This is a genomic window from Vibrio sp. 10N.222.54.E6 (assembly GCF_041473955.1).
GTDB classification, from domain to species: Bacteria; Pseudomonadota; Gammaproteobacteria; order Enterobacterales; family Vibrionaceae; genus Vibrio; species Vibrio tasmaniensis_A.
The window spans coordinates 57672-100036 of record NZ_JBFRTD010000033.1 but is presented as its reverse complement, the minus strand read 5'-3'; the positions used below and the strand labels follow the sequence as shown (position 1 = coordinate 100036).

36 protein-coding genes and 1 tRNA gene (1 of these 37 only partly in view) are annotated in these 42365 nt (G+C 42.9%); 13 read left to right on the top strand and 24 right to left on the bottom strand.

Annotated features, from left to right (window positions below):
- Nucleotides 1–80: 80 nt before the first annotated feature.
- Nucleotides 81–156 (bottom strand) — tRNA-Gly (locus tag AB4513_RS18830).
- A gap of 180 nt (nucleotides 157–336) precedes the next feature.
- Nucleotides 337–882, bottom strand: coding sequence for an oligoribonuclease (orn, locus tag AB4513_RS18825; RefSeq protein WP_012603103.1), 546 nt, complete (start codon nucleotides 880–882; stop codon nucleotides 337–339).
- A gap of 150 nt (nucleotides 883–1032) precedes the next feature.
- Here orn and rsgA point away from each other — a divergent pair, with 150 nt between their 5' ends.
- The 5 genes from rsgA (at nucleotide 1033) to AB4513_RS18800 (ending at nucleotide 8082) form a co-directional block, all read left to right on the top strand.
- Entirely contained in the window at nucleotides 1033–2088 is a 1056-nt protein-coding gene (gene rsgA / locus AB4513_RS18820; RefSeq protein ID WP_012603102.1) for a small ribosomal subunit biogenesis GTPase RsgA, read from the top strand.
- Nucleotides 2089–2213: 125 nt separating this feature from the next.
- A complete protein-coding gene (asd, locus tag AB4513_RS18815) occupies nucleotides 2214–3125 on the top strand; it encodes an archaetidylserine decarboxylase (RefSeq protein WP_009847911.1) in 912 nt (303 codons plus the stop codon).
- A 321-nt stretch (nucleotides 3126–3446) separates the two neighbouring features.
- Nucleotides 3447–4862 (top strand): DASS family sodium-coupled anion symporter, encoded by a 1416-nt coding sequence (locus AB4513_RS18810; RefSeq protein ID WP_009847912.1) that lies wholly within the window; start codon nucleotides 3447–3449, stop codon nucleotides 4860–4862.
- A gap of 291 nt (nucleotides 4863–5153) precedes the next feature.
- Nucleotides 5154–7034, top strand: coding sequence for a methyl-accepting chemotaxis protein (locus AB4513_RS18805; protein ID WP_009847913.1), 1881 nt, complete (start codon nucleotides 5154–5156; stop codon nucleotides 7032–7034).
- A gap of 160 nt (nucleotides 7035–7194) precedes the next feature.
- Nucleotides 7195–8082, top strand: a complete 888-nt coding sequence (locus tag AB4513_RS18800; RefSeq protein ID WP_009847914.1) for a DMT family transporter — start codon at nucleotides 7195–7197, stop codon at nucleotides 8080–8082.
- A gap of 33 nt (nucleotides 8083–8115) precedes the next feature.
- Here AB4513_RS18800 and epmA read toward each other — a convergent pair whose 3' ends face one another.
- Nucleotides 8116–9087: an elongation factor P--(R)-beta-lysine ligase gene (gene epmA, locus AB4513_RS18795; protein ID WP_009847915.1), complete on the bottom strand. Its 972-nt coding sequence runs from the start codon at nucleotides 9085–9087 to the stop codon at nucleotides 8116–8118.
- Nucleotides 9088–9571: 484 nt separating this feature from the next.
- Here epmA and frdA point away from each other — a divergent pair, with 484 nt between their 5' ends.
- The 4 genes from frdA to frdD are packed head-to-tail and all read left to right on the top strand — an operon-like array spanning nucleotide 9572 to nucleotide 12933.
- Nucleotides 9572–11395: a fumarate reductase (quinol) flavoprotein subunit gene (gene frdA / locus AB4513_RS18790; protein WP_009847916.1), complete on the top strand. Its 1824-nt coding sequence runs from the start codon at nucleotides 9572–9574 to the stop codon at nucleotides 11393–11395.
- Complete coding sequence (locus AB4513_RS18785; RefSeq protein WP_009847917.1) at nucleotides 11395–12159, top strand: succinate dehydrogenase/fumarate reductase iron-sulfur subunit; 765 nt, start codon at nucleotides 11395–11397, stop codon at nucleotides 12157–12159. Before frdA ends, AB4513_RS18785 begins: the two co-directional genes overlap by 1 nt.
- Nucleotide 12160: 1 nt before the next feature.
- Complete coding sequence (gene frdC, locus AB4513_RS18780) at nucleotides 12161–12544, top strand: fumarate reductase subunit FrdC (RefSeq protein ID WP_004733341.1); 384 nt, start codon at nucleotides 12161–12163, stop codon at nucleotides 12542–12544.
- 11 nt (nucleotides 12545–12555) lie between these two features.
- Nucleotides 12556–12933, top strand: a complete 378-nt coding sequence (gene frdD, locus AB4513_RS18775) for a fumarate reductase subunit FrdD (protein WP_009847918.1) — start codon at nucleotides 12556–12558, stop codon at nucleotides 12931–12933.
- 222 nt (nucleotides 12934–13155) lie between these two features.
- On the opposite strand, the gene efp is transcribed toward frdD, so the two are convergent.
- Nucleotides 13156–13722, bottom strand: a complete 567-nt coding sequence (gene efp / locus AB4513_RS18770; RefSeq protein ID WP_009847919.1) for an elongation factor P — start codon at nucleotides 13720–13722, stop codon at nucleotides 13156–13158.
- A gap of 33 nt (nucleotides 13723–13755) precedes the next feature.
- On the opposite strand from efp, the gene epmB reads away from it, so the two are divergent.
- Both epmB and AB4513_RS18760 read left to right on the top strand, forming a co-directional pair.
- Nucleotides 13756–14778, top strand: a complete 1023-nt coding sequence (epmB, locus tag AB4513_RS18765) for an EF-P beta-lysylation protein EpmB (protein WP_009847920.1) — start codon at nucleotides 13756–13758, stop codon at nucleotides 14776–14778.
- Between the two features lie 143 nt (nucleotides 14779–14921).
- A complete protein-coding gene (locus AB4513_RS18760; RefSeq protein WP_009847921.1) occupies nucleotides 14922–15410 on the top strand; it encodes an MgtC/SapB family protein in 489 nt (162 codons plus the stop codon).
- Nucleotides 15411–15537: 127 nt separating this feature from the next.
- Here AB4513_RS18760 and AB4513_RS18755 read toward each other — a convergent pair whose 3' ends face one another.
- The 4 genes from AB4513_RS18755 to AB4513_RS18740 form a co-directional block, all read right to left on the bottom strand.
- A complete protein-coding gene (locus tag AB4513_RS18755; RefSeq protein WP_083784137.1) occupies nucleotides 15538–16971 on the bottom strand; it encodes a sensor domain-containing diguanylate cyclase in 1434 nt (477 codons plus the stop codon).
- Between the two features lie 273 nt (nucleotides 16972–17244).
- Entirely contained in the window at nucleotides 17245–17802 is a 558-nt protein-coding gene (locus tag AB4513_RS18750) for a VC2662 family protein (protein WP_009847923.1), read from the bottom strand.
- Nucleotides 17803–18142: 340 nt separating this feature from the next.
- Nucleotides 18143–19789 carry a chaperonin GroEL gene (groL, locus tag AB4513_RS18745; protein ID WP_009847924.1) on the bottom strand — a complete coding sequence of 549 codons (1647 nt, stop codon included), beginning with the start codon at nucleotides 19787–19789 and terminating at the stop codon, nucleotides 18143–18145.
- A 52-nt stretch (nucleotides 19790–19841) separates the two neighbouring features.
- Nucleotides 19842–20132 carry a co-chaperone GroES gene (locus AB4513_RS18740; RefSeq protein ID WP_004733324.1) on the bottom strand — a complete coding sequence of 97 codons (291 nt, stop codon included), beginning with the start codon at nucleotides 20130–20132 and terminating at the stop codon, nucleotides 19842–19844.
- A gap of 215 nt (nucleotides 20133–20347) precedes the next feature.
- On the opposite strand from AB4513_RS18740, the gene AB4513_RS18735 reads away from it, so the two are divergent.
- Nucleotides 20348–21682 (top strand): MATE family efflux transporter, encoded by a 1335-nt coding sequence (locus AB4513_RS18735; RefSeq protein ID WP_102257564.1) that lies wholly within the window; start codon nucleotides 20348–20350, stop codon nucleotides 21680–21682.
- A 241-nt stretch (nucleotides 21683–21923) separates the two neighbouring features.
- Here the strand turns inward: AB4513_RS18735 and gpmM are convergent, their stop codons facing one another.
- From gpmM to AB4513_RS18695, 8 genes are all read right to left on the bottom strand, one after another.
- Nucleotides 21924–23456, bottom strand: coding sequence for a 2,3-bisphosphoglycerate-independent phosphoglycerate mutase (gpmM, locus tag AB4513_RS18730; RefSeq protein ID WP_009847926.1), 1533 nt, complete (start codon nucleotides 23454–23456; stop codon nucleotides 21924–21926).
- A gap of 321 nt (nucleotides 23457–23777) precedes the next feature.
- Nucleotides 23778–25184 (bottom strand): sulfate adenylyltransferase subunit CysN, encoded by a 1407-nt coding sequence (gene cysN, locus AB4513_RS18725; protein ID WP_009847927.1) that lies wholly within the window; start codon nucleotides 25182–25184, stop codon nucleotides 23778–23780.
- 141 nt (nucleotides 25185–25325) lie between these two features.
- Nucleotides 25326–26288 (bottom strand): hypothetical protein, encoded by a 963-nt coding sequence (locus tag AB4513_RS18720; protein ID WP_009847928.1) that lies wholly within the window; start codon nucleotides 26286–26288, stop codon nucleotides 25326–25328.
- Complete coding sequence (gene cysC / locus AB4513_RS18715; protein ID WP_009847929.1) at nucleotides 26288–26935, bottom strand: adenylyl-sulfate kinase; 648 nt, start codon at nucleotides 26933–26935, stop codon at nucleotides 26288–26290. The genes AB4513_RS18720 and cysC overlap by 1 nt, the downstream gene beginning before the upstream one ends.
- Before the next feature lie 6 nt (nucleotides 26936–26941).
- A complete protein-coding gene (gene cysD, locus AB4513_RS18710) occupies nucleotides 26942–27856 on the bottom strand; it encodes a sulfate adenylyltransferase subunit CysD (protein ID WP_009847930.1) in 915 nt (304 codons plus the stop codon).
- 18 nt (nucleotides 27857–27874) lie between these two features.
- Nucleotides 27875–29614 (bottom strand): SLC13 family permease, encoded by a 1740-nt coding sequence (locus AB4513_RS18705; RefSeq protein WP_009847931.1) that lies wholly within the window; start codon nucleotides 29612–29614, stop codon nucleotides 27875–27877.
- 315 nt (nucleotides 29615–29929) lie between these two features.
- Complete coding sequence (locus tag AB4513_RS18700; protein WP_102257563.1) at nucleotides 29930–30478, bottom strand: sugar transferase; 549 nt, start codon at nucleotides 30476–30478, stop codon at nucleotides 29930–29932.
- A 111-nt stretch (nucleotides 30479–30589) separates the two neighbouring features.
- Nucleotides 30590–31534, bottom strand: coding sequence for an SDR family oxidoreductase (locus AB4513_RS18695; protein ID WP_009847933.1), 945 nt, complete (start codon nucleotides 31532–31534; stop codon nucleotides 30590–30592).
- Nucleotides 31535–31706: 172 nt separating this feature from the next.
- On the opposite strand from AB4513_RS18695, the gene AB4513_RS18690 reads away from it, so the two are divergent.
- Nucleotides 31707–33578, top strand: coding sequence for a nucleoside-diphosphate sugar epimerase/dehydratase (locus AB4513_RS18690; protein WP_009847934.1), 1872 nt, complete (start codon nucleotides 31707–31709; stop codon nucleotides 33576–33578).
- On the opposite strand, the gene AB4513_RS18685 is transcribed toward AB4513_RS18690, so the two are convergent.
- The 8 genes from AB4513_RS18685 to AB4513_RS18650 all read right to left on the bottom strand — a co-directional run.
- Nucleotides 33568–34701 carry a glycosyltransferase family 4 protein gene (locus tag AB4513_RS18685; protein ID WP_009847935.1) on the bottom strand — a complete coding sequence of 378 codons (1134 nt, stop codon included), beginning with the start codon at nucleotides 34699–34701 and terminating at the stop codon, nucleotides 33568–33570. The two genes, AB4513_RS18690 and AB4513_RS18685, sit on opposite strands and share 11 nt — an antisense overlap.
- Nucleotides 34694–35596: a glycosyltransferase family 2 protein gene (locus AB4513_RS18680; protein ID WP_009847936.1), complete on the bottom strand. Its 903-nt coding sequence runs from the start codon at nucleotides 35594–35596 to the stop codon at nucleotides 34694–34696. The genes AB4513_RS18685 and AB4513_RS18680 overlap by 8 nt, the downstream gene beginning before the upstream one ends.
- 135 nt (nucleotides 35597–35731) lie before the next feature.
- Nucleotides 35732–39364 (bottom strand): glycosyltransferase, encoded by a 3633-nt coding sequence (locus AB4513_RS18675; RefSeq protein WP_083784128.1) that lies wholly within the window; start codon nucleotides 39362–39364, stop codon nucleotides 35732–35734.
- A 2-nt stretch (nucleotides 39365–39366) separates the two neighbouring features.
- Nucleotides 39367–40464, bottom strand: a complete 1098-nt coding sequence (locus AB4513_RS18670; protein ID WP_032555314.1) for a DegT/DnrJ/EryC1/StrS aminotransferase family protein — start codon at nucleotides 40462–40464, stop codon at nucleotides 39367–39369.
- Nucleotides 40465–40469: 5 nt separating this feature from the next.
- Nucleotides 40470–40877, bottom strand: coding sequence for a MaoC family dehydratase (locus tag AB4513_RS18665; RefSeq protein WP_009847939.1), 408 nt, complete (start codon nucleotides 40875–40877; stop codon nucleotides 40470–40472).
- Nucleotides 40878–41621, bottom strand: coding sequence for an acyltransferase (locus tag AB4513_RS18660; protein ID WP_009847940.1), 744 nt, complete (start codon nucleotides 41619–41621; stop codon nucleotides 40878–40880). It lies immediately after the preceding gene.
- Complete coding sequence (locus AB4513_RS18655; protein WP_009847941.1) at nucleotides 41621–42013, bottom strand: FdtA/QdtA family cupin domain-containing protein; 393 nt, start codon at nucleotides 42011–42013, stop codon at nucleotides 41621–41623. Before AB4513_RS18655 ends, AB4513_RS18660 begins: the two co-directional genes overlap by 1 nt.
- Nucleotides 42006–42365, bottom strand: partial view of a DUF563 domain-containing protein gene (locus AB4513_RS18650; protein ID WP_009847942.1) — the 3' end only. 939 nt of this gene lie beyond the right edge of the window; only the last 360 of its 1299 coding nucleotides appear in the window; the start codon falls outside the window, past its right edge; its stop codon occupies nucleotides 42006–42008. The genes AB4513_RS18655 and AB4513_RS18650 overlap by 8 nt, the downstream gene beginning before the upstream one ends.

The following is a 42365-nucleotide window of genomic DNA, read 5'->3' as shown; positions in this document are numbered from 1 at the left end:
GTCCGAATGCATTGTTTAAGTCAATGAATCTTTCTCTCTAAAGAGACCTTCTAGGAATTCACTTCCTAAAAGTATAAATCTGGAGCGATACATCGGGTTCGAACCGATGACCTCAACCTTGGCAAGGTTGCGCTCTACCAACTGAGCTAGTATCGCAAACTGAAAACGTCTTTCGCCGTTCAGGGCTGCGAATTATAAGAGCATTTTTTTGTGATGCAAGTCCTTAATGCAAAAATCAGCAAGTTTTTACTCAACTGCTGTAAAAGCACACATATTTGCAAAAAAAATAGCTCTTATGTCCCTGAAAAGTTAGATAAACGTGAACATTTGATCTGATTAGATGTTAATAATCGTTTTTCGATAGTACTGCAGCTCAGCAATAGACTCTCGAATATCGTCTAATGCAAGGTGGCTTCCCGACTTAGAAAAACCATCTAACACTTCAGGCTTCCAACGGCGAGTCAGCTCTTTTAGGGTGCTAACATCAACATAACGGTAGTGGAAGTACTCTTCCAGCTCTGGCATATGCTTGTATAAGAATCGGCGATCTTGACCAATGCTGTTGCCACAAATTGGTGACTTACCTTTTGGTACCCATTTTTCCAGAAACTCAATCGTTTGTTGAATGGCATCTTGCTCTGAAACTGTACTGTCTTGAATTCGTTTCACTAGGCCACTACCGGTGTGAGTCGTTGTGCACCACTCGTCCATCTTGTCCAATTCACTCTGAGGTTGGTGAATAGCCAAAACAGGTCCTTCAGCCAGGATATTAAGCTCACTATCAGTAACGATAGTAGCAATTTCAATGATTTTATGAGTTTCAGGATCAAGTCCTGTCATCTCGAGATCAACCCAAATAAGGTTCTGATCGCTAAAGGACATAAGGCGTCGCCTATTTGTTTATGTATAAAAGAGGTACTATACCCAAATAACTATACTCAAACTAGCTTTAGAGCCATCGAAATCATATGGCAGTAGCAACATCCTGTTTGAGTTCCCAATCATCAAGTTAGATGTGTTAAGTGAAAAATTGTGGCTAAAAAAAAGAAGTTAACCAAAGGTCAGGTACGTCGCGTACGTAGCAACCAGAACAAGCGACTCAAGAAAGAAGATTCTATCCAATGGGACGAGAACATGCTTGGCGGAACAAAAAGCGGACTCGTGATTACGCGCTTTGGTCAACATGCCGATATCGAAGATCTTGAAACCAACGAAGTTCACCGTTGTAACTTACGCCGTAGTATTGAGACTTTAGTTTCTGGTGACCGAGTAACTTGGCGTGCAGGCTTAGAATCCATGGCTGGCATCTCAGGTGTTGTCGAAGCCGTTGAGCCAAGAACGTCAATGCTAACTCGCCCTGACTACTATGACGGCCTCAAACCGGTTGCCGCAAACGTAGACCAAATGGTTATCGTTTCAGCTGTACTACCAGAGCTATCACTTAATATCATCGACCGCTACTTGATCGCCTCTGAAACGGTGAATATCGCCCCTTTAGTTGTACTCAATAAAGTTGACTTGCTGACAGAACAACAAATTAGCGAATACCGCGAAACACTGAAGATATACGAGAAAATCGGCTATAAAGTCATGTTCGTGAGTAAAGAGTCGGGTTACGGCATCAAAGAGTTGGAAGCTGAACTGAAAGATCGTATCAACATTTTCGTTGGTCAATCTGGTGTAGGTAAATCCAGCGTAGTGAATGCACTGATGCCAACATTGGACATTGAAGAAGGCGCAGTTTCTGAAAACTCAGGACTGGGTCAACACACCACCACAGCAGCGCGTTTGTATCACTTCCCTTCTGGTGGTGATCTTATCGATTCCCCAGGGGTACGTGAATTCGGCTTATGGCATTTAGAACCCGATGAAGTCACAGATGCTTTCATTGAATTCAAGCCATACCTAGGTGGCTGTAAGTTCCGCGACTGTAAACACAATGACGACCCAGGATGTCTTCTACGTGAAGCCGTTGAAGACGGAAAAATTAGCCGCTTACGTTTTGCTAGCTACCATCGCATTATTGAAACAATGGCTGACAACAAAGATAACCGTCAGTACTCACGAAGCAAGAAAGCCGATCTCTAATCGCGTTTTTGTGAACAAATGTGTGCATTTACTGACAATTGGCGCGAACTTAAGTAACATCTCGCGCCCTAAACCGTCATCGACAGATTTAATTGAAAAACAATTAGCATTGGAAAATTAATACAATGGATAAGATTAAAGTTGGATTGCAGTACTGGATCCCACAACATGGCCTGACTCGTTTAGTTGGTAAACTGGCGTCTGCTAAAGCGGGTGGTTTAACGACAGCGATCATTAACTGGTTCATCAAGCAATACAAAGTGAACATGGATGAAGCTCTGCATAGCGATCCAAAACACTTTAAGACATTCAATGAATTCTTCGTACGTGAATTGAAAGAAGGCATGCGCCCTATCGCAGAAGGTGACTCTGTTATTGTTCACCCTGCTGATGCACGTGTAAGTCAGTTTGGCCCAATTACTGATGGTCAACTGATTCAAGCTAAAAACCATAACTACTCAGCACGTGAGTTGCTTGGTGGTGATGCAGACCTAGCCGATGAGTTTAAAGACGGTGAATTCGCAACGCTTTACTTGTCGCCAAGTGATTATCACCGTGTGCACATGCCATGCGACGGCACACTGCGTCAGATGATCTACGTTCCCGGAGACCTGTTCTCAGTTAACCCGCTAACGGCAGAGAACGTTCCAAACCTATTCGCACGTAACGAGCGTGTGGTTTGTATCTTTGATACTGAGTTTGGCCCAATGGCACAAGTGCTGGTTGGTGCAACTATCGTAGGTAGCATCGAGCAAGTATGGGCTGGCACCATCACGCCACCTCGCGGTAACTCGGTTTACAAGTGGGATTACCCAGCACAAGGTGATAAATCTATTATCTTGAAGAAAGGCGAAGAGATGGGTCGCTTCAAGCTTGGTTCAACGGTTATCAACCTGTTTGCTAAAGATGCAATCAAGTTTGACGACACTATGCAGAATGGTGAGAAAACCGTTCTAGGCACTCCTTTCGCGCACATTGCGGGTAAAGACGTTGAGACTGAAGCTGTTGATTCAGCAGAGAACACTGACCAAGCTTAACGATCTGAGTTAACTCATTTAGTTTTAAAGGCGCGTTACTTTTTCTATATCAGAGAAGAACGCGCCTTTTTCTTAACTCTACCAATTCGTTTCCTACTCAAGCTCTAACAACCCAAGCTTTCAAACCTCAATCCTCACCCCCTGCCCAGCCACCTGCGGCTTCTCACTCTTGCCTCTAATTGCCCAGATAAAATATTGACCAAAAGCAAAACAACTGTCGAAACCTTAAACAACTTTTCGATTTTACAACCCGTCTCCAAGTACCAAAAATCCAGATAACTTACTCTATTTGAAGATATTTTATTTATAGGGTCTTTGTACATGCCTAAACTCAATGTTGGCGTTCTGGTCAAGCTGTTGATTTGTTTTGCGATTCCCTTAGGCGTGTTATTCATGCCGATAGATTCAATACCAATCGATGATCTCACGCTGATTCAACATCGCTTGTTGGCAATATTCTTGTTGGCCGCTCTACTGTGGGTGCTTGAACCTGTTCCGGTATTCGCCACTTCAATTTTGATCATTGCGCTTGAACTGGTGATGATATCTGACAAAGGTTTACACCTATTTAGAAATCCACCAACGGGGCACGATCTCGGTGAGTTAATCAAATATACCGACATCTTCGGTGCATTTTCGTCACCGATCATCATCCTTTTCATGGGTGGTTTTGCTCTTGCGATATCCGCATCCAAGTATGAACTCGATAACAACCTAGCTCGAGTGCTGCTCAAACCATTCGGTACAGAACCGCGCTTTATCATGCTAGGTTTAATGCTGATCACCGCCGTGTTCTCAATGTTCATGTCAAATACCGCAACCACGGTTATGATGCTGGCCCTGCTCGGCCCTATTGTGGCTTCGGCACCCAAAGGCGATATGGGGATTAAGGCGCTCGTATTGTGTATTCCAATTGCTGCCAACACCGGTGGTATAGCGACACCCATCGGTACACCGCCCAATGCCATCGCACTACAATACCTAACCGGTGAAAACACCATCGACTTCCTCAGCTGGATGATGATGGGCTTACCCTTTGTGATCATCCAACTCACCATCGCTTGGTTTCTCCTACAAAAACTCTTCCCTTCTAAAGAAAGAAATATGGTCCTCAAGCTTGATGGACAATTTAAAAAGAGCTGGCGAGCGATCGTGGTTTACATCACCTTCGCTGCGACAATCTTATTGTGGATGACCACCAAACTGCATGGCATGAACACTTATGTGGTCTCTATCATTCCACTGGCTGTTTTTACTCTCACTGGCATCATGGGCAAAGAAGAACTCAAGCTGATTAACTGGGATGTGTTGTGGCTGGTTGCGGGTGGTATAGCGATTGGGATTGGCTTGGATAAAACAGGCTTAGCCGCTGCACTCGCACACGCGATTGATTATGAATCGCTCTCGCCGACTGCAGTGGTACTAACGCTGTCTATCGTGTGTTGGCTAATGGCTAATTTCATGTCGAACACAGCTACCGCAAACTTGCTGATGCCGATAGCAGCTGCGATTGGCGCTTCTATGGAAAGCCTAGTAGCAATTGGAGGCTTACAAGGCTTGCTGGTTGTGGTCGCCTTCTCGGCATCGCTCGGGATGATTCTTCCAGTATCGACGCCACCAAACTCGCTGGCTTACTCAACTGGGCTTATCGAAAGCAAAGATATGGCGAAGATGGGTATCATCTTAGGGATTGTCGGCTTACTGATGGTCTACCTCGCGCTGTTTATTATCACTTAGCACGTCAATGCCTCCCTTCCGTCCAGCTAGTAATCGTGACCTCGCTAGCTGGCGGGCCACCAGATTTTAACCAATAAGATAAATCCTGATAACAATTAACACCTTAGCAGCAACCAATTGTGATTCCACTTCACTGTTTATTAAAAATAATCATATATATATTTAAATTATGATTTTCAACACGTTTCGAACTTTAAATATAACGACACTAGACACCTAGCAGAGACACATCCGTTCGCAATCCAACGCGTCGCTGTCATTAGCCTTTTATCCAAGAAGGAGGGATAAACCTTGAGACATACTATTAAGTTCAAAATTCAGATCGCTATCGCGGTTATTATTGCCGTCGTAAGTGGCGCTCAAGCTTGGATATCTGTTAATCAGCTTACTCAAGAAACTGAAGTCGCGATCAACCAACAGGTGAAAAACGTGAGTGTTGGTACGACGAACTACATTGCCGATTGGTTATCAATCCGCAGTGATATGATGCTTGCCAATGAATCGACCATTTCAAGCAATAGCAACTCTGATCGCGAGTTATTGATCACCAAGCAAGCCGGGCAATTCTTGTCTGTTTATGCAGGATTCAGTGATGGCAGTATAGCTTATGGCGACAAGGCTGAGGATTGGCCAGCAGACTACGACCCACGATCCCGCCCTTGGTATAAAGATGCAAACGCGACATCTGAACTCATCATTACCGAACCTTATCAAGATTTTGACGGCAGCATTGTCATCAGTTTCGCTAAAGCATTTAATGGTGAAAGACAGGGTGTTATCGCGGCAGACTTAACCGTAACCAGCATTATTGATACCGTACTCAATGTAAAACTCGATAATGACGGTTTTGCTTTTTTAGTCGACGGTAATAACAACATCGTCGCCTACAGTGATGAAGAGTTGAGTCAGAAACCACTGACGAATTTGAACCCTGAGCTAACGGTCGACAAAGTATCACAACTGCTCCAAAACCAAATGATCACGACGTTAACTTGGCCTGGTCAAGGCGATAAAATGGTCTACATCGCTAACGTTCCGAATACCGATTGGTCATTGGGTATTGTGATCGATAAAGAAATGGCATTTTCTGCGGTATCCGATGCCATTCAATTTATCACGCTTACCTCTTTGATTTTATACATCGTCATTTCGATTGCGAGCACAATGGTGATTAACCGCTTGCTGCACCCACTGCAAACATTGTCTGAAGCACTGACTCAGCTTGCTCAAGGCAGAGGCGACCTGACTCAGCGTATTGATATCAAGCGCATGGATGAAATTGGCAAACTTGCCGAGCTCGTAAACCAGTTCTTGAGCCAGATGCAAAGCATGCTTAAGGGCGTAATAGAGCACAGTCACGACTTAAACAACCATGCGGAAAAAGCCAATCAACTGGCTACGCAATCTTCGATTCGAGTCGAGAACCAACAAAACGACATCAACCAAATTGCGACTGCGATTCATGAAATGTCCGCCACCGCAGCTGAAGTGGCCAGCCATGCCGAATTAACCGCCTCCGCATCTCAAGCATCCGCTACCGCTTGTAACGAAGGCCAAGAGGTTATCCAACAAAACCGCGATGCGATTACAGGCCTTGCGACTCAGGTTGAAGATGCAGCCAATGTTATTCGTGAATTAGAGAGTAATGCTCAAAGCATCAACCAGATCCTATCCACCATTCAAGGCATTGCCGAACAGACCAACCTGTTGGCATTGAATGCCGCGATTGAAGCCGCTCGTGCGGGTGAACAAGGTCGTGGGTTTGCAGTTGTCGCCGATGAAGTGCGAGTGCTCAGCCAAAGAACGCATGGCTCGACGGAAGAGATCCGCGTGATGATTGATACACTGCAGAAAAATACCGAACATGCCGTTGAAAGCATGACCACCAGCACTCAGTTAGCAGAGAACAGTGTTGGCTTCGCAGAACAAGCTCATGGCAGCCTGACTAAAATCACTCAGGCAATCACTGAAATCAACGATATGGCGCTGCAAATAGCGAGTGCTGCGGAAGAGCAACGCGCGGTCAGCGAAGACATCAGCCGTAATACGCAAGGAATCAAGGATGCCTCTGATGACCTTGCACAGCAAGCTGAAAGCAGTCGCAATAGCTCAAATGAAATGAGTAGCGCTGCCGAGTCGATGCGCCAGGACGTGGAGCGCTTTAAGGTATAGTGCGACTCAAGCAAAGTAAGTGAACCACACCACCGAGCGACAGCTGACATAAACTAATAACTGAAACAAAGTAGTTCTTTCATAAGAATCACTTTGTTCTCAGTTCGGTTTGATGCATATTGATGAGCTAATTTATCCCAGACACAAGGATGTTATTCAGATGGGATTTGAATGGTTAGCTCTAGCTGCCGCTTTTCTTTGGGCTATTGCGAGCCTAATGTCAGTAAAGCCTGCCCAACACTTAGGTTCTTTCGCCTATAGCCGTTGGAGAATGGGTTGTACCGCGATCATCTTATCAAGCATGGCTTGGTTTACCGGAGGTTGGTCAACTGTCGAAGCCAATCTAATCACGCCGATGATGCTATCTGGCCTGATTGGTATATTCATTGGTGATACCGCCCTATTTGCCTGTTTGAACCGAATGGGACCGCGCCAAGCGGGTTTACTGTTCTCTTGCCACGCCGTGTTCTCGGCGATTCTTGGTTACTTCCTGTTTAGTGAAAGTATGACCTCTATTGAGCTGATTGGCTCGGCTTTGGTGTTTAGTGGTGTATTAACTGCGATATTCTTTGGTCGTCGAGGACAAGCCAACAACCAGCTTGAAACCATCAAGGGCACCGTGTGGATTGGTGTCGCACTGGGAATCACCGCAGCGATCTGCCAAGCATTGGGCGGCATCATTGCCAAACCCGTGATGCAAACCAGTATCGACCCTGTTGCCGCTTCTGCCATTCGAATGATCACCGCTTTTGTTGCTCACTCCGCATTTCGTTTAACAGGCGCCAAACTTTCACGCGCACTTAACCCAATGAATAAGCAGATATTCGCGATTACCGCGGTTAATGGTTTTCTAGCGATGGCAGTAGGAATGACGTTGATTTTGTATGCGTTGCAGGAAGGTAATGTCGGTATGGTCGCTCTGTTATCTTCAACTACACCCATCATGTTGTTACCGATACTTTGGCTTTACACCAAGCAGAGACCAAATGCCTACGCTTGGATCGGTGCCATTGTTGCCGTAGTGGGTACTGGGATTCTGGTCAGCTAGCCAAACCGTCAGTAAGACTAGCTGAATAGAGAGCTAAGAACGTGGGAAAGGAAAAGCCGTCACATCATCGATATGGTCATAACCTAACGCCAGCATGATCAGACGGTCGATACCCAAAGCAACACCCGCACAGTCTGGTAAGCCTGCTTTTAATGCCTCAATCAAGTGATGATCAATCGGTTGAGGTGATAAGCCCATCTCAATACGTTTGGCATTATCATCTTCAAAGCGCTTAAGTTGTTCTTGCGGTTTATCTAACTCGTGGAAGCCGTTTGCTAACTCAATTCCTTTGAAATACACCTCAAAGCGATCGGCGACTCGTGAATCGTTTGGATTGATCTTAGCTAACGCTGCTTGCGATGCTGGGAAGTCATACACAAACGCAGGCACCTGCTGGCCTATTTTCGCCTCGACCCCAATACTGAAAAGAAGCTGCAATAACGTATCGCGATCTTGCTCGGGGTCAGCTATGTCGCTGAGCCCTAGTTTCGCAGCTGCTTGCTTTAGCGTATCCATCGAATCTTCCAGCGGACAAACACCTAACACATCAATAAAGGCTTGTTGGTAAGTCATTCGCTCTGCTATGCCTGATTTAAGTACCTGCTGTAACAGCAGATCCATCTCATCCATCAGATCATGATGATCAAAACCAACGCGATACCACTCCAACATAGTGAACTCAGGGTTGTGATAACGGCCATTTTCTTCATTGCGAAAAGATTTACAAATTTGGTAAATACAACCGCTTCCGGCAGCCAACAAGCGTTTCATATGAAACTCTGGGCTAGTCATAAAGAATAGTGGCTGGCCGTGCGCATAACCAGGCCCTACGAATTCAGTTTTGAAGGTATGTAAATGCACATCCGTCACCGTGGCGTGGCTCATCGCAGGCGTATCCACTTCCATCACGTTTCGCTCAACAAAGAACTGACGAATTTGATTAAGGATATCAGCACGTTGCTTTAACTGCTTAATGGTTGCGGCCGGTTGCCATGTAGAGTGCATTATTGAGTTCCATATTACTGAATTCTAGACGACGAAAATTACCACCTTTCATCGCTTTTGTAAGCTTCTATCTTTCTATTCTTGAAAGCGAAATGTTGTTTTAATGAAGCCAGAAAATTACGTTCTACAATACAATTATCAATACAGATTTTACATCCACATTGATAACAAAAATCATACTCAACAAGCCGTTAACACAAGCCCTGTGGGCTAATCGTTATCAACAATTGATTGCCGTGATTGCAGTCACATAACCTATAAATTCTATGCCTCCATATGCACTACCGACCTAAAAACCCAAATGCATCAACTTTTCGAATACCTTCCTCTCTTACACTGAACCTACCACTTAAGGCTTAGGGGTAATAAACGGTTGATGCCGTTTACGTACTATTAATTAGTAAGTAACGCCAATTAGTAAGTACTACCAATAAGCTTTTTATAATAACAAGCGGAATACTCCGCATCACACTGGAGAATAACTGTGAAGACAATTACCACAGATATCGCAGTCATCGGCGCAGGCGGCGCTGGTCTTCGTACAGCAATTGCAGCAGCTGAAGCTAATCCTGAATTGGAAGTTGCACTGATTTCTAAAGTTTACCCAATGCGTTCGCACACGGTGGCAGCAGAAGGCGGTTCAGCAGCGGTAATTAAAGACGAAGATAGCCTAGATAACCACTTCAACGATACTGTTGGCGGTGGCGACTGGCTATGTGAACAGGATGTTGTTGAATACTTTGTTGAAAACTCGACTCGCGAAATGATCCAAATGGAACAATGGGGCTGCCCATGGAGTCGTAAAGAAAACGGTGAAGTAAACGTACGCCGATTCGGCGGTATGAAGGTAGAAAGAACGTGGTTCGCAGCGGATAAAACCGGCTTCCACATGCTTCATACTCTGTTCCAGACTTCGATGAAGTACGACACAATCAAACGATTTGATGAGTACTTTGTGGTGGATTTGCTCGTTGAAGATGGCGAAGTACAAGGCCTAATCGCGATTCACATGTCTGAAGGTGAGCTTGTTACCATCAAAGCAAAATCTGTTGTTCTAGCAACCGGTGGCGCAGGTCGTGTTTACCACTGTAATACCAACGGCGGCATCGTAACTGGCGACGGTATGGCAATGGCTTATCGCCACGGTGTACCACTGCGTGACATGGAGTTCGTTCAATACCACCCAACAGGCCTCCCGGGCACTGGCATCTTGATGACCGAAGGTTGTCGTGGTGAAGGCGGTATCATCGTCAACAAGAACGGCTATCGTTACCTGCAAGATTACGGCATGGGCCCTGAAACTCCAGTGGGCGAGCCGAAAAACAAATACATGGAACTGGGTCCTCGTGACAAAGTTTCTCAAGCATTCTGGCACGAGCAGCAGAAAGGCAACACCATCAAGCACCCGCTTGGTGATGTCGTACACCTTGACCTTCGCCACCTTGGTGAAGAGTACCTGCAAGAGCGTCTTCCGTTTATCTGTGAGCTTGCAAAAGCGTACGTAAACGTTGACCCAGCAAAAGAGCCAATCCCAATTCGTCCAACCGTTCACTACACCATGGGTGGTATTGAAACCAACGGTACGTGTGAAACTCGCATTAAAGGGCTATTCGCTGTTGGTGAGTGTGCTTCAGTTGGCCTACATGGCGCAAACCGCCTAGGGTCTAACTCTCTTGCTGAATTCGTAGTTTTCGGCCGCGTAGCCGGTGAACAAGCCGTGAAACGCGCAGCTGAATTCAAAGGCTGGAACGAAGAGTCTATTGCTAAGCAAGTGAAAGCGGTTGAAGATCGCATCGCTGGCATCTTGGCTCAAGAAGGCGATGAGAACTGGGCTGATATCCGTACTGAAATGGGTCACACCATGGAAGCGGGTTGTGGTATCTACCGTCAAGAAGACTTGATGCAAGAAACCATCGACAAAATCACTGAACTGAAAGCTCGCTACAAGAAGATCAGCATTAAAGACAAAGGCAAAGTGTTCAACACTGACCTACTTTACGCTATCGAAGTGGGTTACGGCCTTGAAGTTGCCGAAGCGATGGTTCACTCAGCGATCCTTCGTAAAGAGTCTCGCGGTGCACACCAACGTCTAGACGACAACTGCACAGAACGTGATGACGTGAACTTCCTGAAACATTCTCTATCTTTCTACAACGAAGATGCAGCACCAACTATCGACTACAGCGGCGTTAAGATTACTAAATCTCAACCTAAAGCTCGTCTATACGGTGAAGCAGCCGAGAAAGCCGCTGCTGCTGAAAAAGCGGCAGAAGAGAATGCGAAGAAGAGCGAAGAGGAGCAAGCATAATGTCAGCGAATCGAATCCAAAAAATTGAAATCCTGCGTTATGACCCTGAGCACGATGCAGAACCTCACTTTCAAACCTTTGAAGTTCCATTTGATGAAACCATGTCGGTACTTGATGCGATTGGTTACATCAAAGATAACCTAGATAAAGACCTGTCTTACCGTTGGTCTTGTCGTATGGCGATTTGTGGTTCTTGCGGCATCATGGTTGATGGCGTGCCAAAACTGGCATGTAAGAGCTTCTTACGTGACTACCCGAACGGCTTCAAGATCGAGCCTTTAGCTAACTTCCCAATCGAGAAAGATTTGATTGTCGACATGACACCGTTCATCGAACGCCTTGAAGCAATCAAACCTTACATCATTGGTAACGACCGTAAACCAGAAGACGGCACTAACATCCAAACTCCAGAGCAAATGGCGAAGTACAAACAGTTCGCTGGCTGCATCAACTGTGGTTTGTGTTACGCAGCGTGTCCTCAATTTGGTCTAAACCCTGAGTTCATTGGCCCTGCGGCACTTGCTCTTGCTCACCGCTACAACCTAGATAGCCGTGACAATGGTAAAGCTGAGCGCATGAAGCTTATCAATGGCGACAACGGTGCTTGGGGCTGTACGTTTGTAGGTTACTGTTCTGACGTTTGTCCGAAGAAAGTAGATCCAGCAGCAGCTGTAAACCAAGGCAAAGTTGAGTCTTCAATGGACTTCGTTATCTCGATGTTCAAGCCTGATGGATCGCAAGTAAAAACAGCAGAGGAGGCATAATATGAGCAACCGTAAGCCTTATGTTCGTGAGATGAAGAGAACGTGGTGGAGCAACCATCCGTTCTACCGCTTCTACATGCTACGTGAAGCGACTGTACTGCCTTTGATTCTATTCACTCTGTTCCTAACCTTCGGTTTGGGTTCGCTAGTGAAAGGGCCTGAAGCGTGGGAAGGTTGGTTGAGCTTTATGGCTAACCCTGTCGTTGTTGGTATCAACATCGTGGCACTGCTAGGCAGCTTACTGCACGCTCAGACCTTCTTCAGCATGATGCCTCAAGTAATGCCAATCCGCCTTAAAGGCAAATTGGTAGATAAAAGAATCATCGTACTGACCCAGTGGGCAGCGGTGGCATTTATTTCTTTAATCGTTCTGATGGTGGTGTAAGGAGCTTCGTTATGAACACAAATTACAATGTTAACCACAATCCGAAACGCTCTGATGAACCAATCTGGTGGGGCCTATTCGGCGCTGGCGGTACTTGGTTCGCGATGATTACACCAATCACCATTCTAGTGCTGGGTATCTTGGTGCCAATGGGCATTATCGATGCGGATGCAATGAGCTACGAACGTGTCTCTGAGTTTGCCACCAGCATTATCGGTGCGCTATTCATCATCGGTACGCTAGCACTGCCAATGTGGCATGCAATGCACCGTCTTCACCACGGCATGCACGACCTTAAGTTCCACGTCGGCGTTGCTGGTAAAGTGGGTTGCTACTTCGTTGCAGGCCTAATCAGCGCGCTATCTGTTATCTTCATTTTTATGATTTAACAGTTAAGAGCAGATTCGAGATTCGGGTAACTGAGATTCGAAGAGTTTAAGAACGAAAATACTAGAAGCAGAACAGGATTATCTTGTTCTGCTTTTTTGTTACTTGTCGAATCTCGTTTACTCGAATCTGCTCTTCTCCGATCGCCAGATACAAAAAAGGCCGCTCATAAGCGACCTTTTCTATTTCACTGAGCCACCTTAAACAAGATGGACACAATCAAATTACTTCACACGACCAACGTATTCGCCAGTACGAGTATCAACTTTAACAACTTCACCGATAGCGATGAATAGAGGAACACGAACTACCGCGCCTGTTGCTAGAGTTGCAGGTTTACCACCCGTACCCTGTGTATCGCCTTTAAGGCCAGGATCAGTTTCAGTTACTTCGATCTCAACAAAGTTTGGCGGAGTAACAGTGATAGGGTTATCATTCCACAACGTTAGAGTACAAACGTCATTTTCAACTAACCATTTTGCTGAATCAGCGACTGCTTTTACGTCTGCTGCGATTTGCTCAAATGTTTCGTTGTTCATGAAGTGGTAGAATTCGCCGTCGTTGTATAGGTAGCCTAGTTCAACGTCAACAACATCTGCAAGCTCGAAGCTTTCGCCTGACTTGAATGTTTTCTCTAACACTTTGCCTGACAGCAGTTTACGAAGTTTTACACGGTTAAACGCTTGGCCTTTACCTGGCTTAACGTATTCATTGTCGATAATTGCGCAAGGCTCGTTATCTAACATGAATTTTAAACCGCCTTTGAATTCATTGGTGCTTACTGACGCCATGATTTTCTCTTCCACATCTTTGAGTTAATTTCAATGCCGCATATCATAACCCGAAAAGTCGAATCTGTTGAGCAAAACTGGCTCAAACAACTATCGAATGCGATCTCTGACCCGACAAAACTGCTTGAAGCATTGGAAATAGACCCAACACCGTGGCAAAAAGGATTCGCAGCACGTGAGCTGTTTTCACTTCGAGTTCCTCTTAGCTTTGTTGAGCGAATGGAAAAAGGCAATCCACACGACCCTTTGCTAAGACAAGTTTTACCGCTAAGTGAAGAGTTTGATGTGCACCAAGGCTATTCTGCTGACCCCTTAGAAGAGCAAGAAAACGCGATTCCGGGACTACTACACAAATACAAAAGCCGCGCGCTAATGATCGTGAAAGGTGGCTGCGCGATTAACTGCCGTTACTGCTTTCGCCGTCATTTCCCTTATCAAGATAACAAAGGATCTAAGTCTGTTTGGCAAACTAGCCTCGATTATGTGGCTCAACATCCCGAGATCAACGAGGTGATCTTGTCTGGCGGCGATCCTCTTATGGCCAAAGACAGCGAACTAGAGTGGCTGATCAATGCTATCGAACAAATTCCACATGTGAAAACCGTTCGAATTCACAGCCGATTACCTGTCGTGATTCCGGCGCGAGTGACTGATGAACTATGCCAAACATTAGCTAACACTCGTCTTAAAGTAGTCATGGTTAGCCATATTAATCATGCCAATGAAATCAACTTAGAGCTCAAGCAGGCCTTCCATAAGCTGAAGCAAACTGGTGCGACTCTGCTCAACCAAGGCGTAATGCTAAAAGGCGTAAATAACAGCGCTAGCTCATTGAAAAAATTAAGTGAAAAGCTATTCGACGCCGGTATTTTACCTTACTACATGCATGTACTTGATAAAGTTCAGGGAGCTGCTCATTTCTATATCTCCGATGAAGAAGCGAAACACCACTTTAAGGGATTAATCTCTGAGGTTTCTGGCTATCTAGTACCTAAGTTAACCCGTGAAATTGGCGGACGCAGTAGCAAAACACCACTCGACCTAAACATTGAATAACGAGCGAGCTTCAAAAAGCGACTAAGCTTATCTGTAACGACAACACGTTGCTAAATGCACCTTCACGACAAAAATTTTTTGTTCGATCGTCCGGTCTATTATTAGCATACTCGGCTCTATTCTAAATTCTTAGGAGGGGTGATATGTCACAATTTATAGAACAAGCTCTCAACCTTGCCCCCTTTAGCTGGGCAGGCCTCGCAGCATGCATGTTGTGTGGTTCTTTAATCGGAATCGAAAGGCAAACACGCGGTAAACCCGTCGGGATCCGGACATCGATCCTTATCATTAGCGGTACTTACTTCTTCCTCACCATGGCGATTAGCCTATCCCCCAACACTCTCGATCAAGCTCGTGTACTTGGTCAGATAATTACGGGGGTTGGATTCCTTGGTGCTGGGGTAATGATGACATTGGATGGAAAGATTCATGGTGTAACGTCAGCGGCGATTATCTGGGTACTCGCTGCATTAGGTATGATGATCGCACTTGGCCACCTTTCGCAGTCGGTTATTATCACGCTAATGGCGCTAGTGATTCTGCTTGGGGTAGACAAGGTAGAAAACAGCTTCCAGAGCTTACGCCGTGGTGTTCACCAGAAGTGGATGAGAAAAGTCCGCGTGAAGAAGTAACACCTCGTCGGAAGACACTTGGCCTTATCTGCATTTTATTCTTAGCTACTGTTTCATCTTAAGGGTCTTTTTCCTTAGATAAAAAAGAGCCTAGCAAACGACTAGGCTCTAAACTGCAGTTCACAGATTAATGTACGTGAATAGACACTTGATTCTTGCCTGCGGCCTTCGCCTTATAAAGCTGCTCATCTGATGAACGAATACTCTGGTTTTCCCACAAGTGTCCAATGCTGTCGAACTTGAACAGAGAGTAAAGCGTCGCTCCCCCAGAGACTGATATATTAATCTTGTCACCGGTCGCGCATCGATAACTTTGTAAACTAATGTCATTTTGAATTCGTTCAAAGATCGATGAAAGTAATTCGGATGATTCGCCCGTAATCGCGACAACAAACTCTTCACCACCAAATCTCGCCACGATATCTTTCTGCCTAACGCTGTTCAGCATTAACTGAGCAACATGGCAAATCACCTCATCTCCCACCTTATGACCATACTGATCATTCACCACTTTGAAATCATCGATATCAAATACGCCAACACCAATAATTGGCTCCTCATTTTGGTTCAGCAACCGAGCTTCAAAACCACGCCGATTATATAAACCAGTCAATGGGTCGAGCATCGCTAAATTCTTCAATCGCTTGTGCTCTTGCTTGGTATAAAACCGCCACAACCATAGTGCTGAGATAAAGTACAAAGCTAACAAAATCAGTAATTGAACCCGCTCCAGTTCCAGCAAATGTAAAAAATGCTCACTCTTTCCTTCTTCAATAGTCAGGTATAACTCAGTATTAATTCCATCGACGTACAAAGGTCGTGAATAGGTAAAGTCCAACAGCCCATATTTGTTTACTCCTCTTGCGCTCGTCACCTTGTATCCATGAACGGGATTAGAGACGAGATTAGAGACGTAACCATCAACACCGAGTACTCCTTTAAACTCACCATCAACATAGATACCTTTGGTTAAGGTCACTACCTTCTTCCCTGTTAGGTAGTCATCGTATTGGCCGGTATACACCACTTGATCTTGACCCTGAGCTAAGCCAAAACGAATCGTATTCACCCAATAAGGGCGACTATTGACGACTGAATCAAAGGTGTCACCTTTAATGTAACGGGCGAAATCGGAAGGCGACGATATAATAAATTTATCTTTGGAGATAAAGTAAATCGCAGAGATGGTATCAATGGTATTCGCAAAGTAAGCCATGGTGGGTGCGATAAACATGCGCCTACCAGCTTCTAAATGAAGATCCGACTTTAGATCGCACATCTCACTTGGGCCAGAGAACATAAAATCAAATCTAGGGGCAGCTTGCTCTTCACTAATGAAGTAACACGTATCACCTTCGACCTTTTGCTCATGTGAGAATACGTAGGCATCCCCATGCAGCGGATAAAGTGCGGTAATATTATATTCAAGAGCATTAATAATCTGTGTAAGCTCCGCTAAAGAGCGTGTCACGCCTTGGTTTTCAATTCCATACTGCTTTTCTGACTCTTCCGCTGAATCAACAAGTAACAAGCTAAAAACCACTAAAAAGCTGGCGGTCAGACTTAAGAAAGCCTTTTTAAAATCGACGGTATGGGGATTAATCAAAGCATGTAAGTCATCGTTGAAAATTTAGCGCACATTGTACCCACAAGTGAGAACATCGCAACAAGAGTATAAAACAACATGCTTACAGTAACGTTTAAGGAGTGAGATAGCAGATGTAAAATAACGCCTAAACATAGAAGTAAAGGCGTTGATAGGTTCAATCATGGATAGCTTTAAGCCTTGGTAAGAACGTCGCTCACCAATATTGAAACCAGCGCGGCTACCGTCTTACTTAGCGAAATTCACAATTGGGAAGCACGGGAAAAAACCATTGTCAGCACAGTTGATCAGGCCAATCTGTACACCTTCAATTTTATTGGTTTTGTTGAAGATACCAACCTGAACCGTCGACACCTCTGAAAGGTTCGCAGCGCCAACATCCACCATAGTGTTCCCTTCAGAATAGTTTACGAAACTCACGTTCGCGCCTTTTACATCATTAGTAATGTTAACAGCACCTAGGTTAACACCTGTTGTTTTACCTGTGTTCCAGTTAAAGAAACCTAGTGAAGCACCTGTCATTTCTTGGTTTACTTTTGATGCACCAAAAATACCAAGGTTCACACCTGTTGTGGTTTGCGTCTCAGACATACCAACAACTGCAAGGTCGACACCTTTAAGGTCATTGACTTGCCCGTGAAGCAGAGCCAGACGTACACCGCCAACCGCATCTGAATCCGGAGCGTTGAAACCATTGATCGTTGAAAACATAACAGGCGAAGAAGCAAATGCTGCCGGTGCCATTACCGCTGCAGATACAGCAAGTACTGAAAGTAATTTTTTCATTGGGGAGTCTCCACTGACTTATTGTTGACTTGATTAATCTATATTCAATCAAGTATTTATTGTCCTTCACTCAACAGCTATCCATGTTAAATCAATGTCATAACTGTACCATTGAATATAAGACCCAAAATCATAAAGAGCAATATTGAGCGGAGGATATCATGAGAGGCAAGAGTAACCATCGGCAGTCAGGTTTCTATAAGTAGACGATAAAGATTCCCTATCACGCTCGTGCCTCGCTGTCGGGAGTGACGATTTCAAAGCATAAAAAAACGGAGACCGAAGTCTCCGTTTTCTAAAGCTTATGTATGACTTTCTCTGTTACGAGAAAGGGGGATGATTACATCATGCCGCCCATGCCCCCCATACCGCCCATGCCACCCATATCAGGCATTGCAGGGCCAGAATCTTGTGGCTTATCAGTGATCATCGCTTCTGTTGTGATCATAAGACCAGCAACGGATGCTGCGAACTGAAGTGCAGAACGAGTTACCTTAGTTGGATCTAGGATACCCATTGTAATCATGTCGCCGTATTCGCCAGTAGCCGCGTTGTAACCGTAGTTACCTTCGCCAGCACGAACATTGTTAGCAACAACAGACTCTTCATCACCTGCGTTCTTAGTGATTTGACGAATAGGCGCTTCCATTGCACGTAGTGCAACACGGATACCTACGTTTTGCTCTTCGTTGTCGCCTTCAAGGCCAGCAACTTTAGATGCAGCGCGGATAAGTGCAACACCACCACCAGCAACCACACCTTCTTCAACAGCAGCGCGAGTTGCGTGAAGTGCATCTTCTACGCGGTCTTTCTTCTCTTTCATCTCAACTTCAGTTGCAGCGCCTACTTTGATTACTGCAACACCGCCAGCTAGCTTAGCTACGCGCTCTTGAAGTTTTTCTTTATCGTAGTCAGACGTTGCATCTTCGATTTGTTGACGAATTTGAGAAACGCGACCTTTGATCATCACTTCATCGCCCGCACCATCAATGATAGTTGAGTTTTCTTTGGTGATAGTAATGCGCTTAGCTTGACCTAGGTCTTCTAGCGTTACTTTTTCAAGGTCTAGGCCAATCTCTTCAGAGATAACCGTGCCGCCCGTTAGGATTGCGATGTCTTGCAGCATAGATTTACGACGGTCGCCGAAACCAGGTGCTTTAACTGCAGCCACTTTAACGATGCCGCGCATGTTGTTCACAACAAGAGTTGCTAGTGCTTCGCCTTCTACATCTTCAGCGATGATAAGAAGTGGACGAGATGCCTTAGCAACTGCTTCTAGAGTCGGAAGAAGTTCACGGATGTTCGACACTTTCTTGTCGATTAGAAGAATGAATGGGCTTTCAAGATCAACAGAACCGGCTTCTTGGTTGTTGATGAAGTAAGGAGATAGGTAACCGCGGTCGAACTGCATACCTTCAACTACGTCTAGCTCGTCTTGCAGAGCCTGACCTTCTTCAACCGTGATAACGCCATCACGACCTACTTTTTCCATCGCTTCAGCAATGATGTTACCCACTGTCGAATCAGAGTTCGCAGAGATAGTACCTACTTGCGCGATAGCTTTCGTGTCTGAACAAGGAACAGAAAGGTTCTTCAGCTCTTCAACAGCTGCGATAACCGCTTTGTCGATGCCGCGCTTAAGATCCATTGGGTTCATGCCAGCAGCAACGGCTTTTAGGCCTTCAGCAATAATAGACTGAGCCAATACTGTTGCTGTCGTTGTTCCATCGCCCGCCGCGTCATTCGCTTGCGAAGCCACTTCTTTAACCATTTGTGCGCCCATGTTTTGGAACTTGTCTTCAAGTTCGATTTCACGTGCAACTGAAACACCATCTTTCGTGATCGTTGGTGCGCCAAATGATTTGTCTAGAACAACGTTACGGCCTTTAGGACCTAGCGTTACTTTTACTGCGTCAGCCAGAACGTTTACACCTTCTAGCATTTTAATACGTGCGTCGTTACCAAATTTAACGTCTTTAGCAGCCATCTTAATTTCCTTTAAAATTCTTTATTCAGTCAGTTCAGTTTGATGGGTCGGATTACTCAACGATCGCCATGATGTCGTTTTCAGACATGATCAGAACTTCTTTGCCGTCGATCTTTTCAGTTTTAGTGCCGTAGCCTTCAGAGAAGATAACGGTATCGCCAACTTTAACGTCCAATGGTTGTACTGAACCATTTTCTAGAATGCGGCCTTTACCAACAGCTAGAATAGTACCGCGCGTTGATTTTTCAGCGGCAGAACCTGTTAGAACGATGCCACCAGCAGATTTAGATTCAACTTCTTGGCGCTCAACGATAACTCGGTCGTGTAGAGGACGGATATTCATCGGTCGTATCTCCTGATAATTTCCATTTAATATGATAGTTGCCACGATTGGCATGGGGTTAAAGAGTATGTTGGGGCGATGTGGAAGAACCCAAGGGGGGAAAGAAAAAATTGTGATCGAAAGAGCAGATTCTCACCCCTCATCTTTCCTTGCTTTTCGTTTACTCGTATCCCACATCTGTTTATCCTACGGTTTTAGTTCCAACGGCGTTTTACATGCAAGATAAGCATGGGCTTCTCACGGCCCCGATAGCACAGACTCTACGCACCATGACCATACCGACTATCTTCGGCATGGTGGCGATCTTGATGTTTAACCTTGTCGATACTTTCTTTATCTCATTGCTCGGCACACAAGCACTCGCAGCGGTGAGCTTTACCTTCCCAGTCACCTTCGCCATAAACTGCATTACCATGGGCATAGGCATTGGCTTGTCGACATGTATTGGAAGATTACTTGGCCAAGGTTGCGCGCAAAATGCAGCTCGCTTTACTTGTCACGGTTTATTACTTGCGGTGCTTCTTGTTGGTTTTGCATCAACTCTGGGGCTTGTAACACTTGAACCCATGTTTGCCTTATTGGGGGCAGAACCCGAGTTACTGCCACTGATATCCGAGTACATGTCGGTTTGGTATTTAGCGATACCGCTGCTTGTTATTCCTATGGCAGGCAACAGCGCAATACGAGCCAGTGGCGACACCAAAACACCCGCCAAGATTATGATGCTGGCCGGCCTTATTAACGGCATTCTCGACCCGCTGCTGATCTTCGGTTACGGTCCTTTCCCAGAGCTAGGGATTCAGGGCGCAGCCATTGCCAGTGGCTTCAGTTGGTTTGGTGCGTTATGTGGTTCACTGTATGTGTTATCCATACGAGCAAAACTGCTTGCTCCGCCCAAACTAAAAAGCATCATCGATGACTGGAAACAGATCTTAACCATCGGCACACCCGCTGCTCTTTCTAATGCTCTGAACCCACTTGCTGGCGCCATAATCATGATGATGTTAGCCAAACAAGGAACAGAAGCAGTGGCAGCTTACGGAGCTGCCCAGCGTATTGAATCAATTTTGATCATCGTGTTGATGTCTTTAACTTCTGCCCTCACGCCTTTCATGGCACAGAACTTTGGCGCTGATAATCCACAGCGTAGTTTCAAAGCTCTGTTCTTAAGCATGCGCTTTGCGGTGATGTTCCAAGGTTTGATTTTCTTAATGATGGTGCCATTGAGCATCCCTTTAGCCGCCCTATTTTCTCAAGAAGAGTCTGTGCGAGGCATCTTGTGGCATTACTTGTTAGTTGTCCCCTTTAGCTATGGATTCCAAGGCATTGTAATGATGCTGCTCAGCGCGATGAATGCCATGCATCAACCACTCAAAGCCTTTCAATGGAGCTTCATGCGCCTGTTCGTATTTACATTGCCGTTTGCTTGGATAGGCAGCCAAATTGATGGCGTCGAAGGGTTGTTTATCGGCTTAGCATTAGGGAACATCATGGGGGGTATTTCAGGGTATTTGTTTGCGCTTCGTGTGAGAGCTCAAGCTAGCAAATAACTCTCTGTTATTGCCTACAGCGAGGGACGAGCGTGATAGGGAATCTCTCTTTATGTATGACAAGCTATACTAAACATAAGATTCCAGATATTTCGTTCCTCAATTCTGGAATGACGGGATAAGAAGGTAACGAGTAAACGATAATCTATTCCTCAAACTCCAGATACAAAAAAACGGCTACACTCACGCGCAGCCGTTCTAGTATTCAATGAAAGTTAAAACTATTTATCTAAAACAGTAACTACTTAACGATCACGTCACCTGACATTTCAACTGGGATATCAATACCAGACAGAGAAAGCATCGTTGGTGCAAGATCAGACAGTTTACCGCCTTCTTTGAACTCAACGTCTTTACTACCTACGTAGATAAGTGGCACTGGTAGGTTAGTGTGTGCAGTGTGGATGCCGCCCGTTTCTGGGTTTACCATCATTTCCGCGTTACCGTGGTCAGCGGTGATAAGCAGTTGGCCATCGGCTTCTTTGATTGCTTCAACCACTTTGCCAAGACATTCGTCTAGCGACTCTACCGCTTTAACCGCTGCATCGTAAACGCCAGTGTGGCCAACCATGTCACAGTTAGGGAAGTTACACACGATAGCGTCGTATTTGCCGCCTTTGATTGCTGCAACTAGCTTTTCAGTTAGCTCTGGCGCGCTCATTTCTGGTTGCAGGTCGTACGTTGCTACTTTTGGAGAAGCAACAAGCTGACGCTCTTCGCCTTCAAACTCGTCTTCTTTGCCGCCGTTGAAGAAGAACGTCACGTGCGCGTATTTCTCTGTTTCAGAGATACGTAGCTGCGTTTTGCCTTCTTTCGATAGCCATTCACCGTAGGTGTTCTCTAGAGAAGCCGGTGGGAATGCACATAGAAGAGGAATATCTGCTGCGTATTGAGTTAGCATCACGAAATCGATCGCTGGGAATGCGTTACGAGCAAAACCATCGAAATCAGGAACGAATGCACGTGTGATTTCACGAGCACGGTCAGCACGGTAGTTCATGAAGATAACCGCATCGCCATCAACGATAGCGGCAGACTCTTCGCCTTCCGCTTTAATTTCAGTCGCTTTCACGAACTCATCGTTTTCGTCACGAGCGTAAGCCGCTTCTAGGCCAGCTACTGCAGTGTCGAATGTGAACTCTGCTTTTGCTTGAGTCAGCAGGTCGTAAGATTCTTGAACGCGATCCCAGTTGTTATCACGGTCCATTGCGTAGTAACGACCAATAAGCGAAGCAACACGACCTTTACCTAGCTTAGCGAATAGCTCTTGGAAACGTGCAAGTGTGTTTTCTGCGCTACGTGGCGGTGTATCACGACCGTCTAGGAATGCGTGTAGGTAAATTTTCTCTGCGCCACGCTCTGCTGCCATTTCAACAGCTGCATAGATGTGATCTTCATGAGAGTGAACGCCACCTGGAGACATAAGGCCCATGATGTGCACTGCTTTATCAGCTTTCACCGCTTTATCAACCGCATTCACTAGCGCTTCAGTTTGGCCGAACTCTCCATCTGAAATTGACTTAGTAATACGAGTAAGATCTTGATATACCACACGACCCGCACCGATGTTGGTGTGACCCACTTCAGAGTTACCCATTTGGCCATCAGGTAGGCCTACATCTAAGCCAGAAGCCGAGATTAGCGTGTTAGGTTGGTTAGCAATAAGACCGTCTAATACAGGTGTATTAGCGTTCGCGATAGCGTTGTCTTGGTTGTCTTCACGGTAACCGTAACCGTCAAGGATCACTAGAGCCATTGGCTTCTTAGCTGACATAGGACTGACCTCGTTCAATTCAAAATAAATCGGTATAAAAACAAATTAGCGTAATTTTACTACAGTTTACAGTCAAAACTGTAGCGGAAGATCAAGAAACGTCGCAGGTAGGATGATCGGATATGAAAAAAAGCGTCACTTAATGAATAAAGTCAGCGACATGATATCGCTGATAACTTACAGGTGCAGTGCAATTAAGGCACGAATCTAGATTACTAATAGGTTGAAATCACACCACAAGTGATACGTCACACCCTATCTCCGCACCTTTGCCTAAGAACATAATGACCAAGTACTGTGCGATACTGCAGCCTGATGAGGTTAGATCTCTGCACACCCCCACTCTGGGAAGTGCTTGCGCACGTAGGTATTCAAGTCTTTTTCTGATGAAGAGTAGACACGGCCTTCTTCTTTTTCATCCGATACCGATTCAACCATACCCGCACCTACTGTCACATTATTATGACGGTCAATCACAATGAATGACCCAGTTTGTGGTAGTGTTTGGTAAGTATCAACAGCAATTTTGTCCGTCAATACAATCTCAGACAAAGCAATCTCGTTAAGGTCTAACGTTTCACTCTCTTTGGCGTGCTGTTTTAATGTATTGACATCAATTTTATGAGGGATGCCAGTCACTTTACCAACACAAGATTTGGTCGCAAACTTAAAGATGTACTCTTTATGCGTACGCATTGGGTTCTCACCCATCCATACGATATGAGCATTGACCTTATTGGTGACTTTTGGCTCATGACCGTTGTGCACCAGCATATCACCCCGTGACACATCAATCTCATCTTCAAGAATTAACGTGATCGCTTGACCAGGACGTGCGGTATCCAGATCACCATCAAAGGTATAAATCGACTTTACTCGAGAGCTCTTACCTGATGGCAGCGCTGTCACTTCATCGCCCACTTGCACCAAACCAGACGCAAGCGTGCCACAGAAACCACGGAAGTTTAGATTAGGGCGATTCACGTATTGCACTGGAAAGCGCATATGTTCGAGGTCTTTATCTTGGTCAATTTTGACGGTTTCAAGCAGCTTCATCAGCGTTGCACCTGGATACCAATCCATCACCTCACTTGATTTCACCACGTTGTCTCCGTTCAGGGCTGAAATCGGCACAAAACGGATATCATCGATGTTGAAGTTCTTTGCCATTTCACGGTAATCAGCCTTAATCTTCTGATACACCTCTTGACTATAGTCCATCAAGTCCATTTTATTGACAGCGACAATGATGTGCTTAATACCCAACAAGCTACAGATATAGCTGTGACGGCGGGTTTGTGTCTGAATACCGTAACGAGCATCAACCATTACAATCGCTAACTCACAAGTAGAAGCGCCCGTCACCATATTACGCGTGTACTGCTCGTGTCCTGGAGTATCAGCGATGATGAACTTGCGCTTATCCGTTGAAAAGTAGCGGTATGCTACATCAATCGTAATACCTTGCTCTCGTTCTGACTGCAGACCATCCACCAAAAGCGCCAGATCAAAATCACCATCGGTGGTGTTAAATTTCTGAGAGTCTTTCTCAATCGCTGCCATTTGGTCTTCGTAAATCAACTTTGAATCATAAAGCAGACGACCAATCAATGTCGACTTACCATCATCAACGTTACCGCAAGTGAGGAAGCGCAATAAATCTTTGTTTTCATGAACTTTCAGATATGCTTCGATATCCGTTGCGATAAGCTCTGAGCTGTGAGACATATCGTTCTCCTAATCTTCTTTTCAGGCTTCAATGCCCTGTATAATTGGGTTGTCTACTCGAATGCTTTGCACTCTAGAGTATGGGAGCCTTAGCTCCACATCGCAGAAAGTGACTGTGTACCTTCTGCAATTACATTTCATTTAATGAGCGTAATACGCTGACAACGTGTTGATGAAATTTTGCTTGTCATCGAGCGTTAACGCGTTAATGCCTGCGGCTGCTTTACGGCCACCACCTGTGGCAAACGACGAGCAGATATCATCGGCCCCAACACGGTGGTTTAATGGTGCACGTACGCTCACCGTGTAATCTTGCTCGCTCGCGTTTAGCGTTAATACTGCATGCGCTAAGTCAGGGCTTTGATTTGCAAGCTCGTTTCCAAACACACCACTAATGCGCCTTGCCCAAGCTTCACACGGTAGCTCAAACACTTTACATTGGGTATCCGAGTAAGTTGGCGTGATGCTCAACACTTGGTTACGGTCTAGCTCGTAGCCTTTCTTCAGTGTGTGATACGGCGAGTTATCGTCATCGAGTAGCGATAGCGGATCGACGTAGCCAATGAGTTGCAAATAGAGCGCTGCTGGCTCTATGTGTAAATCGCTCAGCGTTGCACCATAACCGTTATAGTTAATCAAAGTACCTAACTCTTTTAAGAACTCGATCTCTGATTCGCTCAGGCCAATCTCTTGTGCCAACTTCTGGGCAGAAGAAAATAGGTTATCACCAAATGCCGCAGCCACAGCCCACTTAGCGTGTTTACCGCCTAGCCGTTGGTTAATCAATAAACTGGTGCAGATTTCCGCATCAAGATTGATTAATACGTCAAGGTTTTCAGATTTTGGGATATCGCCACTACGATGATGGTCGCAGTAGAAAACTTTGACGTTGTTGCGTAGCAGTGCTGCAAGATCTGGTAAATTCTTCTCCATGGATATATCCAGCACCGTCACTGATCTGGCGTTGTCGATATCCACTTGTTTTAACAATTTGATGTCGCGCTTCACACCGGTAGTCAAAGTGGACTCTTTTGGCTCAGCGAATCGCAATTGCAGTAGTGCAATGATTCCATCTGCATCACCATTAAATACGTCATAATGCATTAATACTGCCCTCCTAACTGCAAGTAACCTTTTTTCTCAAGTTCAGCTACGACAAAATCCGCGCAAGCTTCAATAGATAGCTCTGCAGTATGCAGATGGATTTCAGGATTCACCGGTGCTTGGTATTCTGAGTCGATGCCTGTGAAGTGTTTAATCTCACCGGCACGTGCTTTCTTGTAGAGCCCTTTAGGGTCGCGTGCTTCACACACCTCTAGCGGGGTATCGACAAACACTTCAAGAAATTCACCTTCAGTTACCAATTCACGCACTTGTTGGCGATCAGAAATAAACGGTGAGATAAACGCAGTTAACACAATATTGCCCGCATCAACAAACAGCTTAGCTACCTCACCGATGCGGCGGATATTTTCAATGCGGTCTGAATCTGAAAAACCTAAATCTTGATTGAGGCCATGACGCACATTATCGCCATCAAGCAGATAACTGTGCTTGCCCATTTGCAGCAGTTTACTTTCAACGGCATTTGCGACGGTGGATTTACCAGAACCACTTAAACCTGTGAACCAAAGTATGACTGGATTTTGCCCTTTTTGAGCCACACGATCTTGATGGGTCACTGTTGAGTTATGCCACACGACATCGTCACTCACCGAGTCATTATTTTTACGTTGGTATGGAGTCGTCATAACAGTTTAAAAATACCCTTCGCGTTTCTTCTTCTCCATTGAGCCAGAAGAATCATGATCAATAGCACGGCCTTGGCGTTCAGACGTTGTGGTGAGTAGCATCTCTTGGATAATTTCTGGCAGCGTTGCGGCTTCAGACTCTACCGCACCCGTCAACGGGTAACAGCCAAGTGTGCGGAAACGAACCATCTTTTCTTCAATCACCTCACCTTCTTTGAGCTCCATCCGCTCATCGTCTTTCATTATGAGCATACCGTCACGCTTAATCACTGGACGTTTTGCCGCTAGGTATAATCCTGGGATTTCAATATTCTCAAGGTAGATGTATTGCCAGATATCCAGCTCAGTCCAGTTTGATAAAGGGAACACACGAATGCTCTCGCCTTTATTTACTTTACCGTTATACACATTCCATAGCTCAGGACGTTGGTTTTTCGGGTCCCAGCGGTGATGTTCATCGCGGAAAGAATATACACGCTCTTTGGCGCGAGATTTTTCTTCATCACGCCGTGCGCCTCCAAATGCAGCATCAAAACCATGCTTGTCCAGAGCTTGCTTCAAGCCTTGGGTTTTCATGATATCAGTATGTACAGAGCTGCCATGGACAAATGGGCTGATGTCCATCTCTACCCCTTCAGGGTTTTGATGCACAATCAACTTCATACCCACTTTTTCCGCCATATAGTCACGAAACTGAATCATTTCTTTAAACTTCCACGTGGTATCTACGTGCATTAACGGGAACGGAGGCGTCGCTGGCGCAAATGCTTTTTGTGCTAGGTGGAGCATCACCGAAGAATCTTTACCGACAGAATATAGCATTACCGGGTTATCAAACTCAGCGGCAACCTCACGCATGATATGAATAGACTCAGCTTCTAATTGCTTTAGATGAGTCATACGCTCTGAAGAAATATTCATTTCAAAGAAGTCCTTAAATTACAATCCAATAAAGGCAGGTATTGCGATTAACACAATCAAGCCATAAAGCAGGCACATCGGTACGCCTACTTTCACAAAATCTTGCAGCTTATACTGTCCCGCATTAAACACCATCAAGTTAGTTTGGTAACCATATGGGCTAATAAAACTGGCGCTAGCACCAAACGCGACTGCAAGTATATACGCTTGAGGGTTTGCAGATAAACTCGAAGCCAATTCGATTCCAATAGGAAGTACGAGTGCAGCCGCCGCATTGTTAGTGACCAACTCTGTCATTAACCACGCCAACAAATAAACAACAATCAAGCCCGTCAGTGGAGTAAACAAATAATCATATGAATGAACCATTGTTTCTAGCCCACCCAAAGCACCACTATTTGTTAAAGCCTGAGACAAGAGCAGGGCGGAGGATATAATTAACCAAACATTTTTAGGTAAACGCTGCAGAACCTCATTAGCCGTTAAACACCCAGACAACAAAAGTGCACCTAATAATATCAACATCACTTTAAAAAGAGACACAACACCTAACGCCGCCAACAAGATAGAACCGAGAAACCCAACAACAGTCAGCTTTTCTCTCCACCCACTTAAGCACTGATCCGTTTCAACTTCGCTCAATAAATAAAAATTCTTACGGATATTATTTCTTGAATAGTGATCGTTTCCCACTGCAAGCACTAAGTAGTCACCAGCCTCAAGCGTCACTTCACCAAGCTTACCCGACAACGCCACCCCATCGCGTTTAATCGCAACGACAGCAGCATCAAACAAAGCACGAAAGCCTGAATGTTTAAGTGTTTTTCCGACCAAGTTACTTTCCGGTTTAATAACCACTTCGGAGAGATTATCAAGGGGTAAGCCACTATTACTCGCAAACAAAGAAAGCCCATTGAATTCCCTTAGTATCGTGATCTTCTTAACGTCACCACTAAACAACAAGCGATCATTGGGTGCAATAACCTCTTGAGGAGTCACAGGCGATATCAAGCGCCCCTCTCTCAATATTTCGACCAAAAATAACGACTCTAAATGTCGAAGACCATTTTGCTCTACAGACTTTCCGATTAGCTCTGAATCTGAAGCGACTTCAGTATCGATAATATAATCACGGATCTGAACTTGGTTCTTGTCGTACTCTGGCAATAATGGGCTTAATGCAAACAAAAGCACCCCACAACCCACAACCAAACATAAGCCCACCACGGTAAAGTCGAAAAACCTCAAACTGGGCAAACCTGAGTCGATAACCAAACTATTGACGATTAAGTTAGTGGACGTTCCAACTAAGGTTAAGGTTCCACCCAGTATGGCAGCATAAGAAAGAGGGATAAGTAGTTTACTGGCTTTGTGATGCGGGTTGTTGCGGATCGGTGCCAACATAGTGGAAACGACCGCAGTATTGTTCAATATCGCTGAAGAAAAAGTGGTTAAGCTGAATAACCTGAGCAAGGTGAAACGATAGTTAGGTCCAATAACATAGTTGGTAACTACTCTTAGTAGCTTCGTTTTCTCTAATGCTACAGAGCAAATAACCAACAGCATCAAAGTTAATAAACCCATATTTGAAAAGCTTTGGATAACCTGCTCTGTCGTAACAAGAGAGCTGGTAAAAAGCACTAACAACAATACACCAAACACTCTATCAGACTGAGATTGAAAGCGTATCAAGCCGCAAATTGTTGCAACGAATAAGCCAAGTACCTGAACAGCAGGATTAATTAACCAATCAAGCAAAACCAATGCTCCAAATAAACGAATTAAGGTATGAGAATACAAACACCAAAGAGAACAGCCTATCATGGTGACGTTATAGGCTTAAGTATAGTGACACCATAAAACAGGGAAATACAAGTGTCAGTTCATGGCTCTCGTCAACACTAAAATTCACTAACGAACACTGACTTCGCTACTTAAAGTTGTGCTTATCATTCAATAACCTACGCTCTAAACAGCCACATTCACTACAGGTTTAGCCCCTTGCCTAAGCCTCTTACAATACAAGACTGATTCTAAAAAACGTCAAAGATACGTAAGAAAGCAAGAGAAAAATTAAACGCGGTCGCCCGAGCCTTTACCTAATACTGTTTGAATAATGTATTGGAAGTAAAACTTAGTATTCAACGTGTTAATCATGCGTTGATCCCACTCCGCTAATTTTTTCGGTGTCGACATGTCGATATCATTGATTTGAGCCAATCCCGTCACACCAGGCCTAACCGACAATACTCCTCTCGACTCTCTCTCATCAATCAACTCTTGTTGGTTAAACAGACATGGTCTTGGGCCAACTAAACTCATTTCACCTTTAAGCACGTTGTATAGCTGAGGCAGTTCATCAAGCTTGGTTTTACGCAGGAATCCACCGAGCTTGGTCACTGAACTCGCTCCAACTAAATGAGTCGCGACAGATTTTGTTTCGACAGGCATTGTGCGGAATTTAACCAAGGTGAAAGGTTTTTTGTTACGACCTACACGCGTTTGAAAAAAGACAGGCGACCTTGTATCAAAGTAACCAAGGATACAAATAAGGAGAAATACTGGCCACAGGAGCAACAGACCAAAGAGAGCAAAAAAGAAATCCAATAAACGAATCAAAATATAAGTCCTATTAAATTTGAATTAAAAACTGGGGCGATATAAGTACTACTAATTAATCAAAAACACCTGAAGAACTTATGGATAAGAAAGTAACAAGCTATCTAAAACACATCAATGCGACTTCAAGTACGCTTCTACTGTTCTTTTGATTCCTTGCTTAAAGGTCACGGGAGGTGTCCACCCCAGAATTTCCTTCGTCAAACAAATATCAACTTGGAGGTTGCCACATACTCTTTGTGCGACTTGTTGTTTTTTTAACACTGAAGCACTCAGCTCTATCCAAGACATAGGAACGGGTATAAGCCTCGGTGTTTTTCCCATAGATAGAGCAATTGTTCGCATTAATTGAGTTGTCGATACATCATGGTCATCAGAAGCCAAAAATGTATGCCCTGGAGCCAAAGGGTGTTCACAGCACACCAGTATCAAACTGGATAGATTATCCAGATACACCAAGCTTCGACGGTTCTTTATGGCACCAAACGGTAATGGAATACCCTTGTCAATCAAACGCATCATAGATAAGAAATTCGCTTTTACGCCAGGTCCATAAACTAATGGCGGCCTGATAATAACCACTTCTAACCCTGTATCTTTTGAGAGCTTAGCCACCTCAACTTCAGCTTCATACTTACTCAAACTGTAAGGGTCTTGAGGAGTATTATTTAAATTCGGCCCAAAGGGTAAATTGGGCTCGCTAAACTCACCGTTTACTTTGATCGAACTAACAAAGACAAATCTCTTAACGCCCGCATCAGCTGCCTGCTTCGCTAAGTTCAATGTACCCAGTGTATTAATATCTCGATAGGCTATCACTGCATCTTGCTCGACCTCATTCATTTGATGAACACGAGCTGCACAGTGAACAACACAATCGACACCTTCGAATGAACCCGACCAATCAGTAGATGCGCCAATAGAAGGAACAACCAAGCTATTAGTTAGTGGACCTATTTGCTTACGCACAACCGGAGTGACTGCCCAGTCACGCTCTCTAGCCAACTCAACAACTCTAGAGCCGACAAAACCAGTGCTGCCTGTGACTACAATTCTCATAATGCAAAAAGCCTAAAAGTAGAACAAATAACAAACAATATTAACAGTAAACGTACCGAGTGACACATAACAATCAATTACAACTAGCTTACCGCACTCAACAACATTAAAATACAGTCTAAAAACTATAATCATCAAACTTAAGACGCTCAGTGGCTCGCTAAGGAACACCATGATCAGACCAATACATATATTGCTTAATGCCAAACGCAAGAACAAGCGTTTCATCAGTATTGGCTATGATATTTTCGCTATCGTGATTTCACTCTATCTAGCCATTGCCTTAAGGCTTGGAAATGCTTTTTTTTCAGTCGAAATAGAGGAACTAATCACTCTTTTTATTACTGTTTCAATCACAATTTATAGCTTCATTAAATTAGGAATGTACCGAGCTGTCCTACGTTATATGATGCTACCAGCCGTGGGCAACATTTTCTTTGGCGTTATAATATCGACCCTAGCTTTAATAATGAGTGGATTTTTTTTCCAATCGTTCATCCCTAGAAGTGTCCCATTTATATATGCGGGCTTGGCAACCCTGACGCTAGGTGGCCCCAGAATACTTATCCGTTCAATTTATTATCATTGGTTTAAGCGTCAAAAGCCCAATGTGTTTATTTATGGCGCAGGGGCTACCGGTCGCGACTTAACATATGCTCTGATTCAGGGGGATGAATACAATCCAGTCGTATTACTTGATGACGACCCTACAAAGTCAGGTCAAATATTATTTGGACTTAAGGTCCACCACTCAAGTGAATTTGAACACCTTCAATCACTTTATCAACCCGTAAAGCTGCTTTTGGCCATTAATGGGATTAATAAAGGTGAGCGCTTGAGATTGGTTGAAAAATTGTCACATTGGCCAATCGCAGTGCAATCCGTTCCATCAGTAGAAGATATTGCTACAGGAAAAGCGACAGCAACTGACGTAAAAGACTTAGACGTTGCAGATCTACTTGGAAGAGCTGCTGTGGACCCTGACAAGGCACTTTTAGCACAAAACATTTTCAATAAGAATGTAATGGTTACTGGCGCCGGAGGCTCTATTGGCTCTGAGCTGTGTCGTCAAATCATGTCACAGAAACCCAAAACACTTGTGCTGTTTGAGCTAAATGAATACAACCTTTATAAAATCGACCAAGAACTAAATTCGACCAAAATAAATTTAAAAAGCGAAACTCAAATCGTTGCAGCTCTTGGCTCCGTTCAGAGACAAAACCGCTTAGAAAAATTGATGACAGCGCATGGCGTTGAAACTGTTTACCATGCTGCAGCATATAAACATGTTCCGTTAGTTGAAGATAATATTGTTGAAGGCGTTCGTAATAATGTGTTTGGCACACTTGCTTGCGCTGAAGCTGCGATCCAAACAGGGGTAAAAAACTTCACTCTAATCTCAACAGATAAAGCAGTGAGACCAACTAACGTAATGGGGGCAACCAAGCGCATGGCTGAGTTGGTTCTTCAAGCGTTGGCAGATAAGCAAGACACCACAAATTTCACAATGGTACGTTTTGGTAATGTTCTAGGCTCTTCGGGCTCGGTTGTTCCATTATTCAAAAAGCAAATCAAATGTGGCGGCCCTGTAACCGTAACTCACCCTGATATCATTCGTTATTTCATGCTGATCCCCGAAGCAGCCCAACTTGTTATCCAAGCAGGGGCCATGGGTAACAATGGTCAGGTGTTCGTTCTTGATATGGGCGAGCCAGTCAAGATTTTAGACCTAGCGAAACGAATGATTCACCTAATGGGTATGCAAGAAAATATAGAAGGATCACCTCAAGAGGGCGATATTTCTATAAAGTTCACAGGATTACGCCCAGGAGAAAAGCTTTATGAAGAGCTTTTGATTGGGGACAATGTGGAAGGTAGTGGCCATCAAAAGATAATGACAGCCAGAGAGCAGATGTTGAGTTGGAGTGAAATGCAGCCACTTTTGGAACAGCTCGATAGGTGTTGCCATAACTTTGATGAAGAATGCATTATGAGGATTCTATTAGATGCCCCTACTGGGTATAAACCCAATGCTAACGGATAGCACCAAGCTCATCGTAAACCTTTAGAGTTTTTTCAAATACCATTTCTTGAGAAAACTCTGTTTCAACTTTTTGACGCCCCCTAACGCCAAATTCAAGAGTTTTTTCATCATTCTCAAGCAACGCGCGTAAACAGTTAGCAAGTGAAATTGCATCTCCTGGTTGCGCCAGTAAACCGTTAACATTATGAGATACGATTTCACGACAACCAACAACATCAGTTGTGATTATCGCTCTTTGGCAAGAAGCTGCCTCGATTAAGATTCGAGGGACACCTTCACCATATGTAGTAGGCAAACACACTATATCGTTTTCTTTTATTAGCTTAGGCATATTTTGCACGTTACCTAGCCAATTAATATCACCAGAGCTTGCCCAAGCCTCTACTTGACTAAGAGGAATAGCAGAAGAAACGTCGCTATCAATAATCCCCGCAACATTAAGCGTGAATTCAACACCTTGGCTTTCTAAAATCTGCTTTGCTTCGACTAAACAGGCCAACCCTTTTTCGTTCAAAAGTCTAGCACCGAACAAAACACTCTTATTTAGAGGTGACATTGAAGGAGAAAAGCGAGCTAGATCAATTCCGGCACCTTTGACAACTCGACCATTTTCGTACTTTAAAACACCAATTTCATCAAATAGTTGATAATCTTCGTTGTTTTCAAAAATGAAACGTGATTTAGAAGAAGAGATCGACTTATAGAGCGTAGTAATGATACGTCTTAAGAGATTGAATTTAATTGAATTAGAACTAAAAACTGCGCCTAACCCAGTTACACTATAGATTATCGGTTTATTAAAAAACAATCTATTTAGCAAGCCTGCATATATATTAGGCTTAATTGTCACACAATGTATCAATTCAGGTTCAATTTCATCTAATATTCTCTTAAGGCGGAAAATACTACCGATCTCTCGAAGAAGGTTAACACTTTTTCTTTTTACAGATAACTGATGACAAATAAAACCTTTAGATTCCAATTCATTTTTAATCGCATCATTTGAAAAGCTACTAACAATATGAATATCAAAACCTAAAGATTGGAAGTACTCTGCTCGCTCTAACCAGTGAAGACGAAAGTACCAATCAACATTTATTACGTAAACGATCTTTTTACTCATACTTGCCACTTCGATTGGTTAGACCGTGAAAAACCCCTTTTATAATACATCTAAATTGCATAAACCTAGGTTTGAGAAATACACAAAAAATAAGTGCTTGTAAGCTTGATCTTATAAGAGTATAAACTTTCCAACTCAATGGTATGTATGCCCTTTGTAGCAAACGGCAAAAATTACGATAATAGTAATAATGACGTACTGGGGAATGAGTTGTAAGGCTTTGACCTAAAACTTTCAACGGAGCACCGCCAACCTTATGATACATTTTCGCATTAAATGCAGCGATACAAACATAATTTTTACTCTTCGCTCTAAATCCCCATTCAATATCAACACAATCAATGAATAGCCCCTCTTCCATATAACCAATATCATCAAGCGTAGCCTTTGAAATAAGGCAACCAGAAGCTATCAGAAAGTCACATGGAGAAAAGGTATTTTCACTTCTATCACTCGACAAGAACCTATTGACACTATACCTAGATGTACGAATAAACAAACATTCAGAAAATGTATCTTGATCTATATGAACAGGACCAACGGCTGCAACTCTTTGACCTTCAAATTGAGCTGCTTGTCGAGCTATAAACAACTCTTTTACCATTGATTCAGATGGAACACTGTCTTGATCAAACAAAATAAAGTCAATAAAACCCTCATTTAATGCCTTGTTAATACCAATATTTTGAGCATATGCAATCCCCATGTTGTCCGATAAAAATGTCACTTCGACTTGTTCAGAGTCATCTATATCTATTGGCACAGAGGAATTATTATCAATTATATAAATTTTCGAAACTTGTAGCTTCAATTTGTCGACTAATAACTTAAGTTCTTCTTGGACGGGATTGAACGTAATAATTATCGCAGAAACTTCTTTTTTGTTTTCAAGCATAAATTTATCATCATTTAATTTTAAACACTGATTATAACCACAACTAATAACAACCGAAAAATAAAATGACGACAATTTCTCAATTAAGGAGTGGGTTAAAAATTATATAATTCAACCCAACCAGATCATTTATTATTAAAGGTATGATTTGTATATTCCATCAAGATTATCTACTTGATCACTAAAATATGCGATTGAATCTTTAGGCAAGTCAACATCATCTCCAAGCTTCAGCTTCTCATAATGGGTGATAACATTATTTATTGCATTCTCTAACTTCTTTGAATCAGAAGAAAATGGAATAACATTCCCATTTTCTCCTTCAATAATACACTCTGTAACACCACCGGAATCAGTAGTAATAACCCAAACATTTCTAGCAATAGCCTCCCTGACGGTAAGACCAAAGCTTTCTTTACATCTTGAGGGGAATAACAACACATCGATAGATTCAAAAAAATCATCAATATTATTTTGGTTATACCCAGGAACTATAGTGCAGTTATTTATGCTAGATACAACATGATCCGGATAAGACTTATGTCCTAAATTTATCATATTATCAACTATTTTCAAAAAAGCTTTAGAATTATTAACATTAGAGAAAGCTTTTAATACCAAGTCGCTGCCTTTAATAGGAGTATTTCCGCCGACATAACCAAAAGTTATACTACCGTCAAATTTTTTAACTATTGATGCTTTAGGCATAAGAATACCATTTCTATCAACGGTTAAAGGCTTAGGGTGCATATTATTGAGATCATGAAGCTCTGCAGTATAACTACTCGGAGCTAAAACTTCACATGCATTTTTGAGATAGTGCCTGAGTTCAGCATCTCGAAGTGAAGGCGTTTTTTGATTATCTGTACAGTTCTTACACTTGCTTAAATCAATTTTATCTTGACCACAGAACTCACCTTTTGAATCGATCATAAACTGCTTATAACATAACCACCAAGCATCATGAACAGTAACAATATAGTTTATATTTTTATCAATGCAACTTTGAAGAGCACCGATTCCCAGTCCTTGCAAGCAATGTGCATGAGCCAGATCAGGCTTAACCACCTCTAATATTTTTGCTACTGGCTTTACAATTGATTTGTTATTGTAAAGTTCCATATCCTCATTTGGTACAGGTACACCGAATACAGTTACACCTTCTACCTCATAACGAACAGGCTCGTAAGCTCGTAAAGCATCATCAACAGGAAGAGTAGTAACCACATACACTTCATAGCCTTTATGTTTTTGTAAAAGCTTATTTATTTGCTCTGTGACAATCGTAGCACCACCAAAAGACCTTGGAGAATAAAAAACGTTGAATACAACTATTCTTGGTTTGGTCTTAATACAACTATAGTCTCTTACAATTGGCATTAACTGAGTGTTTGCTATCGATTCTGTATTATAGCGGGCCAAGACTGTAGTATTTGCATTAATCGCCATGTCTTGTCGCGTTTGCTCACAACAAACAAGCTTTGTCAGCTTGTCAAACCACTCAACCTGATCACTAGCTATATAACCATTTACCCCATCGTCGATGACATCGATAAAGGCACTCAAAGGAGACGATACTGAAGGAAGTTTTACTATAGATGCTTCGATATATTTAATATTACTTTTAGCTTCATTAAATATATATTTCTCTAAGGGTGCAATACTGATATCGCACTCAGATAGCAAGCGTAAATACTCAGAGTAGCTACAAAGTTCAAAGCGTTCTACTTGAGCATCAAGGCCATCAAAGCTGGATGGTAGCTCCAGTAAACCTATGATTCTAAAAATTACCTGAGAGTTTTCTCTCAGTACTTTCGCAATAGACGAAGCGGCTTCTTCGAAATCAATATTATGAGTTGATGTGCCTGACCCATATACTATCCTAATCTTATTATCTATTTTCTGTTTCTTTTCCGAACTCTTTAATATCTCATTAGCTAGCTGAAGAGTTTCTGAATCTAAGCAATTTTCAAGTATGAAAACATTTTCAACTCCTTCAGCATTCATAGACTCAGCTAAACCAGAGGTCGAAGCAATTGCCATATCACACGCAAGAAGTGCTTGCTTATAAGAATTAGCGCCTTCCAAAACTTGAGTTCTAACTTCACTCGAGAGATCACTAACAGTTTTACTTTCTGCTAGTATAGCTTCGTTAAAGATAAGGTCATCGACTTCCCAAAAAGTTTTTACATTGAGGCGTTTACACTCTTCAATCAAAGCCAATACAGTATCAGTGCTCGGAACCCGATAAAAAATAACTACTGACGAATGGGATATACTCGTTCTCGACTGATAGTAATCAGTCCAAGAAACCACTTCGCACTTAAAACCTAGTAGCTCCAGCATTTCCTTTTTCTGTGTAACTCTGTATTTAGTACACTGTTGTATACTTAACTCAGCTATGATTGTCACGGAGTTTAGACAAACTTCATGAGCTAATACTGAAGGCTTGTTGATAAAGTCTCTCTCAGTCAAACTATGGACATGTCCTCTCGCTGAATTATTTAAAGCTGTATGTACGAGGGTGCGTAGCCCGCCTGACTTAAAGACTTGAAAAGCATATTTTAGGGTATTTCTAAGACCTTTCTGACGGATAATGCGTGGTAGATAAAGAACGAGACTCTTTGCTCTCTTCAGTTTAATTAATACACTTATAATTGGCTGTACAGCTCTCCAAGTAGTAGAGTTTTCAATAGCACTTAAACGGTTAACCGTGCTATCAAGAGCATTGACTTGCTCTTCTAACAATTCAACCTTATGATTTAACGAGCTATTTTTACCTGTCAAAATACTGACTTCATCTAAAACTTTGCTTCTGAAGAAGTCAGATCTTGAGTATAAGTCAAAAAATTTACTGTAGTTATCAGAAGGGAAATTAATATTAGCGCCAATACGAGTATAGAACTCATCGAGTATTGCCTTAGCCGATGCAAATTTACCGATGCTAATTAGATAATCATGTAATTTATGATATTTAGAGGAGTCAGAACACTTAGAACATACGACAGATGACAATACTTCTAGGTCAAAATCTAAAAATCGACGTTCAACGCGAAACTGTTCATACTCACTTCGGAAAAACTTTGAGTCGTTGATAGCCAAACTCAAATTCTCACCGTCTCCTCTCACCCGATACGCAGACAATTTATGGTTAAGTAATGTAATATCTTCAGTAGAAGATAACCTTAACCACATGTCATAGTCTTGAAGTTGAAGTAACCTTTCATCGAAATAACCATACTCCTCAAAGATGCCTCTATGTAACATCGCTGAAGTCGCACACAACATATTTCCACAATCAATGAAATGTTTTTTTATCTCTAAACTATTAAAATCCTTATTAAATATTTTAGATAATTCGTGACCACATATATTTTTTTCATCATCAATTGTGTCGACCCAAGTGAAAGAAAAACGAGCCCCACTCTCAAGCATCAACTTCAATTGCATTGCTAGTTTGTTATTGTAATAAAGGTCATCACCTGAAAGTAAAGTAATATAAACCCCCTTTGCAGATCTAATTGCCAAGTTAGATGCATGTGAAGGGAAGGTATTATTATCCAGAGCAATTAATTTAATTTTATTGCTTTCAGATTCATAATTTCTTACTATTTCAACAGTACCATCTGTAGAGTTATTATCAACAATAATTAGCTCAAAGTTTTTATAAGTTTGAGATAAACAACTTTCAATAGAATCTGAAATATAATTTTCATGATTATAAGTAACCATGCATATTGAAATTAGAGGAAGACTCGATTCGTTCATAATTAATTAGACCAGTTATTGATCAGGTTCACTACATGCTTTTGCTCTGATTCAGTCAAAATAGGGCTTATCGGTAGACTTAAAATATCATCACAAATAGCTCTAACTTCATTTTCATGATCTATTTCGGCGTACGCTACCTGTTCATTGACAAATTTAGGATAGTGTTTTTGAGTTTGAACACCATTTTCTAACAAGTATTCACTCAACTTTTCTCGTTCCGATGTCTTAATAACAAACAAATGAAAAACATGGCTTTCTTCATATTCCCATTCAGGGAGTTTTACTAAATCATTATTAATATTGTCAATGTAATAACGTGCAACCCTTTGACGATCTTTAATATCTTCATCAATGTACTTAAGCTTAACTCTTAAAATAGCCGCTTGTATTTCATCCAACCTACTGTTCACACCTTTGTAAATGTGCTCATATTTTATGTGAGAGCCATAGCTTCTTAATGCAGAAACTATTTCCTTTAGCTTCTCGTCACTTGTTGTAATTGCACCGGCATCACCTAGAGCCCCTAAGTTTTTCCCTGGATAGAAACTGAAGGCACCAGCATGACCCCAAGATCCCGCTTTTTTCCCATCAATCATAGCTCCATGTGCTTGTGCGCAATCTTCTAGCACCAACAAGTCATAATCTTCAGCTAGCTTACAAATTTCTTTCATTGGAGCTAATTGACCGTACAGATGTACCGGAAGTATGACTTTGGTCTTTGATGTGATTTTTTGAGCGATTTTGGAAACATCGATGTTAAAGTTATTTGGGTCTGCGTCAACTAATACAGGAGTCAAATTACACTCCGAAATAGCAAGCACCGATGCAATAAAAGTGTTAGAAGGGACAATAACTTCATCACCATCATCGATTAACCCCATAATTTTCCATGCTTTCAAAGTAAGCGTTAGAGCATCTAGCCCATTGCCGACACCAATACAAAACTTCGTTTGGCAATAAGTTGAAAACTCTCTTTCAAACTGCTCGAGCTCATTTCCCATGATATACCAACCAGAGTCAATAACCTTGTCAAAGGAAGCCTTAATTTCGTCTTTGTATCTTTCGTTAATTTTTTTTAAGTCTAAAAATGGAATCATCATAATTACTCTGGAATGTATATTTCTGCTTGGCCGGTTATAACTTTTTGCTTGCCCACTTTACAATACGTATCAAAATAAACGCGACGTTTATTTATATCAATTTCGCTTACAACTACAGTAGCAACAACCGTATCATCAATGTAAACGGGCTTCCTAAACTTCAAGGATTGAGATACATAGACACAGCCTTCACCTGGCAGCTTAGTTCCAAACAGCGCGGAAAAAAAACTAGAGCTAATCATGCCATGAGCGATTCTTTTCTTAAAACGAGAGTTTTCAGCATAAACTTCATCAAGATGAACGGGGTTTCTATCTCCAGAGAAGCCAGCAAATTGCTTTACATCAGCTTCAGAAATAGTTTGAGAGTATGATGCGGACATCCCAACTTCAATATCGTGAATATCATACATTTAGTTACTCTCCTTTACCCATTGCTGTACGACATCATCTGGATAGCCTCTATGGAAGTGATTAACCCAAGGGTAAGCTGGCTTGCGGCTACCATCTTTCAAGCGTATTCTTGCGGCAGGGCCGATTAATTTCGCTGGATTACCAGAATAAAGCATATCTTCTTGAGTGCTTTTAGCTACTGTTGAACTTGCTCCAACTAAACAACCTTTAGCGATCGTGACTCCCGGTAATATTACGGACATTGTAGCTATCACAGCATAGTCTTCAATAACAACGCCTTGCATTACGTTACTTGGCGGATGCGGGTCATTCGTAAGGACAACATAGGGAAATAGCCAGACGTAATCTCCGACTTTTGAAAGTTTTCCTACATGAACATTACTGTGAAGCCTCACATAATCACCAAATTCACAATCCCCTTGTATATCTGATAGGGTTCCAATTTGAAAGTTTTTACCAGCGACGGTTTTCTCTCGAACAGAAACTCGATGACCCGTAACTAAACCTTCATCAAAAGTCGAACCCTCATAAAACATACTGTATGAGCGAATATGTGAATTTTTACCAACAACTAACTTTCTATTACCTGATAAAGAAGTTTCTACACCTAGTTCACAGTTACTTTCGACAACCGTATTGTCTCCAATATCTACATTGTCATGAATTATACTAAAGGCTCCGATAGTTACATTTTTACCAATCGTTGCTTTTTTCGATACGATCGCACTTTTATGTATAGTCATTAGTTTACCAACCTTAAAAATTCTTCATAATCACGAATATAATCTGACTCATCGTAAATATTACTCGCGAGTACCAACAAAACACAATCCTTTGAAAAATCGTGCATTTCTCGCCATTTGTTATTATCAATATACAACCCTTGTTCTGGACTATCGAGTACAACGCTCTCTCTCGACTGACCATCATCTAAGACAATTCTACAGCTACCTTTCACACAAATCGCCATTTGCTCTAATTTTTTGTGAGCATGAAAGCCTCTAGATATTTGGCTCTTTGTATCAAAAATATAGTAAACACGCTTAATTTCAAAGGGAATGTTACCCAATTCTTCGAGAGAAACTAATGATCCTCTATCGTCACCAAGCACATTGAATTTAAATGTTTTAATCATCAAGTTTTTCCAATAGTTTTTCTAGTTCTTTGACATCTACGTTCGCATCACCGTGAACAGAGTTTGAGTTATCGTCAGGAGTAGTAAGGAAGTGAATCAAATGAACATTTGAAACATCAGCTAAGGGCTGAAATACATAATAGTTAGTGCTTTGTGCCGATGGGTATAGTGATATAGCTGTACTACCTGGTTTCATGAATAATAAATTGGTAAAGGCAGCACCAGAAGCACCAACTATAACTTCAGCTTGCGAAAATAAATTATACTGCTCAAAAAAATCAAGAGAGCCAGGATCAACAAAGTCGAATCCTTTCCTATACAGTAACCTCTCTAAATCTAGAACATTACTGAG

What these genes read in the sequence shown, in the direction of transcription:
- orn (WP_012603103.1), bottom strand. Translation starts at nt 882, where the DNA reads ATGTCCTTTAGCGATCAGAACCTTATTTGGGTTGATCTCGAGATGACA.
- asd (WP_009847911.1), top strand. Translation starts at nt 2,214, where the DNA reads ATGGATAAGATTAAAGTTGGATTGCAGTACTGGATCCCACAACATGGC.
- AB4513_RS18810 (WP_009847912.1), top strand. Translation starts at nt 3,447, where the DNA reads ATGCCTAAACTCAATGTTGGCGTTCTGGTCAAGCTGTTGATTTGTTTT.
- AB4513_RS18800 (WP_009847914.1), top strand. Translation starts at nt 7,195, where the DNA reads ATGGGATTTGAATGGTTAGCTCTAGCTGCCGCTTTTCTTTGGGCTATT.
- epmA (WP_009847915.1), bottom strand. Translation starts at nt 9,087, where the DNA reads ATGCACTCTACATGGCAACCGGCCGCAACCATTAAGCAGTTAAAGCAA.
- AB4513_RS18785 (WP_009847917.1), top strand. Translation starts at nt 11,395, where the DNA reads ATGTCAGCGAATCGAATCCAAAAAATTGAAATCCTGCGTTATGACCCT.
- frdC (WP_004733341.1), top strand. Translation starts at nt 12,161, where the DNA reads ATGAGCAACCGTAAGCCTTATGTTCGTGAGATGAAGAGAACGTGGTGG.
- frdD (WP_009847918.1), top strand. Translation starts at nt 12,556, where the DNA reads ATGAACACAAATTACAATGTTAACCACAATCCGAAACGCTCTGATGAA.
- efp (WP_009847919.1), bottom strand. Translation starts at nt 13,722, where the DNA reads ATGGCGTCAGTAAGCACCAATGAATTCAAAGGCGGTTTAAAATTCATG.
- epmB (WP_009847920.1), top strand. Translation starts at nt 13,756, where the DNA reads ATGCCGCATATCATAACCCGAAAAGTCGAATCTGTTGAGCAAAACTGG.
- AB4513_RS18760 (WP_009847921.1), top strand. Translation starts at nt 14,922, where the DNA reads ATGTCACAATTTATAGAACAAGCTCTCAACCTTGCCCCCTTTAGCTGG.
- AB4513_RS18750 (WP_009847923.1), bottom strand. Translation starts at nt 17,802, where the DNA reads ATGAAAAAATTACTTTCAGTACTTGCTGTATCTGCAGCGGTAATGGCA.
- groL (WP_009847924.1), bottom strand. Translation starts at nt 19,789, where the DNA reads ATGGCTGCTAAAGACGTTAAATTTGGTAACGACGCACGTATTAAAATG.
- AB4513_RS18740 (WP_004733324.1), bottom strand. Translation starts at nt 20,132, where the DNA reads ATGAATATCCGTCCTCTACACGACCGAGTTATCGTTGAGCGCCAAGAA.
- AB4513_RS18735 (WP_102257564.1), top strand. Translation starts at nt 20,348, where the DNA reads ATGCAAGATAAGCATGGGCTTCTCACGGCCCCGATAGCACAGACTCTA.
- gpmM (WP_009847926.1), bottom strand. Translation starts at nt 23,456, where the DNA reads ATGTCAGCTAAGAAGCCAATGGCTCTAGTGATCCTTGACGGTTACGGT.
- cysN (WP_009847927.1), bottom strand. Translation starts at nt 25,184, where the DNA reads ATGTCTCACAGCTCAGAGCTTATCGCAACGGATATCGAAGCATATCTG.
- AB4513_RS18720 (WP_009847928.1), bottom strand. Translation starts at nt 26,288, where the DNA reads ATGCATTATGACGTATTTAATGGTGATGCAGATGGAATCATTGCACTA.
- cysC (WP_009847929.1), bottom strand. Translation starts at nt 26,935, where the DNA reads ATGACGACTCCATACCAACGTAAAAATAATGACTCGGTGAGTGACGAT.
- cysD (WP_009847930.1), bottom strand. Translation starts at nt 27,856, where the DNA reads ATGAATATTTCTTCAGAGCGTATGACTCATCTAAAGCAATTAGAAGCT.
- AB4513_RS18695 (WP_009847933.1), bottom strand. Translation starts at nt 31,534, where the DNA reads ATGAGAATTGTAGTCACAGGCAGCACTGGTTTTGTCGGCTCTAGAGTT.
- AB4513_RS18690 (WP_009847934.1), top strand. Translation starts at nt 31,707, where the DNA reads ATGATCAGACCAATACATATATTGCTTAATGCCAAACGCAAGAACAAG.
- AB4513_RS18685 (WP_009847935.1), bottom strand. Translation starts at nt 34,701, where the DNA reads ATGAGTAAAAAGATCGTTTACGTAATAAATGTTGATTGGTACTTTCGT.
- AB4513_RS18680 (WP_009847936.1), bottom strand. Translation starts at nt 35,596, where the DNA reads ATGCTTGAAAACAAAAAAGAAGTTTCTGCGATAATTATTACGTTCAAT.
- AB4513_RS18675 (WP_083784128.1), bottom strand. Translation starts at nt 39,364, where the DNA reads ATGAACGAATCGAGTCTTCCTCTAATTTCAATATGCATGGTTACTTAT.
- AB4513_RS18670 (WP_032555314.1), bottom strand. Translation starts at nt 40,464, where the DNA reads ATGATTCCATTTTTAGACTTAAAAAAAATTAACGAAAGATACAAAGAC.
- AB4513_RS18665 (WP_009847939.1), bottom strand. Translation starts at nt 40,877, where the DNA reads ATGTATGATATTCACGATATTGAAGTTGGGATGTCCGCATCATACTCT.
- AB4513_RS18660 (WP_009847940.1), bottom strand. Translation starts at nt 41,621, where the DNA reads ATGACTATACATAAAAGTGCGATCGTATCGAAAAAAGCAACGATTGGT.
- AB4513_RS18655 (WP_009847941.1), bottom strand. Translation starts at nt 42,013, where the DNA reads ATGATTAAAACATTTAAATTCAATGTGCTTGGTGACGATAGAGGATCA.